The organism is Azospirillum picis (assembly GCF_017876115.1).
Classification (GTDB): Bacteria; Pseudomonadota; Alphaproteobacteria; order Azospirillales; family Azospirillaceae; genus Azospirillum; species Azospirillum picis.
Genome location: NZ_JAGINO010000004.1, coordinates 57,672 through 115,342 on the forward strand (window position 1 = coordinate 57,672; position 57,671 = coordinate 115,342).

Annotated in this window: 47 protein-coding genes and 2 tRNA genes (2 of these 49 cut by a window edge); 31 read left to right on the forward strand and 18 right to left on the reverse strand. The window is 67.8% G+C overall.

Going from position 1 to position 57,671, the window contains the following annotated elements:
* Positions 1–1,204, forward strand: the 3' portion of a protein-coding gene (locus tag J2850_RS07595; RefSeq protein ID WP_209980289.1) for an NAD(P)(+) transhydrogenase (Re/Si-specific) subunit beta. Its footprint begins 191 nt before the window's first position; the window shows 1,204 of its 1,395 coding nt (coding positions 192–1,395); the start codon falls outside the window, past its left edge; it ends in the stop codon at positions 1,202–1,204.
* 207 nt (positions 1,205–1,411) lie between these two features.
* Here J2850_RS07595 and uraD read toward each other — a convergent pair whose 3' ends face one another.
* Both uraD and puuE read right to left on the reverse strand, forming a co-directional pair.
* Positions 1,412–1,936: a 2-oxo-4-hydroxy-4-carboxy-5-ureidoimidazoline decarboxylase gene (gene uraD / locus J2850_RS07600; protein WP_246512891.1), complete on the reverse strand. Its 525-nt coding sequence runs from the start codon at positions 1,934–1,936 to the stop codon at positions 1,412–1,414.
* 8 nt (positions 1,937–1,944) lie between these two features.
* Positions 1,945–2,862: an allantoinase PuuE gene (gene puuE, locus J2850_RS07605; protein WP_209980290.1), complete on the reverse strand. Its 918-nt coding sequence runs from the start codon at positions 2,860–2,862 to the stop codon at positions 1,945–1,947.
* A gap of 200 nt (positions 2,863–3,062) precedes the next feature.
* Between puuE and uraH the strand changes: the two genes are divergently transcribed.
* Positions 3,063–3,413, forward strand: a complete 351-nt coding sequence (gene uraH / locus J2850_RS07610; protein ID WP_209980291.1) for a hydroxyisourate hydrolase — start codon at positions 3,063–3,065, stop codon at positions 3,411–3,413.
* 121 nt (positions 3,414–3,534) lie between these two features.
* Positions 3,535–5,304: a glyoxylate carboligase gene (gene gcl, locus J2850_RS07615; RefSeq protein WP_209980292.1), complete on the forward strand. Its 1,770-nt coding sequence runs from the start codon at positions 3,535–3,537 to the stop codon at positions 5,302–5,304.
* A 56-nt stretch (positions 5,305–5,360) separates the two neighbouring features.
* Here gcl and J2850_RS07620 read toward each other — a convergent pair whose 3' ends face one another.
* Complete coding sequence (locus J2850_RS07620) at positions 5,361–6,338, reverse strand: hypothetical protein (RefSeq protein ID WP_209980293.1); 978 nt, start codon at positions 6,336–6,338, stop codon at positions 5,361–5,363.
* Positions 6,339–6,586: 248 nt separating this feature from the next.
* Between J2850_RS07620 and J2850_RS07625 the strand changes: the two genes are divergently transcribed.
* Together J2850_RS07625 and J2850_RS32045 are read left to right on the forward strand one after the other, a co-directional pair.
* The gene (locus tag J2850_RS07625) at positions 6,587–7,507 is read left to right on the forward strand and encodes a LysR family transcriptional regulator (protein WP_209980294.1); all 921 of its coding nucleotides are present in this window, start codon (positions 6,587–6,589) and stop codon (positions 7,505–7,507) included.
* A 214-nt stretch (positions 7,508–7,721) separates the two neighbouring features.
* Positions 7,722–9,437: a methyl-accepting chemotaxis protein gene (locus tag J2850_RS32045; protein WP_209980295.1), complete on the forward strand. Its 1,716-nt coding sequence runs from the start codon at positions 7,722–7,724 to the stop codon at positions 9,435–9,437.
* Between the two features lie 49 nt (positions 9,438–9,486).
* Here J2850_RS32045 and J2850_RS07635 read toward each other — a convergent pair whose 3' ends face one another.
* Complete coding sequence (locus J2850_RS07635) at positions 9,487–10,308, reverse strand: IclR family transcriptional regulator (RefSeq protein WP_209980296.1); 822 nt, start codon at positions 10,306–10,308, stop codon at positions 9,487–9,489.
* Positions 10,309–10,612: 304 nt separating this feature from the next.
* On the opposite strand from J2850_RS07635, the gene J2850_RS07640 reads away from it, so the two are divergent.
* The 7 genes from J2850_RS07640 to J2850_RS07670 all read left to right on the forward strand — a co-directional run bounded on the left by J2850_RS07640 (position 10,613) and on the right by J2850_RS07670 (position 19,327).
* Entirely contained in the window at positions 10,613–11,302 is a 690-nt protein-coding gene (locus tag J2850_RS07640; protein WP_149232764.1) for a GntR family transcriptional regulator, read from the forward strand.
* Positions 11,303–11,345: 43 nt separating this feature from the next.
* Positions 11,346–13,109 (forward strand): oxalyl-CoA decarboxylase, encoded by a 1,764-nt coding sequence (gene oxc / locus J2850_RS07645; protein WP_209980297.1) that lies wholly within the window; start codon positions 11,346–11,348, stop codon positions 13,107–13,109.
* 64 nt (positions 13,110–13,173) lie between these two features.
* Complete coding sequence (frc, locus tag J2850_RS07650) at positions 13,174–14,448, forward strand: formyl-CoA transferase (RefSeq protein WP_209980299.1); 1,275 nt, start codon at positions 13,174–13,176, stop codon at positions 14,446–14,448.
* Between the two features lie 294 nt (positions 14,449–14,742).
* Positions 14,743–15,942: an ADP-forming succinate--CoA ligase subunit beta gene (sucC, locus tag J2850_RS07655; protein ID WP_209980301.1), complete on the forward strand. Its 1,200-nt coding sequence runs from the start codon at positions 14,743–14,745 to the stop codon at positions 15,940–15,942.
* A 1-nt stretch (position 15,943) separates the two neighbouring features.
* The gene (gene sucD, locus J2850_RS07660; RefSeq protein WP_209980303.1) at positions 15,944–16,819 is read left to right on the forward strand and encodes a succinate--CoA ligase subunit alpha; all 876 of its coding nucleotides are present in this window, start codon (positions 15,944–15,946) and stop codon (positions 16,817–16,819) included.
* Between the two features lie 164 nt (positions 16,820–16,983).
* On the forward strand, positions 16,984–17,892 hold the full coding sequence (locus J2850_RS07665) for an IclR family transcriptional regulator (protein ID WP_209980305.1): 909 nt from the start codon (positions 16,984–16,986) through the stop codon (positions 17,890–17,892).
* 436 nt (positions 17,893–18,328) lie between these two features.
* Positions 18,329–19,327, forward strand: a complete 999-nt coding sequence (locus J2850_RS07670) for an NAD(P)H-quinone oxidoreductase (protein WP_209980307.1) — start codon at positions 18,329–18,331, stop codon at positions 19,325–19,327.
* Positions 19,328–19,366: 39 nt separating this feature from the next.
* On the opposite strand, the gene J2850_RS07675 is transcribed toward J2850_RS07670, so the two are convergent.
* The 3 genes from J2850_RS07675 to J2850_RS07685 form a co-directional block, all read right to left on the reverse strand.
* Positions 19,367–20,812, reverse strand: coding sequence for a tetratricopeptide repeat protein (locus J2850_RS07675; protein WP_209980308.1), 1,446 nt, complete (start codon positions 20,810–20,812; stop codon positions 19,367–19,369).
* Between the two features lie 12 nt (positions 20,813–20,824).
* Complete coding sequence (locus tag J2850_RS07680) at positions 20,825–21,424, reverse strand: BON domain-containing protein (RefSeq protein ID WP_209980310.1); 600 nt, start codon at positions 21,422–21,424, stop codon at positions 20,825–20,827.
* A gap of 220 nt (positions 21,425–21,644) precedes the next feature.
* A complete protein-coding gene (locus J2850_RS07685) occupies positions 21,645–22,607 on the reverse strand; it encodes an N-acetylmuramoyl-L-alanine amidase family protein (RefSeq protein ID WP_209980312.1) in 963 nt (320 codons plus the stop codon).
* Between the two features lie 292 nt (positions 22,608–22,899).
* On the opposite strand from J2850_RS07685, the gene J2850_RS07690 reads away from it, so the two are divergent.
* Positions 22,900–23,067, forward strand: a complete 168-nt coding sequence (locus tag J2850_RS07690) for a hypothetical protein (RefSeq protein WP_209980314.1) — start codon at positions 22,900–22,902, stop codon at positions 23,065–23,067.
* A gap of 171 nt (positions 23,068–23,238) precedes the next feature.
* Here the strand turns inward: J2850_RS07690 and J2850_RS07695 are convergent, their stop codons facing one another.
* The gene (locus J2850_RS07695; RefSeq protein ID WP_209980315.1) at positions 23,239–23,625 is read right to left on the reverse strand and encodes a hypothetical protein; all 387 of its coding nucleotides are present in this window, start codon (positions 23,623–23,625) and stop codon (positions 23,239–23,241) included.
* A gap of 210 nt (positions 23,626–23,835) precedes the next feature.
* On the opposite strand from J2850_RS07695, the gene purU reads away from it, so the two are divergent.
* Complete coding sequence (purU, locus tag J2850_RS07700; protein WP_209980317.1) at positions 23,836–24,702, forward strand: formyltetrahydrofolate deformylase; 867 nt, start codon at positions 23,836–23,838, stop codon at positions 24,700–24,702.
* A 111-nt stretch (positions 24,703–24,813) separates the two neighbouring features.
* On the opposite strand, the gene J2850_RS07705 is transcribed toward purU, so the two are convergent.
* Positions 24,814–25,614 (reverse strand): response regulator, encoded by an 801-nt coding sequence (locus tag J2850_RS07705; protein ID WP_209980319.1) that lies wholly within the window; start codon positions 25,612–25,614, stop codon positions 24,814–24,816.
* 1,013 nt (positions 25,615–26,627) lie between these two features.
* Between J2850_RS07705 and J2850_RS07710 the strand changes: the two genes are divergently transcribed.
* Together J2850_RS07710 and J2850_RS07715 are read left to right on the forward strand one after the other, a co-directional pair.
* Entirely contained in the window at positions 26,628–27,131 is a 504-nt protein-coding gene (locus J2850_RS07710; RefSeq protein WP_209980321.1) for a hypothetical protein, read from the forward strand.
* A 399-nt stretch (positions 27,132–27,530) separates the two neighbouring features.
* Positions 27,531–29,165, forward strand: coding sequence for an AMP-binding protein (locus tag J2850_RS07715; protein WP_209980323.1), 1,635 nt, complete (start codon positions 27,531–27,533; stop codon positions 29,163–29,165).
* A gap of 43 nt (positions 29,166–29,208) precedes the next feature.
* On the opposite strand, the gene J2850_RS07720 is transcribed toward J2850_RS07715, so the two are convergent.
* Positions 29,209–30,072 (reverse strand): ChbG/HpnK family deacetylase, encoded by an 864-nt coding sequence (locus J2850_RS07720; RefSeq protein WP_209980325.1) that lies wholly within the window; start codon positions 30,070–30,072, stop codon positions 29,209–29,211.
* A 94-nt stretch (positions 30,073–30,166) separates the two neighbouring features.
* Entirely contained in the window at positions 30,167–31,102 is a 936-nt protein-coding gene (locus J2850_RS07725; RefSeq protein WP_209980326.1) for a DMT family transporter, read from the reverse strand.
* 399 nt (positions 31,103–31,501) lie between these two features.
* Between J2850_RS07725 and J2850_RS07730 the strand changes: the two genes are divergently transcribed.
* From J2850_RS07730 to oxlT, 8 genes are all read left to right on the forward strand, one after another.
* On the forward strand, positions 31,502–33,100 hold the full coding sequence (locus J2850_RS07730) for an ABC transporter substrate-binding protein (RefSeq protein WP_209980328.1): 1,599 nt from the start codon (positions 31,502–31,504) through the stop codon (positions 33,098–33,100).
* Between the two features lie 251 nt (positions 33,101–33,351).
* On the forward strand, positions 33,352–34,362 hold the full coding sequence (locus J2850_RS07735; protein ID WP_209980330.1) for an ABC transporter permease subunit: 1,011 nt from the start codon (positions 33,352–33,354) through the stop codon (positions 34,360–34,362).
* 9 nt (positions 34,363–34,371) lie between these two features.
* Positions 34,372–35,295: an ABC transporter permease subunit gene (locus J2850_RS07740; RefSeq protein ID WP_209980332.1), complete on the forward strand. Its 924-nt coding sequence runs from the start codon at positions 34,372–34,374 to the stop codon at positions 35,293–35,295.
* A 4-nt stretch (positions 35,296–35,299) separates the two neighbouring features.
* A complete protein-coding gene (locus J2850_RS07745) occupies positions 35,300–36,301 on the forward strand; it encodes an ABC transporter ATP-binding protein (protein ID WP_209980334.1) in 1,002 nt (333 codons plus the stop codon).
* A complete protein-coding gene (locus tag J2850_RS07750) occupies positions 36,301–37,314 on the forward strand; it encodes a peptide ABC transporter ATP-binding protein (RefSeq protein WP_209980336.1) in 1,014 nt (337 codons plus the stop codon). The genes J2850_RS07745 and J2850_RS07750 overlap by 1 nt, the downstream gene beginning before the upstream one ends.
* Positions 37,315–37,431: 117 nt before the next feature.
* A complete protein-coding gene (locus J2850_RS07755) occupies positions 37,432–37,920 on the forward strand; it encodes a YajQ family cyclic di-GMP-binding protein (RefSeq protein ID WP_209980338.1) in 489 nt (162 codons plus the stop codon).
* Between the two features lie 191 nt (positions 37,921–38,111).
* Positions 38,112–38,519: a hypothetical protein gene (locus J2850_RS07760; RefSeq protein WP_209980340.1), complete on the forward strand. Its 408-nt coding sequence runs from the start codon at positions 38,112–38,114 to the stop codon at positions 38,517–38,519.
* Between the two features lie 525 nt (positions 38,520–39,044).
* Positions 39,045–40,340: an oxalate/formate MFS antiporter gene (oxlT, locus tag J2850_RS07765; RefSeq protein WP_209980342.1), complete on the forward strand. Its 1,296-nt coding sequence runs from the start codon at positions 39,045–39,047 to the stop codon at positions 40,338–40,340.
* Between the two features lie 29 nt (positions 40,341–40,369).
* Here oxlT and J2850_RS07770 read toward each other — a convergent pair whose 3' ends face one another.
* The 3 genes from J2850_RS07770 to J2850_RS07780 are packed head-to-tail and all read right to left on the reverse strand — an operon-like array spanning position 40,370 to position 42,304.
* Positions 40,370–41,260 (reverse strand): S49 family peptidase, encoded by an 891-nt coding sequence (locus J2850_RS07770; protein WP_209980344.1) that lies wholly within the window; start codon positions 41,258–41,260, stop codon positions 40,370–40,372.
* Positions 41,261–41,309: 49 nt separating this feature from the next.
* Positions 41,310–42,101, reverse strand: a complete 792-nt coding sequence (locus tag J2850_RS07775; RefSeq protein ID WP_209980346.1) for a tRNA1(Val) (adenine(37)-N6)-methyltransferase — start codon at positions 42,099–42,101, stop codon at positions 41,310–41,312.
* Positions 42,098–42,304: a putative signal transducing protein gene (locus J2850_RS07780; protein WP_209980348.1), complete on the reverse strand. Its 207-nt coding sequence runs from the start codon at positions 42,302–42,304 to the stop codon at positions 42,098–42,100. Before J2850_RS07780 ends, J2850_RS07775 begins: the two co-directional genes overlap by 4 nt.
* Positions 42,305–42,404: 100 nt before the next feature.
* Between J2850_RS07780 and J2850_RS07785 the strand changes: the two genes are divergently transcribed.
* The 4 genes from J2850_RS07785 (at position 42,405) to J2850_RS32050 (ending at position 50,657) form a co-directional block, all read left to right on the forward strand.
* A complete protein-coding gene (locus tag J2850_RS07785) occupies positions 42,405–43,421 on the forward strand; it encodes a polyprenyl synthetase family protein (protein ID WP_209980351.1) in 1,017 nt (338 codons plus the stop codon).
* A gap of 132 nt (positions 43,422–43,553) precedes the next feature.
* Positions 43,554–43,630: transfer RNA gene (locus J2850_RS07790), tRNA-Pro, on the forward strand.
* A 251-nt stretch (positions 43,631–43,881) separates the two neighbouring features.
* A tRNA-Pro gene (locus J2850_RS07795) sits at positions 43,882–43,958 on the forward strand.
* 1,365 nt (positions 43,959–45,323) lie between these two features.
* Positions 45,324–50,657: a cellulase family glycosylhydrolase gene (locus J2850_RS32050; protein WP_209980353.1), complete on the forward strand. Its 5,334-nt coding sequence runs from the start codon at positions 45,324–45,326 to the stop codon at positions 50,655–50,657.
* A 263-nt stretch (positions 50,658–50,920) separates the two neighbouring features.
* On the opposite strand, the gene J2850_RS07805 is transcribed toward J2850_RS32050, so the two are convergent.
* Positions 50,921–51,697: a metallophosphoesterase family protein gene (locus tag J2850_RS07805; RefSeq protein ID WP_209980356.1), complete on the reverse strand. Its 777-nt coding sequence runs from the start codon at positions 51,695–51,697 to the stop codon at positions 50,921–50,923.
* A gap of 212 nt (positions 51,698–51,909) precedes the next feature.
* Here J2850_RS07805 and J2850_RS07810 point away from each other — a divergent pair, with 212 nt between their 5' ends.
* Entirely contained in the window at positions 51,910–53,178 is a 1,269-nt protein-coding gene (locus J2850_RS07810) for an ABC transporter substrate-binding protein (RefSeq protein WP_209980358.1), read from the forward strand.
* A gap of 43 nt (positions 53,179–53,221) precedes the next feature.
* Here J2850_RS07810 and J2850_RS07815 read toward each other — a convergent pair whose 3' ends face one another.
* Both J2850_RS07815 and J2850_RS07820 read right to left on the reverse strand, forming a co-directional pair.
* The gene (locus J2850_RS07815; RefSeq protein ID WP_209980360.1) at positions 53,222–53,866 is read right to left on the reverse strand and encodes a trimeric intracellular cation channel family protein; all 645 of its coding nucleotides are present in this window, start codon (positions 53,864–53,866) and stop codon (positions 53,222–53,224) included.
* A gap of 112 nt (positions 53,867–53,978) precedes the next feature.
* Positions 53,979–54,539, reverse strand: coding sequence for a hypothetical protein (locus J2850_RS07820; protein WP_209980362.1), 561 nt, complete (start codon positions 54,537–54,539; stop codon positions 53,979–53,981).
* Between the two features lie 177 nt (positions 54,540–54,716).
* On the opposite strand from J2850_RS07820, the gene J2850_RS07825 reads away from it, so the two are divergent.
* The gene (locus J2850_RS07825; protein WP_209980364.1) at positions 54,717–57,161 is read left to right on the forward strand and encodes a heavy metal translocating P-type ATPase; all 2,445 of its coding nucleotides are present in this window, start codon (positions 54,717–54,719) and stop codon (positions 57,159–57,161) included.
* Positions 57,158–57,556 (forward strand): Cu(I)-responsive transcriptional regulator, encoded by a 399-nt coding sequence (gene cueR, locus J2850_RS07830; RefSeq protein ID WP_425514131.1) that lies wholly within the window; start codon positions 57,158–57,160, stop codon positions 57,554–57,556. The genes J2850_RS07825 and cueR overlap by 4 nt, the downstream gene beginning before the upstream one ends.
* 60 nt (positions 57,557–57,616) lie before the next feature.
* Here cueR and J2850_RS07835 read toward each other — a convergent pair whose 3' ends face one another.
* Positions 57,617–57,671, reverse strand: partial view of a hypothetical protein gene (locus J2850_RS07835; protein ID WP_209980366.1) — the 3' end only. Its footprint extends 143 nt past the window's final position; only the last 55 of its 198 coding nucleotides appear in the window; its start codon lies off the right edge, out of view; it ends in the stop codon at positions 57,617–57,619.

Consider the following 57,671-nt stretch of genomic DNA (forward strand, 5'->3'; position numbering starts at 1 on the left):
CATCGGCGGCGCCATCGGCTATGTCGTGGCCAAGAAGATCGAGATGACGGCGCTGCCGCAGCTCGTCGCCGCCTTCCACTCGCTGGTCGGCCTCGCTGCGGTGTTCGTGGCGCTTGCCGCCTTCTACTCGCCGGAGGCCTACGGCATCGGCCTGCGCGGCGCCATCGCCAAGGGCTCGCTGGTCGAGATGGCGCTCGGCACCGCCATCGGCGCCATCACCTTCACCGGTTCCATCGTCGCCTTCGCCAAGCTCCAGGGGCTGGTCACCGGCAAGCCGCTGGTCTTCCCGATGCAGCACCCGCTGAACGCGGCGCTCGGCGTGCTGACGCTCATCCTGATCGGCTGGCTGGTGCAGTCGAACGCCGACGTGGCGATCTGGCTGATCGTCGCCGTTTCCCTGGCGCTCGGCTTCCTGTTGATCCTGCCGATCGGCGGCGCCGACATGCCGGTGGTGATCTCGATGCTGAACAGCTATTCCGGCTGGGCGGCCTGCGGCATCGGCTTCACGCTGCAGAACAACCTGCTGATCATCACCGGCGCGCTGGTGGGCTCCTCGGGTGCGATCCTGTCCTACATCATGTGCAAGGGCATGAACCGCTCGATCTTCAACGTCATCCTCGGCGGCTTCGGCGGCGAGAGTGCGGCCGCCGGCGGTGCGGCCAAGGGGCCGCAGGGCTCGGTGAAGGCCGGCTCGGCCGAGGACGCCGCCTACATCATGAAGAACGCCCAGTCGGTGATCGTGGTGCCCGGCTACGGCATGGCGGTCGCCCAGGCTCAGCATGCGCTGCGCGAGATGGCCGACAGCCTGAAGCATGAGGGTGTCGACGTGAAGTACGCCATCCACCCGGTGGCGGGGCGCATGCCGGGCCACATGAACGTGCTGCTGGCCGAGGCCAACGTGCCCTACGACGAGGTGTTCGAGCTGGAGGACGTCAACCGCGACTTCGGCACGGCCGACGTGGCCTTCGTCATCGGCGCCAACGACGTGACCAACCCGGCGGCCAAGACCGACCCGGCCAGCCCGATCTACGGCATGCCGATCCTCGACGTGGAGAAGGCCAAGACGGTGTTCTTCATCAAGCGCGGCATGGCGGCCGGCTATGCCGGCGTCGAGAACGAGCTGTTCTTCCGCCCCAACACCATGATGCTGTTCGGCGACGCCAAGAAGGTCACCGAAGAGGTCGTCAAGGCGATGGAAGCGTAACGGGCAGACAGTTTGACGGCAAAAGCGCGCCGCTCCGATTGGGGCGGCGCGCTTTTTTTGGTTTTCCGGAGAGTTGCTGACCGGGATGCCCCCACCCTGACCCTCCCCCGCTGGGCGGGGGAGGGGATAAGTGCTTGATTGGAATGGCAGCGGCGGTTCCTCCCCCGCCCAGCGGGGGAGGTTAGGTGGGGGCATCGCCAGCCGACGCTATCTCATCACCAGATCGTCCAATCTGAACCCGGCGATCTTGTAGATCTCCTCCAGCGCCCGGCCGAACTCCACCTCCGGCTCATTCGCCACACGTTGGCGCATCGCCGCCAGGATCTCCTGCTTGCTGCTGAAGCGCACCGCCATGATGAAGGGGAAGCCGAAGCGCGCACGGTAGGCGCGGTTCAGATCGCGCTGTTCTGCGGCTTCCGCCTCCGTCAGCTCGTTCAGGCCGGCCTTGGCCTGTTCGGTCTGCGAGAAGGCAGTCAGGGTGGCCGGGCGGCTGGCGCGGTCGGCGAGGTCGGGATGAGACAGGATCAGCGCGCGCTGGCGGTCGGTCCCGGCCTCGCGCACGATGCCGGTCATCGCGGCGCGCAGGGCCGCCGCGTCGGCGAAGGGGCGCTGGTCCCAGGCAGCCTCGGCCACCCAGGGGCTTTCCTCGAACACCGCGCCCAGCGCCGCGACGAAGGCGGCGCGGTCCATGCGGTTCAGGTCGTCAATGCTGTAGGGCAGGCTGTAGGGCATCGTCGGCCTCATTTGGCGGCGTAGGGGTGTTCGGCGATCCAGTGGCGGGCGATGTCGAGCCTGGTCGCCACCCATGCCCTGTCATGGCCGCGCACATAATCGAGGAAGCGCGCCAGCGACGCGGCGCGGCCCGGGCGCCCGACCAGCCGGCAGTGCAGCCCGACCGACATCATCTTCGGCGCCGTCTCGCCCTCGGCATAGAGCGTGTCGAAGCTGTCCTTCAGGTAGGCGAAGAACTGGTCGCCGCTGTTGAAGCCCTGGTTGGTGGCGAAGCGCATGTCGTTGGCGTCGAGCGTATAGGGCACGATCAACTGCGGCCGGCCATGGCTGTCGTCCCAATAGGGCAGGTCGTCGGCGTAGGAGTCGGCGTTGTAGAGGAAGCCGCCTTCCTCGGCGACCAGCCGCCAGGTGTTCGGGCTGCAGCGGCCGAGATACCAGCCGAGCGGGCGGGTGCCGGTGACGCGGGTGTGGACCTCGATGGCGCGCAGCATGTGCTCGCGCTCGACCTCGGCCGGCAGGTGCTGGTAGTCGATCCAGCGCCAGCCATGGGTGGCGATCTCCCAGCCCGCGGCCTTCATGGCGGCCACGGCGTCGGGGTTGCGCTCAAGCGCCATGGCGACGCCATAGACGGTGACCGGCATCCCGCGCTCGGTGAACAGGCGGTGCAGTCGCCAGAAGCCGGCGCGCGAGCCGTATTCGTAGATCGACTCCATGTTCATGTGGCGGGCGCCGGGGACCGGCTGGGCGCCGACGATTTCCGACAGGAAGGCTTCCGACGCGGCGTCGCCATGGAGGACGCAGTTCTCGCCGCCCTCCTCGTAATTGATGACGAACTGCACCGCAACCCGGGCACCTCCCGGCCAGTTGGCCTGCGGCGGGGTGGCGCCATAGCCGATCATGTCGCGGGGATAAGCCGGGTCGGTCATCGTCGTCTCGCTCTTAACGCTGCGGTCGAAGCGGAGCCTACGCTAAGCCATTGGTGGCGGGGGGTTCAATCGGCCGATTGGACGCCGCGCCGCGGAGACAGTTTCCGGATTTCGGCGGGTGGGCAGGGCAGGGCGGTTGGGCTTAAGCTGCCGGTCGTGAACTGTCGTCGGCCGACGCCTGAATACGGAGACACGCACCCATGGGCCGCCTGACCACCCATGTCCTCGACATCGCCTCCGGACGCCCGGCACCCGGCATGCGCATCCGCCTGACCGCACTCGACAGCGGCACCGTCCTGGGTGAGTTCACCACCAACGCCGACGGCCGGCTCGACGCTCCGGCGCTCCAGGGCGAAGCCTTCCGGCCCGGCCGCTACGAGCTGCTGTTCATGGCCGGCGAGTATTTCCGGCGCATCGGCGCCATCGACGGCGACGGCCCCGACTTCATCGACGAGGTTCCCCTGCGCTTCGGCATCAGGGATGCCGGCCAGCATTACCATGTGCCGCTGCTGGTCTCGCCCTGGGCCTATTCGACCTACCGCGGGAGCTGAGCCACCCGAAAGCGCCGCTTTCCAGCCTGTGGAAAAGGCACCCCGTTGAATTGCCGCAGCGGTGCCCGGCACGCTTAGCTGTCCTCACGAACAATTCGCGTCTTTTGTGAGGAGCCGAGCGATGGCGAGAATGACGGCGGCGGAAGCGGCGGTCCGGGTGCTGGAACGGGAGGGCATCGACGTCTGCTTCGGCGTCCCCGGCGCCGCGATCAATCCCTTCTACGCGGCGATGCAGCGGCGCGGCACCATGCGCCATGTGCTGGCCCGCCACGTCGAGGGCGCCTCCCATATGGCGGAAGGGTACACCCGCGCCGCGGCCGGCAACATCGGCGTGTGCATCGGCACCTCCGGCCCGGCCGGCACCGACATGATCACCGGCCTCTATTCGGCGATCGCCGATTCCATCCCCATCCTGTGCATCACCGGCCAGGCGCCGCGCGCCCGCCTGCACAAGGAGGATTTCCAGGCCATCAACGTGCCGGACATCGCCAAGCCGGTGACCAAGTGGGCGCTGACCGTGCTGGAGCCGGCCCAGGTGCCCTACGTGTTCCAGCAGGCCTTCCACCTGATGCGCTCGGGCCGGCCCGGCCCGGTGCTGATCGACCTGCCGATCGACGTCCAGATGGCGGAGATCGAGTTCGACGACGAGACCTACGAGCCGCTGCCGGTCTACAAGCCGGCGGCCAGCCGTGCCCAGGTCGAGAAGGCGCTGGCGATGTTCGCCGCGGCGGAGCGCCCGCTGGTGGTCGCCGGCGGCGGCATCATCAACGCCGACGCCTCCGACAGGCTGGTCGAGTTCGCCGAACTGCTCGGCGTGCCGGTGATCCCGACGCTGATGGGCTGGGGCACCATCCCCGACGACCACCCGCTCATGGCCGGGATGGTCGGCCTTCAGACCGCCCACCGCTACGGCAACGCCACCATGCTGAAGTCCGACTTCGTGCTGGGCATCGGCAACCGCTGGGCCAACCGCCACACCGGCTCGGTCGAGGTCTACACCAAGGGCCGCAAGTTCGTGCATGTCGACATCGAGCCGACCCAGATCGGACGCGTCTTCATGCCCGACCTCGGGATCGTGTCGGACGCTGGTGCGGCGCTCGATATGTTCATCGAGGTGGCGAGGGAGTGGAAGGCGGAGGGACGCTTCAAGGATCTCGGCGGCTGGGTCAGGGACTGCCAGGGCCGCAAGCGGTCGCTGCACCGCCGCAGCGACTTCGACCAGGTGCCGATGAAGCCGCAGCGCGTCTACCAGGAGATGAACAGTGCCTTCGGCCAGGATACCACCTACGTCACCACCATCGGCCTGTCGCAGATCGCCGGCGCGCAGTTTCTGCACGTCTACAAGCCGCGCCACTGGATCAACTGCGGCCAGGCCGGCCCGCTGGGCTGGACCCTGCCGGCCGCCCTCGGCGTCCGGGTGGCCGATCCGAAGCGGCGCATCGTGGCACTCTCCGGCGACTACGACTTCCAGTTCATGATCGAGGAACTGGCGGTCGGCGCCCAGCACAGGCTGCCCTACATCCACGTCCTGGTGAACAACGCCTATCTCGGCCTGATCCGGCAGGCGCAGCGCGCCTTCCAGATGGATTTCCAGGTGCAGCTCTCCTTCGAGAACATCAACGCGCCCGAGATCGGCGTCTACGGCGTCGACCACATCAAGGTGGCCGAGGGGCTGGGTTGCAAGGCGATCCGCGTCACCGAGCCCGACCGCATCCAGGATGCCTTCGCCCAGGCCCAGGCGTGGATGGACGAGTTCCAGGTGCCGGTGGTCGTCGAACTGGTGCTGGAGCGTGTCACCAACATCGCGATGGGCACCGACATCGACAACGTCACCGAGTTCGAGGAAACGCTCGACCTGCCGGTCGAGGAGAGCGAGACCGTCCTCGTCTAAGGCCGGCGGGACTGCCCGGAATGGAAGGCGCGCCCTGGTGGCGCGCCTTTCCGGTTTCAGCTCATGGCAAGGCAGCCCTCTCCGCCGCCGGTCTGCAGGGGATAGCCGATCGCCGCGAGGCTCTCGGCCGAGAACACGTCGGCCGGATCGATGACGTTGAGCGAGGCCGAGGTGACGATGCCGTACAGGTTGGCGTCGAAATTCACCGGTCCTTCGCGGAAGCGCGAGAAGTTTGCCACCATTTCACCGCCGGGCGGCGGAATGAAGGTGGTTTCCTCTTCCAGATCGAAGCCGTCGACCATCGTGCCGCCGGGATCGGTCAGGGAAATCTGCGTGCGCAGCCACACCTGTTGGCCATTGGCCGGGTCGGTCGAGGTGCCCGGCGCGATGACGCTCAAAAGGTCGGCCGGGGTGCGGGGCGGCTCCGGGATCTCCAGGAACTCGCGATACAGCGTGTCGTCCCCGACCACCAGGATCGTGCCGTCGTCCGGCTGGACCGAGGCCTGGACGACATGCTCGATCTCGCTGTCGCCGACCTGGACGGACAGCAGGAAGCTGTTGGGCTGGTCGTTGAAGTAGCGCTGGTAGGTGGCATCGTCTGTCCCGACCACCGGATCGTCGAAGGTCATGGCCACCGTCATGCGGAAGGGATCACCGGACTGCACGTCCTCGTCGAGGAAGGGAACCGGCAGGTCTATCACCCCCTGCACGTCGACGACGTAGAGGCCGTCGTAGGCATCGCCCCCGCCGGGGCCGCCGGTACCGGGATCCTGGCCGTTTCCCGGGTGAGGGCCGTGTCCGTTCCCATGCCCCCAGCCGCCATTTCCCCAGCCGCCATTTCCCCAGCCGCCATTTCCCCAGCCGCCATTTCCCCAGCCGCCATTTCCCCAGCCGCCATTTCCCCAGCCGCCATGTCCCTGGCCGCCATGTCCCTGGCCGCCATGCCCCCAGCCACCATTTCCCAAATCGCCATGTCCATGCTGGTCGTGTCCACGGCCGCTCCACTGGTGGCCTTGGCGGTTGCCGTCGAACATCGTTCCCTCCACGTTGATCGCATCCGTTGTGCGGGGCCGCGACCACCGCGACCAGCCGTTGAGGATAGGCATCGGCTGGGCGCCGAGGCGGGAGGGCATCGGTACATATCTCCCCCTGCCTCGCCGGCAGGATGATGTTTTGCAGTGCAGCGCCACGAACGGGCGGGTCGATTCCCATCGGCCGGTGCAGCGTGCTAGCTTCGTCGTCGACCGGTAACCCACCGGTCCGGCAGGGAGTCCTTCCAGGCATGGCGTTGCTTGAGAACATGCGCATCTTCGTTCGGGTCGTCGAACTCGGCAGCCTGTCGGCCGCCGGCCGCAACCTGCGCATGTCCCCGGCCATGGTCAGCCACCGCATCCAGCAGTTGGAAGCCCATCTCGGCGTGCGGCTGCTGAACCGCACCACCCGGCAGCTCCAGGCCACCGAGACCGGCATGGATTTCTACCAGAGCTGCCTGGAGGTGCTGGAAGCGGTGGAGCGTGCCCACAGCAGCATCGCCGCCGGAGCCGGCGTGCCGTCGGGCAGCGTGCGGGTGACGGCGCCGCTGGGATTCGGCCGGCGCATCCTGGCGCCGCTGGTGCCGGATTTCTGCACCGCCCATCCACTGGTCGAGGTGCGGCTCCGGCTGTCCGACCATCTGCTCGACCTGCTGCGCGAGGCGGTGGACGTGGCGGTGCGGATGGCGGCGCTCAAGGACTCCAGCTTCGTGGTGCGCAAGATCGCCGACCTGCGCCGGGTCCTGGTCGCCGCGCCGGCCTACCTGTCGGAACGTGGCCGGCCGTCGATGCCGGCCGACCTGTCCGGGCACAATTGCCTGCTGCTGCGCTTTCCCGGCACCCAGCAATATCAATGGAGCGTGATGGAGGGCGGTGAGCCGGTGAAGCTGCCGGTGTCCGGCCGATTCGACGCCGACGACGGCGACGTGCTGACCGGCTGGGCGCTGGACGGGGGCGGCATCGTCATGAAGCCGCTGTGGGAGGTGGCGGAGCATCTCGCCAGCGGCGCCCTGGTGCCGGTGCTGCCCGACTTCCCGCCGGAACCGGTGACCCTGGCCGTGCTCTATCCTCACCGTGCCCTGGTGCCGGCCAAGGTCCGTGCCTTCGCCGACCATATGGTGCCGAAGATCAAGGCGGCACTGACTTCGATATCGCCGGAAGCAATCCTGTGACGCGCGGAACCGGTCATCAGGGATACTCCCGACTGGTTCCCCGTGATGTTTGGCATATGAATTCCCTCATCGCCGCGCTCTGGTGCTGACCGATCCAAGGTCTCTGCTTCATACCTCGGTATGTTTTTGCGGTTTCCGCGAAATAAATGCAGTGATCGACGATCCTCGACTGTCGCGCACCTGTTCGGCCCGATCACGGGATGGGGAAGACATCATGTTCCTGTTCACCAGAGGCGCGAGCAACGACCGCACCAAGCTGGATGCCCTCGACCGGTCGCAGGCCGTGATCGAATTCTCGCTGGACGGCACGGTTGTCGACGCGAACCGGAACTTCCTGGAGGCGATGGGCTACAGCCTCGCCGAGGTCAAGGGCCGGCCGCACAGCATGTTCGTCGACCCCGCCCATGCGCGGAGCGACGAGTACCGGCAGTTCTGGAACGACCTGCGCGCCGGCCGCTTCCAGTGCGCGGAGTTCCGGCGCATCACCCGCTCCGGCCAGGAGGTCTGGCTGCGCGCCACCTACAACCCGATCCTCGGCTTCGACGGCCGGCCGACCGGCATCATCAAGTTCGCCACCATCATCACCGACGAGAAGCTGAAAGCGACCGACGCCGAGGGCAAGCTGGCCGCCATCGACCGTTCGCAGGCGGTGATCGAGTTCGCGCTGGACGGCACCATCCAGTTCGCCAACGCCTGCTTCCTCGACCTTATGGGATATCGGCTGGAGGAGGTGCAGGGGCGGCACCACAAGATGTTCCTCAACCAGCTCGACGCCGCCGATCCGAGATACACCGCCTTCTGGGACAGGATCCGCCAGGGCGAGCATCAGAGCGGCGAGTTCCGGCGGCTGACCAAGGGCGGGGGCGAGGTTTGGATCCAGGCAACCTATACCCCGATCCTCGACCCGGCCGGCCGGCCGTGGAAGGTGGTGAAGTTCGCCACCGACGTCACCGAGCAGCGCCGCCGCAACACCGACTTCCGCTCCCAGATCGAGGCGATCAACCGGTCGCAGGCGGTGATCCAGTTCCGGACCGACGGCACCATCCTCGACGCCAACGAGAATTTCCTGGACGCCGTGGGCTATGGGCTTGACGAGGTTGTCGGGCGGAACCACAGCATGTTCCTCTTCCCCGAACAGCGCGACACCGCCGAATACCGCGAGTTCTGGGAGATCCTGCGCAGCGGGAAGTTCCACACCTCGCTCTACCGCCGCCGGGCCAAGGACGGGTCGGAGGTCTGGATAAACGCCAGCTACAACCCGGTCATGTCCGACCGGGGCGAGGTGGTGAAGGTGGTGAAGTTCGCCTCCGACGTGACGAAGATGATCCGGACGCGGCTGAAGTCCATCGACTTCGCCAAGGAGACGACCCAGAAGGTCGCCGAGGTGAGCCAGTCGGTCGAACAGATGTGCAGTTCCGCCACGCGGATTTCCGCCGACATCCTGAAGTCGCGCGAGGTGGTGGACGAGATCGACCACCGCACCGCCACCGCCGACGCCGCCACCGGCCGCCTGAACGAGGCCGCCGCGGCGATGGACGGCGTCGCCAAGTTCATCGACACCATCGCGTCCCAGATCAAGCTGCTGTCGCTGAACGCCACCATCGAGGCGGCGCGGGCGGGCGACGCCGGGCGCGGCTTCGCCGTCGTGGCGACCGAGGTGAAGTCACTGGCCGAACAGACCTCCGGCGCCACCGAGCGGATCGGCGTCGAGATCGTCGCCATGCAGGAGGTCGTCCGGCAGGTGGTCGACGCGCTGAGCGGGATCGCCAAATCGGTCGACAGCGTGAAATCGACCGTCCATGAGGTCACCGCCGGGGCCGAGGAGCAGAGGGCGCTGACCGACGGGGTGGTGTCGAGCATGCGCCAAGCCCAGAGCGGCGTCGAATCGATCAGCCGCAATCTGGAGGAGATGCTGATCCGCTCCCGTTGAGCGGGCCGGCTCCTCCTCCTCTTCACATCCCCCTTTACATTCCCGCCTTTCAAATTCCCCTTGCGCGCACCAGCAGCACCCGCGCCTCTTCCGCGGCGCGCTGCAGGTGCGGCAGGAGTTGCACCTCCATCTCCGGGCAGGTGACGCGGGCCGCCTGGGCGCTGACGTTCATCGCCGCCACCACGGTTCCGGCCGCCGTGCGGATCGGCACCGCGACGGAGCGCAGCCCCAGCTCCAGCTCCTGGTCGACAAGAGAGAATCCGCGGTCCCGTACCCGTTCCAGCTCGCGCTTCAGTGCATCGGGGGCGGTGATCGTGCGTTCGGTGAAAGGCTTCGGCGGCACGCGCGACAGGTAGGCGTCCAGTTCGGCCTCCGGCAGCGCCGCCAGAAGCACCCGCCCCATCGACGTGCAGTAGGCGGGCAGCCGGCTGCCGACATTCAGCCCGACCGACATGATCCGTTTGGTCGCCGCGCGGGCGATATAGACGACGTCGTCCTCGTCCAGCACGGCGGCGGAGCAGGATTCCTGCACCGCGGCGCTGACCTGTTCGATCAGCGGGTCGAGGATCGTCGCCAGCGGCGCCGACGACAGGAAGGAATAGCCCAGCGCCAGGATCTTCGGCTTCAGATGGAAGGTCCGGCCGTCCGACCCGGCATAGCCGAGCTGCATCAGCGTCAGCAGGCAACGCCGCGCCGCCGCCCGCGGCAGGCCGGTGATCTTGGCGATGTCGGCGATGGTCAGGTTCGGTTCACGCTCGGTGAAGGCGCGGATCACCGACAGGCCGCGGGCCAGCGAGGTCATGAAGTTGGGGTCGGGAGCATCCTCCGCCGGCGCCGTCCCGATCCGTGCCTGCTGCCGGCCTTCGACCATCTGCGCTGTCCCTTCCCGAATATGCCCACGGTCCTTCCGCCGGCTGGCGAGAATAGGGCGATTATCGCGCGCTGGCTAGAAAAATCGCACGCAATTGCCGCAGTCCGTCTGCGGCGGAAATAGTTCGAGGTGCCCGCAATTGCGCTTGCGCCTCATCTGGCATCTGGTATACCGTATCGATAATTCAAAAACGACGCGCCACTCCTCATGAAGGGCACGGGCGGTCATCCGAACGCTCGCACGAGTAACGCTCACGACAACAAGCGGCGCCGCCGGCGTCGGCGCGCAAAGGGTCGGAACCGTGATGAACCGAGAAAGATTCAGTGTCGAACCCCTCGAACAGGGGATGAGCTTCAAGGCGAAGGCCTACCAGGCGCTGCGACAGGCGATCACGCAGATGAACATCTACGGCCAGAGCAGCGAGATACGGTTGGACGAACGCCGCCTGTGCGAAGCGTTGGGTGTGAGCCGCACGCCGGTGCGCGAGGCGATGGCGCTGCTGGAACAGGAGGGGTTCATCCGCTCCCAGCCGCGGCGCGGGATCTTCGTGGTGCGCAAGACGAAGGCCGAACTGGTGGAGATGATCACGGTATGCGCCGCTTTGGAAGGCATGGCGGCCCGCCTGTTCGTCGAGAACGCCACCACCGACAAGCTGGAGCTCCTGCACGCCGCGTTCGACAAATACACCAAGGCCGAACTGGCCGAACATGTCGCCGAATATTCGGACGCCAACATCGTCTTCCACCAGAGCATCGTCCAGGCTTCGGGCTCCACCCTGATCTCCGACCTGACCGACCGCTTCTTCATCCATATGCGTGCGATCCGCCGCGCGACCATGGGCATCGGCGACCGTGCCGACCAGTCCATCCACGAGCATCGGGACATCATCGAGGCGCTGGCCGCCCGCGATGCCGATCTCGCGGAACGTCGCGTCCGGGAACACACGCTCGGTCTCGCACAGTACGTGGAACGGCATTGCGCCTTCCTCGACTAACCGATCTTGAACCTTTTTGGAGCCTCCGGGAGGAGTTACCCTTATGTCTACTGCGGCTGCAACGATCACTAAGAACCAGGCCACGGAAGCATCTGTTGTCGAAGACGCGCCGGCGCTGACCGACGGCTTCCAGCTCGTCATCGACGCGCTCAAGCTCAACGACATCGAGAACCTGTATGTCGTCCCCGGTATTCCGATCTCCGACCTGCTGCGCATGGCGCAGGCCGAGGGCATGCGCGTCGTCTCGTTCCGCCACGAACAGAATGCCGGCAACGCCGCCGCCATCGCCGGCTTCATGACCAAGAAGCCGGGCGTCTGCATGACGGTGTCGGCGCCTGGCTTCCTGAACGGCCTGACCGCGCTGGCGAACGCCACCACCAACTGCTTCCCGATGATCCTCATCAGCGGCTCGTCCGAGCGTGAGATCGTCGATCTCCAGCAGGGCGACTATGAGGAGATGGACCAGCTCGCCATCGCCAAGCCGCTGTGCAAGGCCGCCTTCCGCATCCTGCACGCCCAGGACATCGGCATCGGCGTGGCGCGTGCCATCCGCGCCGCCGTGTCGGGCCGTCCGGGCGGCGTCTATCTGGACCTGCCGGCCAAGCTGTTCTCGCAGGTGATGGACGCGGCCGAGGGTGCGAAGTCGCTGGTCAAGGTGGTCGATCCGACCCCGGCGCAGTACCCGTCGGCCGACGCTGTCAACCGCGCGCTCGACCTGCTGAAGGGCGCCAAGCGTCCGCTGGTCATCTTCGGCAAGGGGGCTGCCTATGCCCAGGCCGACGACACCATCCGCGCCTTCGTCGAGAAGAGCGGCATCCCCTTCCTGCAGATGAGCATGGCCAAGGGCCTGCTGCCCGACACCCACCCGCAGTCGGCCGGTGCGGCCCGCTCGCTGGTGCTGCAGGACGCCGACGTGGTCATGCTGGTCGGCGCGCGGCTGAACTGGCTGCTGTCGCACGGCAAGGGCAAGACCTGGGGCAAGCCGGGTTCGAAGAAGTTCATCCAGGTCGACATCGAGCCCAGGGAGATGGACAGCAACGTCGAAATCCACGCTCCGCTGGTCGGCGACATCGCCTCGGTCATGGAGGTGCTGCTGAAGGGCATCGACGGCGGCCTGACCCCGCCGACCGACTGGATGAACACCGTCGCGGCCAAGCGTGAGCAGAACGTCGCCAAGATGGCGCCGAAGCTGATGAGCAATGCGTCGCCGATGAACTTCCACGGTGCGCTGGGCGCGCTGCGCCGCGTCATCAAGGAGCGGCCGGACGCCATGCTGGTCAACGAGGGCGCCAACACCCTCGACCTCGCCCGCGGCATCATCGACATGTACCAGCCGCGCAAGCGCCTGGACGTCGGCACCTGGGGCGTGATGGGCGTCGGCATGGGCTACGCCGTCGCCGCGGCGGTGGAGAGCGGCAAGCCGGTGCTGGCGGTCGAGGGCGACAGCGCCTTCGGCTTCTCCGGCATGGAGGTGGAGACGATCTGCCGCTACAACCTGCCGGTCTGCATCGTCATCTTCAACAACAACGGCATCTACCGCGGGACCGACGTCAACCCGACCGGCAAGGCCGACCCGTCGCCGATGGTCTTCGTCCCCGGCTCGCGCTACGACAAGATGATGGAGGCCTTCGGCGGCGTCGGCGTCCATGTCACCAACCCGGACGAGCTGTACCGCGCCGTCACCGAAGCGATGGACAGCGGCCGTCCGACCCTTGTCAACGCCGTCATCGACCCGGCCGCCGGCACCGAAAGCGGCAACATCGGCAGCCTGAACCCGACCAGCTCGGTCCGCAAAATGCCGTCCTGAAGGGCGGCCACCAAGCAAGCGGCCGAGCCGACCACACGACTTTGAAAAGCAGGGGGAGAAATACATGGGCAAGGCACTTGAGGGCGTCCGGATTCTCGACTTCACGCATGTCCAGTCGGGACCGACCTGCACCCAGTTGCTCGCCTGGTTCGGCGCCGACGTCATCAAGGTGGAGCGGCCGGGCGAGGGTGACATCACCCGCAGCCAGTTGCGCGACCTGCCGGACGCCGACAGCCTGTATTTCACCATGCTGAACCACAACAAGCGGTCCATCACCCTCGACACCAAGACCCCCAAGGGCAAGGAGGTGCTGGAGGCGCTGATCAGGACCTGCGACGTGATGGTCGAAAACTTCGCCCCCGGCGTGCTCGATCGCATGGGGTTCACCTGGGAACGCATCCAGGACCTGAACCCCGCGATGATCGTCGCGTCGGTCAAGGGCTTCGGGCCCGGGCCGTTCGAGAACTGCAAGGTGTACGAGAACGTCGCCCAGTGTGCGGGCGGTGCGGCCTCGACCACCGGCTTCGACGACGGCCCGCCCATGGTCACCGGCGCCCAGATCGGCGACAGCGGCACCGGCCTGCATCTGGCGCTCGGCATCGTCACCGCCCTCTACCAGCGCAAGACCACCGGCCGCGGCCAGAAGGTGCTGGCCGCCATGCAGGACGCCGTGCTGAACCTGTGCCGCGTCAAGCTGCGCGACCAGCAGCGCCTGGCCCACGGGCCGATGAAGGAATACCCGCAATACCCGAACGGCGAGTTCGGCGACACCGTGCCGCGCGCCGGCAACGCGTCGGGCGGCGGCCAGCCGGGCTGGATCCTGAAGTGCAAGGGGTGGGAGCGTGACCCCAACGCCTACATCTACTTCATCGCCCAGGCCCCGGTCTGGAAGTCGATCTGCAAGGTCATCGGCAAGGAGGAGTGGATCACCGATCCCGACTACGCCACCCCGGTGGCCCGCCTGCCGCGCCTGATGCAGATCTTCGCGACCGTTGAGGAGTGGACCAAGACCCTGACCAAGTTCGAGGTCATGGACATCCTCAACAAGTACGACATCCCCTGCGGTCCCATCCTGTCGATGAAGGAGATCGCCGAGGACAAGTCGCTCTACGAGACCGGCACGCTGGTCGAGGTCGAGCATCCGACCCGCGGCAGCTACCTGACGGTCGGCAACCCGATCAAGCTGTCCGACAGCCCGACGGAGGTCACCCGCTCCCCCCTGCTGGGCGAGCACACAGACGAAATCCTGCGCGACGTTCTGGGGTTCGGCGAACGCGAGATCATGGACATCCGCGACAGCGGCGCCGTCGGCGTCGTTGAGCGGCTGGCGGCGGAGTAGAGTTCTCTGCCCCCTCCCTAACCCTCCCCCGCTTCGCGGGAGAGGGGACTGCCGCCCACTCCGACACTTACTCCCTCTCCCGCGAAGCGGGGGAGGGTCGGGGAGGGGGCAAGACGTTGCACCGATAGTGCCTTGGAATATTCAACCGCGCCCCCCTCTCCCCGACCGACCCCTTCCCGGTCGCCGGAGAGCCGAAGCCCGGACTTTTAAAAAATCCGCCGCCGGCCGGCCGATGAATTCCCGGCTCCCCGCGGCATCCAGAAGACCATTCCGACAGGGTCAGAGACGCAAGCCATGAACATTCACGAGTATCAGGCCAAGGATCTGCTGCGGGGGTACGGCGTCGCCGTGCCGCGCGGCGGCGTGGCCTTCACCCCGGAAGAGGCTGAATCGGTCGCCCGCGAGCTGGGTGGTCCGGTCTGGGTGGTGAAGTCCCAGATCCATGCCGGCGGCCGCGGCGCCGGCCGCTTCCAGGGCAACGCGCAAGGCAAGGGCGGCGTCCGCGTCGTCAAGTCGATCGAGGAGGTGGCCGCGAACGCCGCCGAGATGCTGAACCACGTGCTGGTCACCAAGCAGACCGGCGCCGAGGGCCGCGAGGTCAAGCGCCTCTATGTCGAGGAAGGCGCCGACATCAAGCGCGAGCTGTATCTCGGCCTGCTGACCGACCGTGCCTCGGGCCGCGTCACCATCATCGCCTCCACCGAAGGCGGCATGGAGATCGAGGAGGTCGCCCACAACACGCCGGAGCGGATCGTCAAGGTCGCCGTCGACCCGGTCACCGGCATCCAGGGCTACCACACCCGCAAGGTCGCCTTCGCGCTCGGTCTGGAAGGCAAGCAGGTCTCGGCCGCCGCCAAGTTCATCACCGCCGCCTACAAGGCGTTCGTGGAGCTGGACTGCCAGATCGTCGAGATCAACCCGCTGATCGTCACCGGTTCGGGCGACATCCTGGCGCTCGACGCCAAGATGAGCTTCGACGACAACGCCCTGTTCCGCCACAAGGAGGTCGCCGCCCTGCGCGACGAGGCTGAGGAGGACCCGGCGGAGATCGAAGCCGCCAGGCACGAGCTGAACTACGTCAAGCTCGACGGCAACATCGGCTGCATGGTCAACGGCGCCGGCCTGGCGATGGCCACCATGGACATCATCAAGCTGTACGGCGGCGAGCCGGCCAACTTCCTCGACGTCGGCGGCGGCGCCACCAAGGAGCGCGTCACCGCGGCCTTCAAGCTGATCCTGTCGGACAGCAACGTCGAAGGCATCCTGGTCAACATCTTCGGCGGCATCATGCGCTGTGACGTGATCGCCGAGGGCGTGGTCGCCGCGGCTCGCGACGTGAAGCTGCATGTGCCGCTGGTGGTCCGCCTGGAAGGCACCAACGTGGCGCTCGGCAAGCAGATCCTGGCCGACTCCGGCCTGCCGATCCTCTCGGCCGACAACCTGGACGATGCAGCCAAGAAGATCGTGGCGGCCGTGAAGAAGGAGGCCGCGTGAGATGGCTGTTCTCGTCGACAAGAACACGAAGGTGATCTGCCAGGGCTTCACCGGAGCCCAGGGCACCTTCCATTCCGAGCAGGCCATCGCCTACGGCACCAGGATGGTCGGCGGCGTCACCCCGGGTAAGGGCGGCAGCAAGCACCTCGACCTGCCGGTGTTCGACACCGTGGCCGACGCCGTGGAGAAGACCGGCGCCAACGCCTCCGTGATCTACGTGCCGCCGCCGTTTGCCGCCGACGCGATCCTGGAAGCGGTCGACGCCGAGATCCCGCTGGTGGTCTGCATCACCGAGGGCATCCCGGTGCTCGACATGGTCCGGGTCAAGCGCGCGCTCAATGGATCGGCCACCCGCCTGATCGGGCCGAACTGCCCCGGCATCATCACGCCGGACGAGTGCAAGATCGGCATCATGCCGGGCCACATCCACAAGCGCGGCAAGATCGGCATCGTCTCGCGCTCCGGCACGCTGACCTACGAGGCGGTGGCGCAGACCACGGCGGCCGGGCTTGGGCAGACCACCTGCATCGGCATCGGCGGCGACCCGGTCAACGGCACCAACTTCGTCGACGCGCTCGAGCTGTTCGTGAATGACCCGGAGACCGAGGGCATCATCATGATCGGCGAGATCGGCGGCGACGCCGAGGTCAAGGGTGCGGAGTTCATCAAGGCGTCGGGCACGAAGAAGCCGGTCGTCGGCTTCATCGCCGGCCGCACCGCCCCTCCGGGCCGCCGCATGGGCCATGCCGGCGCGGTGATCTCCGGTGGCAACGACACCGCCGACTTCAAGATCGAGTTCATGAAGTCGGTCGGCATCGCGGTCGCCGACAGCCCGGCCAGCCTGGGCTCCACCATGCAGACGATTTTCAAGACCTGACTCCATGTCGCGCGGCGCGCCTCCGGGCGCTTCGCGCGGCCGATACGGCTTCGCCTGCAGGTTCGTTTGCTCGCACTTCGTCTATCCGTGCCTGGTCATCCGCATCTTTCAGCCGCAACAGACAGGCGCCGCAAAGGCACCGGACATCCCGAGGGAGATGGGACATGAAAGCGCAAGCCCAAACCACCACGATGGCGCGTCGGATCATCCATGACGATCCGAGCGAGGGCGCCGCGGCGATCATCAAGACGGCGATCATCGAGACGCCGCGGGTGAAGAACGACAACGCGAAGGCCGACCGCGGCCAAGTGGTGCAGTCGCTCTGCCGCGCCCTGAACATCCTCACGATCCTCGGTGCCCAGGACGGCCCGATGACCCTCACCGAACTGGCCGAGGCCGCGAACCTGTCGCCTTCGACCACCCATCGCCTGCTGACGACCCTGCAATACGAGCGCTACGTCCGCTTCGACCAGAGCGCGCGCGGCTGGGTGATCGGCGTCCAGGCCTATATGACCGGCACCAATTTCCTCAAGACCCGCAACCTCGTCGATGTCGCCCGCCCGCGCATGCGCCGCCTGATGGAGGAGAGCAGCGAGATCGTGAATCTGGCGGTCGAGGAGAATGGCGAGGCGATCTATCTGGCCCGTGTCGGCGGGCCGCGCGCCGCCCAGGTCGCCATACCCCAGACCGACCGTACGCTCCTGCATTGTTCCGCCGTCGGCAAGGCGCTGCTCGCCGGCATGACCGAGACCAAGGTGCAGACGATCGTGACCCAGCGCGGCATGCGCCAGTTCACCCGCAGCACCCTGTCGTCCCTGCCGGCCCTCTATCGCGACCTCTCCCTGGTCCGTACCCGCGGTTACGCGCTCGACCAGGAGGAGCGGGTGTCCGGGCTGCGCTGCATCGCCGCCCCTATCTTCGATGAGAATTCCCGTGTGATGGGAGCCCTGTCGCTGTCCGGTTCGAGCCGGCGCATCGAGGATGCGCGGGTCCGGGCGTTGGGCGAGATGGTCAAGCGCGCCGCCGAGGCGGTGACCCTCGAACTGGGGGGCCGGATGCCGGTCGCGAACTGACGCCCCGAGGCCCCGCAGGCCGCTGCCGGCCGGGGCAGCCGGGACAACCGACGCCAAGAGCTGACGGCAAGTGGTGCCCGTCGGCGTTTCCTCCCTGGCGCACTCGGGCCGCACTCCTCATGGGGTGCGGCCTTTTTCCTTGGAAAATCGCGGTTTCCACGGAATGGAAAAAGGAGATGAATCCTCGGGCATTCTTGCCGTCGTTATGAGAATTTCTGTCTCGGGAAAGGCGTTCCTTTCTCATCGGGCGGATGTGTTGTTTTGCATGTTCGCGCTTCTCTCGGAGACTGGCCGTGCTGATCACAGCACGGCCATTTTTTTTCGTCTTTTCCATGTGATGAAATCGCCTTTGGCGCCATGTTGCCGCGTCCCGGCCGCCGGCGACACAGTGCCCCCTTGCGCCTTCATCGACCACGAACAGCAGGGGACAATCGGAATGGGCGAAGCGAGAACCATGGTGGCGGTCGAGGTGACCGCGCCCGGCAAGCCGGAGGTGCTGCTGCCGGGGCGCCGCCCGCTCCCCAAACCGTCGGCCGGAGAGATCCGCATCGCCGTGCAGGCGGCCGGCGTCAACCGGCCGGACGTGCTCCAGCGCCTCGGCAAGTACAACCCGCCGCCGGGGGTTACCGACATCCCCGGCCTGGAGGTTGCCGGGACGGTCGATGCGTTGGGCGACGGGGTGGAGGGCTGGGCTATCGGCGATCCGATCTGTGCCCTGCTGGCCGGCGGCGGCTACGCCGAGTACTGCGTGGCTCCGGCCGGCCAGTGCCTCCCGGTCCCTGCTGGCCTGTCGATGGCCGAGGCGGCGGCCCTGCCCGAGACGGCCTTCACCGTCTGGTCCAACCTGTTCGAGCGCGGCGGCCTCGGACCGGGAGAGGCGCTGCTGGTCCATGGCGGCACGTCCGGCATCGGCACCACCGCGATCCAGCTCGGCACCGCCTTCGGGGCGCGGGTCTTCGCCACCGCCCGCGGTGCCGACAAGTGCCGGGCCTGCGTCGACCTGGGGGCGGAGCGCGCCATCGATTACGAAACGGAGGATTTCGTCGAGGTGGTGAAGGAGGCGACCGGCGGTGCCGGGGTGAATGTCGTGCTCGACATCGTCGGCGGCGATTACGTCGCCCGCAGCATCGACGCCCTGGCGGTCGAAGGCCGGTACGTCTGCATCGGCTTTGTCCGCGGAGCGACAGCGACGGTGAATTTCTTCCCGGTGATGACGAAGCGCCTGACGCTGACCGGCTCGACGCTGCGGGCACGGCCGTTGTCCTACAAGACGGCGCTCGCCGGGCAGCTCCGCACCCGCGTCTGGCCGCTGGTCGCCGAAGGCCGCGTGAGGCCGGTCGTGCACGAGGTCTTCCCGCTGTCCGCCGCCGCCGAAGCCCATCGGCTGATGGAAAGCAACCAGCATGTCGGCAAGATCGTGCTGTCGGTCGGATAGGCCGCAGGCCCGCCTGCCGGTGTGGGCGGGGAGAGGCCGTCAGTCCAGCATCGGCAGGCCGGTTTCGATCCGCACCAGGGCGGCCAGCAGCGGGGCGCCGATGTCGCGGCGGACGAAGTTGCTGGCCTTCTCCGATGCGTTGATCGCCTGCTGGAAGCTCCGCCGCCAGCGGTCGTCGTTGTAGAAGACCTTCTCCGCCCGCGCCTTCTGGGCCAGCAGGCCGGGCCGGCGGCCGGCGGAATCGTTCGCCAGCTTGGTCAGGCGGTTCATCAGTTCGTTGGCGGTGGCCGGCTCGCCGCGCTTCATCGCGGCGTCGATCAGTTCGGCATAGGCCTCGCCGCGCGTGTCGAGGTCCGGCACCTGCTCGGCATAGTCGGTCGCCATGGCCATCTCCCCGCGCCGGCCGAGGCGGCCGAGCACGGCGGGGATCGTCCAGGGGTTCTCGTCCTGCACCGTGTTGAGCAGCCCCAGCGCGAGCTTGGGATCGCCGAGGTCGGCGGCGGCGACCGCCAGTTCCGGGGGGCAGCAGTCGCCCTTGGTGTCCTTGAACTTCGAGAACTGGGTTTCCACGGTGTTGAGGAAGAGGGTGCGCGCCTGCGCCTCCTTGCCGGCGCGCATCAGCGTCTGCGCGACGAGCCCGAGCTCCCAGCTACAGTTGTGGCTGGCGGCGTAGCTCTTCGCCTCGTCGGCCAGTGCGCTGGTCAATGCGGAATCGCCGCGCCAGGCGGCCGCCTTGGCGATGTCGGCGAGGTTGTAGATGCGGGTCGAGCAGTCGTTGATCTGACGGGTGATTTCGAGGGCGAGCGGAGTCTGCCCCATCAGGGACAGCGCGCGGGCGACGAACAGGTCCTCGCCCGAGCTGTCGGCCACCCCGCCGCGCCGAACCGCGCTGACGAAGGGCGCCACGATCTCCTTGGCGCGGCCGGGATCGCCAAGCTGCTGGTAGGCGACAGCCAGCGACAGCCAGTCCCAGCGGGCGGCGGTGATCGGCGTCTCGACGGGGGGCAGCATCTCGCCGACGCGGTGGAGGAAGCACAGGCTGGTCATCGGATCGTTGCAGACCAGCGCGCGGATGCGCGAGCGGAACTCGAAGAAGTCGAAGTCGCCGACGAACTGGTTGGTGACGAGCTGCACCGCCAGCGCGCTGTCGGGATACTTCGTCACGATCTCGTTGAACAGCTTGTCCGCCTCCTTCAGAAGGCGGGCCTCCTCGGCGCTGTCATAGGTGTTGTCGGCTTGGCGGATGAGCTGCAGCGCCTGCACGAACAGCCGGTTGGCCGGGCCGGGCGTGCCGGCGAGCGGCTGGTCTGCGCCGCCGCCATCCTGCCCGTCTCCGTCCTGCCCGCTCCCGTTCTGCCCGGTGCCGCCCGGCGCGGCATCCTGCGCCGGCACGGGGCTGGTCGCGAGGGCCGTCGACAGCAGCAGGACGGCGGCGACGCAGACGGTACGGACGAGCGCGAGGGCGCGGGCAGGGGCGGGGGCCATGGCGGTTGGACTTCAACCCTGGAGGTTGGAAAGCAGTTGGACGTAGCTGACGACGCGTTGCACCTTGGGGACCGACCGCGCGTGCTGGACCACCCGGTCCAGCTCCGCCTGCGAAGCGGCCACTCCCATCAGATAGACAACGCCATCGACAGTATCGATGCTGTAGTTCTGGCTATGAATGTTCGCGTCGAAAGTGATGCGGCTTCGCAGTTGAGTCGAAATCCAGGTGTCGGTTGCGCTGTCGAGCAGGCTCGATCCATTGTCGATCTGGATTTCATTGATGACTTCCTTGACGCCGGGCGCCTGCCAGGTGAGCCGAACCGCATCCAGGCGCATCTGCGGATCCGCGGCCCGGCCGGTCAGAAGGACGCGCCCCTGGTCGACGGTGAGGCCGATCCGGTTGGTCATGTCGAGGGAGTGCTGGACCCACAGGTGGTTGATACGGGCACGGATTTCGGTATCGCTGACGAAGCCGCCGAACCCGCGTTCCTGCGTCGCCACGACGGCGGCGCCGCCGGCGGTTCCCAGAACCAGCGGCGCGCAGCCCGCCAGCGGCAGACCGGCCGCGCAGGCAAGGCCGAGCAATGTCCAAAGGCGGCTCAAACCCGTCACAGCGTGCCTCCCCCTGCCAGCGTGCGGAACGCGCGGCGGACGCGGCGCGCGGCCGGAAAAAGTCACGGCGGAACGGGGTTTGCAACGGGGAATTTCGAGGCTCTCGCCAGTCATCATCGATTTGTCCCGAGGTGATGCACGGATGTTGCAGTTGCTGCGGCTGCGAAGGGCTTTCCACCGCTGTTGCGGCGGCCGGCCCCCGCACAGTTTCGGGACGAAATCAGGCGAAAGCTGGGCTGGAAAGGACCTTGGCGATTTCCCGCCCGAGGATGCGGGCGACCACGCGCCGGGCCGCCGGATCGCAGAGGATCTCCTCGTCCCGCGGATTGGACAGGAAGCCGGTTTCGACCAGGACCGACGGCACATCAGGCGCCTTCAGGACGGCGAAATTGGCGGCACGCATCGGGTTTTCCAACAGATGCAGCTCCCGGCCGGCGCCCTCGACCAGCAACTGGCGGGCAGCCAGCGAGGCGGTGCGGGTATGCCGTGCCGTCAGGTCCAGCAGGATGTCCTTCAGGACCCTGCTGCCGGCCGCGCCCGGCTTGCCGAAGCGGTCGGCCTGGTTCTCTTGCTGGGCGAGCCTCGACGCGAACGCGTCGGAGGCCTTTTCGGACAGGATGTAAGCCGACAGCCCGCGGGCGTCGGCCGTGGGGGCGCTGTCCGCATGAATGGACACGAACAGGTCCGCCCCGGCTTCGCGCGCCAGCGCCACCCGCTCGTCGAGCGCCAGGAACCGGTCGTCCTGTCTGGTCATTCTGGCGGCGACGCCGTGACGGTCCGCCAGCGCGCGGGCCGTCTCCCGGGCGATGTCGAGCGTGACGTCCTTCTCGAAGGTCCCCCGCGTGCCGATGGCCCCCGGGTCGTTGCCGCCATGGCCGGGGTCGAGCATCACCAGGCGGCGGGCGTTTGCTGGAGACTCCGGCTTGCGGTCGGGGCGCCGCTGCGCCGCGAGGGCTGCCCCCGACCGCAGCGGCTGGGCCAGCGCCAGCCCGGCCACTCCGAAGCCGGTCAGCCAGAGCTTGCCGAGACCGAGCACCGCCCGCCGGTCAACGGCGGTGGCGCTGGCACTGGCGACCGTGGCAAGGGGGGCGGGAACACTGGCCGGAACGCCGGACGGATCTAGGGACGGATCTGGGGCCGGATCGGTCGCCGTTGCGGCGGCAGGGTCCGTGTCGGGGTCCATGACGAAAAGCACCGCGCGGGAGGAGAGGTCAAACAGGGGGCGCCAGTGGGCAGGGCCGCAAGGCACCCTCGCTCAGTCGGTTCACGTTAACCAATGCGTCAGCGAAAAAGTATTGTCAAGGCCGCGCAGATTACCATCCCTGAATATTTGTGATCCTCCGCTAACCGAGTCAGACTTGAACTGACGAGGATTCAACAGATTTTAATGGTTGCTTGGTGACCGAAGCCATTTGGTTGCTTGATGACGGATTGGGAAAGCGCTAAAATTTAGCGATCCAGCTCGGGAGGTGTCGATGTTGAGAAAAGCCTTGTTCAACATCATCCGGCAAGAGCAGCGCGAAGTTGAGGACAAGCTCGAGCGCGAAGAACAGCAGCCGAGCCCCGACGCCCGCCGGATCGTCGGCCTGCGCCAGGAAGCGAGCAGCCTGCGCCGCGAACTGGAACATTTCAACGACGTCTGAGATGCCGGTTCCGCACCGGCAGCCTTGAGCCGAACTTGATCGCATGAATGGTCGAGCCCTCTCCCCACGGCAAGCCGGGGAGGGGGTTTTTATTTTATCGCCGGAAGCGCAGGCGGGGGATGGCGGCGGAGACGCGGGGCGCCCCCGCGGAGGTCCTGCCCGGGCATAGGCCTACTCCAGCTTGACGTAGCCGCGCTCGATCACCCGCTCGGCGGCCTCGTAGACCGCCAGCATTTCCTCGTAGGCCGACCGCAGCCGGGCAAGCTCGGCGACGGCCTTGGGATCGGGATGCCGGGCTTCGGAGGCCGACAGGCCGGCGCGGATATAGTCGGCGCGCAACTCGGCCACCCGCACCGCCATGCGCAGGATCGACTGCCGGTTCAGGTTCGGCAGTTCCCGCCCGATGACCTCGCAATTGGCTTCGAGGATCGCGGCGTCCATGTTCTCCAGGAAATGGCGGATGCGCTGGCTGCGGCTGCTGTCGGCGGCGTCGGCCGTCAGCAGCTTGTCGACCTTGCCCTTGCTGTATTCGCCGATGATCTTGCCGCCGCCTGTCATGGGTGAGCCTGCCTTGCAGTGGGATCGGGGTGGCGGACCGGGACCGCCGGCGGGGATTGTCGCACCGCCGGGCTGCCGGCGCCAAGGGCGCCGTGTTGCCGGTTGAGCCGCGGATGAAGGCAGACCTACACATGAAGCATATGCAACGCCGCAACGATCGTGCTAGGGAAGCCTCCCCCTTTTCATGCTGTACGTCATGGTGGACGCGCAATGTCTGAGACCGGCTCCGACTATATTCTGACCATTTCCTGCCCCGATACCGTCGGCATCGTCTACGCGGTGTCCGGCTTCCTTGCGGAGCGGAGCTGCAACATCATCGACAGCGCCCAGTTCGGCGACCGGATCTCGGGGCTGTTCTTCCTGCGCATCAGCTTCAATGCCGGTGCCGCCGGCCCGTCCCAGGCGCAGCTCGAAGCCGATTTCGCCGCCCAGGTGGCGGAGCGCTTCGCGATGACCTGGAAGCTGCACGATGCCCGGCGCCGCCCGCGCGTGCTGATCATGGTGTCGAAGTTCGGCCATTGCCTGAACGACCTGCTGTACCGGTACCGCACCGGCTACCTGCCGATCGAGATCCCGGCGATCGTCTCCAACCACCGGGATTTCTACCAGTTGGCCGCCTGGCACAACATCCCGTTCCACCATCTGCCCGTCGGCCCTGAAAACAAGGCGCAGCAGGAAGCGCGCCTGCTGGAGATCGTCGAGGAGGAGAAGGTCGATCTGGTGGTGCTCGCCCGCTACATGCAGGTGCTCTCGAAGGCGCTGTGCGAGCGGATGGCCGGCCGGGTCATCAACATCCACCACAGCTTCCTGCCGAGCTTCAAGGGCGCCAAGCCCTATCACCAGGCCCACGCCCGCGGCGTGAAGCTGATCGGCGCCACCGCCCACTACGTGACCTCGAACCTCGACGAGGGGCCGATCATCGAGCAGGAGGCCGAGCGCGTCGACCATACGATGACGCCCGACGACCTGGTGGCCATCGGGCGTGATATCGAGAACATCGTGCTGGCCCGTGCCGTCCGTTTCCATGTGGAGCAGCGGGTGCTCCTGAACGGCAACAAGACGGTGGTTTTCCGCTGACCGGCGCAAGCCGGTCGTACTCCTCTGGCCCCGGCGCAAGCCGGTCGTACTCCTCTGGCCCCGGCGCCAGCCTGTCGCTTTACGCCGCCCCTGCGGGCCGGTCGCGGCCCCTCAGTGGGGCTGCGCCGTCTCGCGTGCGTCTTCCGGCTGGGGCATGAAGACGGCGCGGGTGATCGCCTGCTCGATCTGGTCGCGGGTGAACGGCTTCGGGATCACCGGACCCAGATGCTCCAGGCCATGCTTGGCCAGGTCGTCGGGGAATGCGGTGACGAAGATCACCGGCAGGAAGCGCCGGGCCCGCAGTTCGCGCGCCACCTCCAGGCCGTTGTCGCCGTCGGCGAGGCGGATGTCCATCAGGGCGAGCGTCGGCCGGTGTTCGGCGGCCAGCGCCAGCGCCTCGTCCATCGTCGCGGCGTTGCCACAGACGATATGACCCATGCCGCGCACGGTTTCCGCCAGATCATACGCGATGATCGCGTCGTCCTCGACGATCAGGATGGTGGCGGTCAGCCGGGCCCGGACACGCTCGCGGGCGTGGTTCAGCCGTTCCATCGCCTCTTCCGGCGGCAGATCCAGCACGGCGGCGGCATCGCCGACGGGCAGGTCTTCCAGGTTGACCAGCAGATACAGGCGACGGTCCAGCTCGTCCAGCGTGGCCAGGGCGGACTCGACGGGATGGTAGGGCGCGATGGAGGGCGGAAGGCCTTCCTCGTCCTGCAGCTTGTTCAGATGGCGATAAAGCAGGCCGCGGGAAAGGTCGGATTTCCCGTCCTCGACCTCGTCGGCCTCGAGATACCACTCTAGGGTTCGGGTAACCAAGGCGTCCCCGCGTCCGTTCGTCCCGGTCAGCGCGCGGGCGTAGCGGCGCAGGTAGGGCAAATGCTGCATGAAGTGACCGGTGTACTGCTCCATCTCTCTCCCCGTGCCTTTTCTGCGGCGCGTGTTCCTGGCTTCCGGCTCCGGACCGCTGTCCCGACTGGCGTCGGGCGCGGTCGGCGCCTCTGGTGGCATCCACCGGGCCGCTGCGCCCCGGCTGGCATTTCCGGCTGGCATCACGGCGGTGCTTGCGCTGCCGAACGTGACGCCGTCCCGAAGAACAGACTGACGCATCCCGACCCGCAACGGTCGAATTCATATGGCGCAGTCCACGGCCAATCGGGAGTGAACCCGAAAGATTTATTGGAGATACCTGCTTTGGATTACTCCGCAGAGATAGTTGCGGAGTCTGGAGGCTCATGCCTGAAGGGCAGGGATGCGGCGGCCGCTTCCGTCCCTCATAGGGGGAACCGGATGTAGAGTCTTAACCGTTCGGAAAGGCTTAGCTGCGCACTCTGGTATCGCCCTCCGGCCCCGGCATCGGGTGCGCGAGGGCAAGGCGAGTGTTCCCGATCCTCGAACGCGCCGGCCTCCCCCAGGCCGGCGCGTATTTCTTTCGGCGACATTCTTCCGGGGCGCGGTTCTTGTCGGCAAACGCCGGTCGGCGGCGCGCCCCGTTCATGGTCTCTGCTCCCAGGAACCAATCCCGGCCCGTCCTGTTTGGAATGGCACTGGTGTGATTCCTCCCTGAACCGCCATAACCTGACGCCGCCGGATGCCGCCGCACAACAGCAGGACGGCGCCGGCGGCGGAATTTTTCGGGCGCTTCCTTCCTGCCCGATCCCGGCTTGGCGGGGCGGATGCGGTACGGTGAGCGCGGGGCTGCATTTCCCCGGCCGTGTTCCCGCCGTCAATCGGTATTCGTCACAAGCCGGGGCTTGCAACGGGTTTAATCGGGCGTTAAGGACATCGGCTCACGGTTTGCGGTGCAAAGGGTGTACGGCGCGGACGGGCCTGCACCGGCCCCCAAGCAGTCGGTTCCGCCTCGCAGGCTGCCGCATCGGGTCCGGGTTTCTCGCATGGAAGAGCAAGATTTGGATCGGTCCCTGATGGAGGGCATCCCGCCGGACGAACTGGCGGATTATTCCCGGTGGCGCGAGCGCGTGCAGGGAACGAACATTTCCGAAAAGACTTTGCTGGCCACCGACTATCTCAATCACTTCAACGAAATCGTGATGCTGATCGAGATGATCCCCGACATGCCCGACATGTTCGAGGAGTGCCTGATCTGGCAGCCTAAGACTTATTCCGAGCATTTCCACGACAGCGGGTTTTCCGACCGGAAGCTGGCCATCGAAGCCTACGAGCATGTGCCGTCGAAGTTCCGGCGGCCGTTCGAGGATACCATCGCCCAAGCCCACCAGGTCATCGGCCGCACCCTTGAGCGCATGCGCACCGACATCGACGGCGGTGATCCGGAAAAGCTGCGTCTCGACTGCCAGTCCTCGGCCGCGATGATCCACCGCATCATCCAGGTCGCGAACGGGATCATTCACGGCACCGCCCATGTCATGGAACAGGACGAGATCGACCAGTATCTGCGGAATGGCTGATTGCCGCCATAAAAACCTGTCCATTTGGAATGCAACGCGGGTCTGACCAACAGAAATTCGCCGTTTTCCGACAGTTGTCCCGGCAGGAATGGCGATTGATGGTGCATCCACCATTCGTTCGTTGCATGGCTCATCCTCCTCACCCGGCACTATAGTTGGGGCATAAAGAAAAGACGGGGGCGTAAGCACACGTCCTCCGCGGGGGGAGATGGAGCATTGCCCATGAAGGGATGCGCTTTCGCGCCGGCCGATGGCATGGTCGTGTCTGAACCGCGTGTGTGGCGGCCAGGTCCGCTCGCCGATCATGCACCCCTTGCCGTTCCCATCATCCAACGCACAGAGGGGCAACGCACAGAGGGCCAGCGCCCAGATGGCCAGCGCGGCGAGGGTGTGCCGGCGATGGCCAGGACCGGACATCGGGACGGGTTCGCCCGCGACCGCCTCCCGCCTCCCTCCCAACGCCCCGACCTGATTCTCGACCGTCCGGAACTGCGGTATCCGGAGCGGCTGAACGCCGCCTCCGCCCTGATCGACGGTTGGCGCGACCGTGGCTGGGACGAGCGGCCCTGCCTGATCGGCGGCGACGGCGACGTGTGGAGCTACGGGCGCATGCGCGACACCGTCGACCGCATCGCCCGCGTGCTGACCGAGGATTACGGGCTGGTCACCGGCAACCGCGTCCTGCTGCGCGGGCCGAACACGCCGATGCTCGCGGCCTGCTGGCTTGCGGTCATCAAGGCCGGCGGCGTCCTGGTGCCGACGATGCCGCTGCTGCGGGCGCCGGAACTTGCGGACATGCTGAAGCGCGCGTCGATCGACATGGCGCTGTGCGACACCCATTTCCTGGACGATCTGGAGGAGGCTGCGGCGCCGTCGCTGCGCATCGTCGGCTTCCGCAACGGCGAGCTGGAGCACCGCATCGCCACCAAGCCCGCCGGCTTCACGGCGGCTGACACCGCCAACGACGACGTGGCGTTGATCGCCTTCACCTCCGGCACCACCGGCACGCCGAAGGCGGCGGCGCACCTTCACCGCCATCTGCTGGCCATTTCCGACCTGTCGCCGCGCTCGCTGCTCGGGACGAGGCCGGACGACGTGTTCTGCGGCTCTCCGACGCTGGCCTTCGCCTACGGCATCGGCGGCCTGCTGCTGTTTCCCCTGCGCATCGGCGCCTCGGTCATCCTGCTGGAGCGCGGAACCGCCGACCGGCTGCTTGAGGCGGCCACCCGCCACAGGGCGACGATGATGTTCACGGTGCCGACGGTCTATCGCGGCATGATCAGCCGGATGGCCGAGGACCCGGCCCTCGTCGAGGGGTTGCGGTCGCTGCGCCTGTGCGTTTCCGCCGGCGAGCCGTTGCCGCAGCAGACCTTCGAGGGCTGGCGGGAGGCCACCGGGCTGGAGATCCTCGACAGCCTGGGCACCACGGAGCTTCTGAACGCTGTGCTCCACGCGGTGCCGGGCGATGTCCGTCCGGGCTCCACCGGGAAACCGGTTCCCGGCTACGAGGCGATGGTCGTCGACGACCAGTTCCGCCGGGTTCCGCCCGGCCAGGTCGGGCGGCTGGCGGTGCGCGGGGCGACAGGCTGCCTCTACCTCGACGATGCGCGCCAGGAAAGCTATGTCCAGCAGGGCTGGAACCTCACGGGCGATGCCTTCCACGTCGATGAGGACGGCTTCTTCTGGTACCACGCCCGCACCGACGACCTGATCGTTTCGGCCGGCTACAAGATCTCGGGCCTTGAGGTCGAGAACATCCTGCTGAGCCACGAGGCCGTTCAGGAATGCGCGGTGATCGCCGCCCCCGATCCCGTCCGCGGCACCATCCCCAAGGCCTTCATCGTCCTGCGTGACGGCCTCCATGCCGACGATCATCTGGCCGAGGAACTGCAGGGCTTCGTCAAGGAGCACATCGCGCCCTACAAGTACCCGCGCGCCGTGGAATTCCTTGATGCCCTGCCACGGACGGAAACCGGCAAGGTCCAGCGCTTCAAGCTCCGCCGCCGTGCCTGGGAGCCTGAGGACGGGCGGTGACAGGCGGCGAGCCGGCTTTCGGGCCGGCGTTCCGGCGGGCGGCTCAGGGCGGCAGCCCGCCGAACCGGCTCAGCCTGATGTTGCGGTGGTCCAGCAGGGCGGCGAAACCGGGACTCCTGAGATAGTCGTATTCGGCGCGGCGCGGCTCGACGAGGCTGTCGACCCGGCGCAGCTCCTCGTCGGGCAGGCCGGGATGGACCATCACCAGGGGGCGGCCGGACAGGCCCTCGGTGAAACGCGGCATCAGCTCGGCAAAGGGCCGTGCGTTCGCGAAATCATAGATCCCGCCGAAGCGGTTGTTGGCCGGGATGCCACGGTCCCGCACCATGCGGGCAAGCCCCCTGCCGAGCCCCCCGATCAGCAGGGCCTTCGGGACTGCGACCCCCCGGCGCAGGATCGCCGTCGCCGGTTCGGCGCACAGGCGGACATAGGCGCCGGGCAGGGCGGCCAGCGCCTCCACCACCGCGTCGCGGATGCCCGGCAACTGATGGATATGCTGGTGGCCGTCGATGTAGTCGGGCGGCGCTCCCCAGGCATCGGCGAATGCGGCGATCTGCCGTGACAGCTCGTCACGGATTTCGGCGCGCGCGGCCGGACCGGACAGGCGGCCGGCGTAGGCCCATCCCATCAGCCGTCCCAAGGCCGGCAGCGTGCCTTTGGGAGCCAGCAGCGGCATCGCGCCCAGCGGCGGCTGGTCGGTCAGGGTGAAGTGCAGGCCGACATCGGCCTTTTCCTTCAGGTCGCGCAGGGCGGCGGCACCCGGCCGCCAGTGCGGGCACAGGCTCATCACCGAGGTCGCGGTGAGGCGGCCGGCGGCGATCAGCTCGCGGATGGCGGCATTCACCCCGGGTGCCAGGCCGTAGTCGTCGGCACAGAGCAGCAGTGCGGTCGGTGGAGTGGGTGGCATGGGTGACGGGGCTCGATTGCGGAGGGCTGACGCAGGATAGGTGGGGAGACGGCCGCGCCAGACAATCCGCAGGCCGGCCGATCAGGCAGCCTCGTCAGCCGGCCTCAGCCGCCGCAGGCGCCACCGGGCCGCGGGCGGGCAGGGTGGCGAGGGTCACGCCGGGCAGCACCAGCAGCACGCCCACCAGGTGGAAGCCCTGCAGCGGCTCGGACAGAAGCTGCCAGGAGGCGAGCGCCGCCCACAATGGCGAGACGTACAGCGCGGTGGAGGCGCGTGCGGCCCCCATCATCTCGATGGTTTTCTGGTAGGCCAGCAGCGCCAGGACCGACGCGAACAGCGCGACCCCGACGATCGACAGCACGGTCGCCGTCGTGAAGGGCACCGACCGCACGGCCACGGTTTCCCAGGCATAGAAGGGCGCCAGAACCAGCACTCCGGCCAGCGCGTTGGCCGCGAAGGCGGTGACCACCGGCAGCGGGGCGCCGGACTGCCGCAGGAGGATGGTGTAGACCGACCACGACACCGCACCGGCCAGCACCAGCAGGTCGCCGCCGTTGAAGGAAAGGCGCAGCAGCGCTTCCAGGTCGCCGCGGGCCAGGATCGCCAGCACGCCGGTCATCGCCAGCAGGATTCCCAGCACCTGCCGGGACCGGATCGCGTCGCCCAGCCACACCGCGGCCAGCGCCAGGATCATCGCTGGACTCGTCGCGTAGATCAGGCTGGCGTTGGTGGCGCTGGTGCGCTGCAGTCCGTAATAGACCACCGCCCCGGAAATGCCCTGCCCCAGCACGCCGAGGAGCAGGTAGCGCTTCCAGTCCGCCCGCAGGCGGTGCCGGTGCGCCAGCAGACCCGGCAGGGCGAAGGGCAGCACGATCAGGAAGGCGATCAGCCAGCGCCAGAAGGCGAGCCCGACCGGCGGCACCAGGGATGCTGCCGCCCTGCCGACCACGGGGTTGGCGGCCAGCAAGGCCGACCCGGTCAGGTAGAGGCTGTAGGCGGCCAGCGGACCGGAGCGGAACGGGGTGGGCATCGATCGGTCATGCTCGCGGTGGACGGCGACGCCGTGGGGGCGACCCTAGCATGGCCACCGATACCACCTTGCACGACGGCGCTGCATGGCTGCCCCCTACCGTGTCCTTCCCGTCGCGGCTTCGCGGGCTGCGAGCGGGATTGCTGATTCGGTGGGGAAGGAGGCTTCCCTTTCGGTCAACCGGATCATCGGCTTTGCGGCTCTTTCGTTTCCGGGCCCGGTTTCGTGCCCCCAGCGTCGTAATGTCGCCATAAAATCAGCCGCATGGTACGCTATAGCCACATATGCATGTTGGCGTTGACAGGCGCCTTGGGCACGCGCCAAATGGCGGCACTATTTCCAAAGGCGACTTGGCAAATTCCACTTCAACGCTTCAACCGGAATCGGGAGGCAAGACGAATGAAGCGCATCCTGCTGGGTGCCGGGCTTGGTATGGCCGCGGCGCTGGCGCTGACGGCGCCGGCCCAGGCCGCGAAGACCCTTGTTTATTGCTCCGAGGGTAGCCCCGAGAACTTCAGCCCGATGTTGAACACGACAGGCACCAGCTTCGATGTTGCGCTGCCCGTTTACAACAACCTGGTCCAGTTCGAGTATGGCGGGACCAAGGTGGTGCCGGGCCTTGCCGAATCCTGGACGATCTCCGACGACGGCCTGACCTACACGTTCAAGCTGCGCGCCGGGGTGAAGTGGCACAGCAGCAATGACTTCAAGCCGACCCGCGACCTGACCGCCGACGACGTGCTGTTCACGTTCGAGCGCCAGTGGAAGCCCGAGAACGCCTATCACAAGGTGTCCGGCGGAGCCTACGACTACTTCAACGACATGGCGATGCCCAAGCTGTTGAAGTCCGTCGAGAAGGTCGACGACCTGACGGTCAAGGTCACCCTGAACACGGTCGAGGCGCCGTTCCTGGCGGATCTCGCCATGCCGTTCATGGCGGTCATGTCGTCGGAATACGCCCAGGCGCTGCAGAAGAAGGGCACGCTGGAGAAGATCGACCAGGTTCCGATCGGCACCGGCCCCTTCCAGTTCGTCGCCTACCAGAAGGACGCGGTGATCCGCTACAAGGCGTTCGAGCAGTATTGGGGCGGCCGCCAGAAGCTGGACAACCTCGTCTTCGCCATCACGCCGGATGCCGCCGTCCGGCTGGCCAAGCTCAAGGCCGGCGAATGCCAGATCATGCCCTACCCGAACCCTGCCGACATCGACGCCATGAAGAAGGATGAGTCGATCGTCGTGCAGCAGCAGGAAGGGCTGAACGTCGGCTATCTCTCCTTCAACGTCACCAAGAAGCCGTTCGACGACGTGCGGGTCCGCCGCGCCGTCAGCATGGCGATGGACAAGAAGGCGATGGTCGAGGCGGTGTACCAGGCGGCCGGCGTGCCGGCCAAGAACCCGATCCCGCCGACCATGTGGTCCTACAACGACTCCATCGAGGATTATCCCTACGACGTCGAGCGGGCCAAGAAGCTGCTGGCCGAGGCCGGCTACCCCAACGGCTTCGAGACCGACCTGTGGGCGATGCCGGTGCAGCGCCCCTACATGCCGAACGCCAAGCGCATCGCCGAGATGATGCAGGCGGACCTCGCCAAGGTCGGCATCAAGGCGAAGATCGTCCAGTACGAGTGGGGCGAGTACCGCAAGCGCCTGCAGGCCGGCGAGCATCAGCTCGGCATGATGGGCTGGACCGGCGACAACGGCGATCCGGACAACTTCCTCTACACCCTGCTGGGGTGCGAGGCGGCCCGTCCGGGCGGCAACAACCTGTCGAAGTGGTGCAACAAGGAGTTCGACGACCTCGTCGTCCAGGCCAAGCGCACCAACGACGTGGCCGCCCGCACCAAGCTGTACGAGCAGTCGCAGGTGATCTTCAAGGAGGAGGCCCCCTGGTACACCGTCGCCCATTCGGTGGTGTATGTGGGCCTCGCCAAGAACGTCGTCGGCTACAAGATGGACCCGTTCGGCGTCCACCGCTTTGAGAGCGTCGACCTGAAGTGAGGCCGGGTCGCCCCGGAACCCGGGGGGACGTGGACTCTGTTGCCGCGGGGATGGGCAGGCGTTGACGGCCGATCCCCGCACTCTTCCGCTTGACGGGAGAGGATGCCGGGCCGTCTTTCGAGAGCCATCGTCCCGTTCCGGCGAGAGCCGGGACGGGACAGGGGGGCACGGGCCTCCGACGGAACGGGGCGTTGTCGAGGCAGCGCTCCGTTCCAGTATTCACCGCAGTTTTAAAAAATGAGTTCCCGTCGATGCTTCGCTTCATCCTGACGCGGGTGAGCCTGGTGATTCCGACCTTTCTCGGCATCACCTTCCTGACCTTCATCCTGATCCGGCTGGTGCCCGGCGACCCGATCGAGGTCCGCACGGGCGAGAGAGGCATCGCGCCCGAACGGCTGGCTGCCCTGCGCCACGAGATGGGGCTCGACCGGCCGATGTGGCAGCAGTTCCTCGACTATGTCGGAAATGTGCTGCACGGCGATTTCGGCCTGTCGCTGATCACGCACAATTCGGTGCTCGGCGAATTCCTCACGCTGTTCCCGGCAACGCTGGAACTGGCGATGTGTGCCATGATCTTCGCCACCCTCGTCGGGCTGCCGGCCGGCATCCTGGCGGCGGTGAAGCGCGGGTCGGCCTTCGACCACGGCGTGATGGGCGCCAGCCTGACCGGCTATTCGATGCCGATCTTCTGGTGGGGCCTGCTGCTGATCCTGTTCTTCTCGGTGCAGCTCGGCTGGACCCCGGTGTCCGGGCGGCTGGACCTGGTCTACTACGTGGAGCCGACGACCGGCTTCATGCTGATCGACACGCTGATGGCCGGGGATTACGAGGCGTTCCGCTCGGCGCTCGGCCATCTGGTGCTGCCGACCATCGTGCTGGGAACGGTTCCGCTGGCCGTGGTGGCGCGCATGACCCGATCCGCCATGCTGGAGGTTCTGGGCGAGGATTACATCCGCACCGCCCGCGCCAAGGGGCTGGCCGACAACCGGGTGATCGGGCTGCATGCCCTGCGCAACGCGCTGATCCCCGTGGTGACCGTCATCGGCCTGCAGGTCGGCACGCTGCTGGGCGGCGCCATCCTGACCGAAACCATCTTCTCCTGGCCGGGCGTGGGCAAATGGCTGATCGAATCGATCAACCGCCGCGACTATCCGGCGCTCCAGGGCGGGGTGCTGCTGATCGCAACCTCGGTCATCCTGGTCAACCTGCTGGTGGACGTGCTCTACGGCGTCCTCAACCCCCGCATCCGTCACGCGCGGTGAGGCGAATCCATGTCCACTGAACTCTCGACCACTCCCGAACCCGCCGCCGATCCGGCCATTCCGGTATCGCGCCCGCCGCATCCGCTGGCCGAGTTCTGGTATCACTTCAGGCAGAACAAGGGCGCGCTGGGCGGCCTGGTGGTGATCCTGGCGATCGCCGTCATTGCCCTGTTCGCCGGGCTGATCGCGCCGCACGACCCCGACATCCAGTACCGCAGCGCCATCCTGACGCCGCCGGTCTGGCAGGAGGGGGGAAGCTGGACCTTCATCCTCGGCACCGACGACATCGGGCGCGACATGATGTCGCGGCTGATGTACGGCGCCCGCCTGTCGATGCTGATCGGCCTGATCGTCGTCACCCTGTCGCTGGCGGTCGGGCTCGGGCTCGGGCTGCTTGCCGGCTTCTTCGGTGGCATGACCGACGTCCTGATCATGCGCGCCATGGACATCCTGCTGGCGCTGCCCAGCCTGCTGCTCGCCGTCGTGGTCGCCGCCATCCTCGGGCCGGGGCTGGTGAACGCCATGCTGGCGGTGTCGGTGGTGGTCATTCCCCATTACGCCCGCCTGACCCGCGCCGCCGTGCTGGCGGAGGTCAACAAGGATTACGTCGTCGCCTCGCGCGTCGCCGGCGCCGGTCCGGTGCGGCTGATGCTGATCGTGGTTCTGCCGAACTGCGTGGCGCCGCTGATCGTGCAGGCGACGCTGGGCTTCTCGACAGCCATCCTGGATGCGGCGGCGCTCGGCTTCCTCGGCCTGGGCGCCCAGCCGCCGACGCCGGAGTGGGGCACCATGCTGGCCTCCTCCCTCCAGTTCCTCCAGCGCGCGCCCTGGGTCGTCACCTGGCCGGGCGTGGCCATCCTGGTGACCGTGCTGGCCTTCAATCTGTTGGGCGACGGACTTCGCGACGCGCTCGACCCCAAGCTGAAACGTTGACGCCATGCCTCTTCTCGACATCAAGAACCTGTCGGTCGAGTTCACCACCCGCGCCGGCACCTTCCGCGCGGTGGACGGGATCGACCTGACCGTGGACGAGGGCGAGGTCGTCGGCATCGTCGGCGAGTCCGGCTCCGGCAAGTCGGTGACCTCGCTGGCCGTCATGGGGCTGCTCGGCTCCAACGGACGGGTGGTCGCCGACCGGATGATGTTCGCCGGCCGCGACCTGCTGACCATGTCGCCCGGCCAGCGCCGGAAGATCACCGGCAAGGACGTCGCCATGGTCTTCCAGGAGCCGATGACCAGCCTGAACCCCTGCTTCACCGTCGGTTTCCAGATCATGGAAACCCTGCGGGTGCACGAGGGGCTGTCCGGAAAGGCGCTGCGCAGCCGTGCCATCTCGCTGCTGGAGCAGGTCGGCATCCCGGCGCCGGAGACCCGGCTGTCGGCCTTCCCGCACCAGCTCTCCGGCGGCATGAACCAGCGCGTGATGATCGCCATCGCCATCGCCTGCAACCCGCGCCTGCTGGTGGCGGACGAGCCGACGACGGCGCTGGACGTCACCATCCAGAAGCAGATCCTCGACCTGCTGGTCCAGTTGCAGCGCGAGCGCGGCATGGCGCTGATCCTGATCACCCACGACATGGGGGTGGTCGCCGAGACGGCGCAGCGCGTCGTCGTGATGTATGCCGGCCAGGTGGCGGAAACCCGCCCGGTGGACGCCCTGTTCGAAAAGCCGCGCCATCCCTACACCGGCGCCCTGCTCGACGCCCTGCCGGAGCGCGCGCTCGGCAAGCGCCGGCTGCCGACCATTCCGGGCATGGTGCCGGGCATCGCCGACCGTCCGTCGGGGTGCCTGTTCAGCCCGCGCTGCCGCTTCGCCGACGTCCGCTGCCGCGCCGAGCGGCCGGCGCTGTTCGACGTCGACCAGGGCCGCGCCCGCTGCTTCTACCCGCTTGCGGACGGACAGCACGCCGCCGGGGACATCCCTGGGGAGGTATTCTGATGAGCATCGAGACCCACAGCCCGGTGATCGAGGCGGAAGCCGACCGGTCGGTCGTGCTGGAAGCCCGCGACCTGCGCAAGCATTACGCGGTCAAGCGCGGCGCCTTCAAGCCGATGGCGACGGTCAAGGCGCTGGACGGCGTGTCCTTCCGGCTCCAGGCGGGCAAGACGCTGGCGGTGGTCGGCGAGTCCGGCTGCGGCAAGTCGACGCTCGCCCGCTCTGTCACCATGATCGAGCCGCCGACCTCGGGGGAACTGCTGTACGACGGCCGCGACGTCGTCGGCCGGAGTGCCGCGGAGATGAAGGAACTGCGCCGCACGGTGCAGATGGTCTTCCAGAATCCCTACGGCTCGCTGAACCCGCGCAAGACCGTTGGCTCCATCCTGACCGAGCCGCTGGTCATCAACACCGCCATGGAAAAGCACGAGCGGCGCGAGCGCGCGGTGGCGATGATGGGCAAGGTCGGGCTCCGTCCCGACCAGGTCGACCGCTATCCGCACATGTTCTCCGGCGGCCAGCGCCAGCGCATCGCCATCGCCCGCGCCCTGATGCTGAATCCGCGCGTCGTCGTGGCGGACGAGCCGGTGTCGGCACTCGACGTGTCGATCCAGGCGCAGGTGCTGAACCTGATGATGGACCTGCAGGAGGAGCTGAACCTCGCCTACCTGTTCATCTCCCATGACCTCAGCGTGGTGCGGCACATCGCCGACTCGCTGATGGTCATGTATCTCGGCAAGCCGGTCGAGCATGGCGCGAAGGACGTCGTCTTCACCCGGCCGCGCCATCCCTACACCCGCATCCTGCTGGCCGCCACCCCGCGGGTGAATGCGGGTCTCCGCAGCGAGCGGGTGGTGCCCAAGGGCGAGTTGCCGTCGCCGCTCAACCCGCCGCCGGGCTGCGCCTTCCACAAGCGCTGTCCCTTCGCGACCGAGCGCTGCGCCGCCGAGGTGCCGCCGCTGCGCCCAGTCGACGAGCGGCTGGTCGCCTGCCACTATGCCGAAGAGATGAACTGAGGTCCGGGCCGGGCCGGGGAGGAAGGCCGCTGTTGAGTGCGGCGGCCGTCTTCTTTACGGTGCGGCCGATCCATCCGGCCGATCCGGTCAAAGCCGTTTTTCAGGGAGTAAGCCGCCATGCCGTCGTTCGACATCGTGTCCAAGACTGACGTCCACGAGATCGACAACGCCATCGCCGGCGTCCGCCGCGAGATCGAGACGCGGTTCGATTTCAAGGGCTCGAAATGCACCGTCGAGCGCATCGAGAACGACATCACGCTGCTGGCCGACGATCCGACCAAGCTGGAGCAGATGCAGGAACTGCTGCGCGTCTATGTGACCCGCCGCAAGCTCGATGCCGCCGCCCTCGATTTCTCGGCGAAGCCCGAACGGGCCGCCGGCGACGCGCTGCGCCATGTCGTGACCGTCAAGCAGGGCATCGCGCAGGATCTGGCCAAGACCATCGTCAAGGGGATCAAGGACAGCAAGATGAAGGTCCAGGTCTCGATCCAGGGCGATGAGCTGCGGGTGACCGGCAAGAAGCGTGACGACCTCCAGGACGCCATCGCCCTGGTCAAGCGGCTGGGCATCGAACAGCCGCTTCAGTACCAGAACTTCCGCGACTGACCGTCGCCCCGCAGTCCGGCGGCTGGGCAAGCCTTGCCCGGCCGGCGGGTAACTTCTGCCGGGTGGCTGGGAATTTTTTGCCGGGCACAGGGCCGCGGAGCCGCGAAGGCTCCTGCGGCCCTTTGCCTTTCACGGTGGCGTGACTCTTGCTTCGTGGTTGGCGTTCGCCACGAGCCGCAGGGGATGGTCCCATGTCGATGATGGCCAACAGCGAGGCCACGCAAGCCGTGCGCATCAGGGCGGAAGACGTCCTGGAGCGCAAAGGGACGTCCGCGTCCCGGCAGGCGGGGGCGCTGGCCGGCCAGTTCGCGGCGATGCTGGAGACGCTGAACGGCGTCGGCGAGGGGGGCGCCAGCGCGGTCGACGGCGCCACTGCCGTTGACGGCGGCGTGATGGCGAACGCGCAGCCTTCCGTTCGGCTCGGCGTCGGCGCCGTGACGCTGTTCGCCCAGGACGAGGGGCAGTCCGCCCAGGTCGCGGTGCCCGACCCGCAGGACCCCAACACTGCGCTCCAGGTCGTGGAGAGCGCCATCCAGTCCGGTGACGGCTCCAACTTCCGCTGGCTGACGACGCTGCTGACGCAGAATTCCGCGGCCTGACGGCCGGGCCATCCCAACAGGGCAGGGCGGCGGCGGGGATCCGGTTGCCGCGAACTCCACTGGCCATGTCCTCGGGTGCCCGGTCGATGCCGATTGCTCTATGCCGGTCACTCGGTCCGCTGTTGGCCGGCGAGAGCCGGGATGAGGCCACGCGCTGCATGGGCTCCCGCCGGCGTGTAGATGTTGATGCACGCCATTTCGGACGGTTCGGACAATGACCGGCGCGGTGTGCGGGCGGGGATGTGCAGTCCCTGGCCGGCCGTGATGCGGTGATCATCGGCGTTGCCGCCCATGGGCGCAAGGGAGGGATGGCGGAACCCCGGCAAGGACGGAGCGCCGGAAAGCCAGGAATCCTGCCGGAATTCCACCATGTGGGAAACGGCTGCGGATACCGTATCCGGTATTTGGGATACTGAATGTTCGGGTCCACACTCATCCCCATGCGGTGCCCGCCCCGTCGCGGATCGGACTGACGTCGCGCATCCCCCGGCCCGGGCACCCCCACGCTCAATGGGATTATGGGGCATGACCACAGAGACGACCGAGAACAACGGTCTTCTGACCAACAAGTGGATCCAACTCAGCGTCGGGCTGGTGTGCATGGCGATGATCGCCAACCTCCAGTATGGCTGGACGCTGTTCGTCGATCCCATCGACGCCAAGCATGGCTGGGGCCGTGCAGCGATCCAGATCGCCTTTTCCGTCTTCGTCTTCACCGAAACCTGGTTGGTCCCCGTCGAGGGCTGGTTCGTCGATCGCTATGGCCCGCAGGTCGTGGTGCTGGTCGGCAGCCTGCTGGTCGGTGCCTCCTGGGTGATCGACTCGATGGCATCCTCGCTGGCGGTGCTCTACACCGCGGCGGTGGTGGCCGGCATCGGCGCCGGCTGCGTCTACGGCACCTGCGTCGGCAATGCGCTGAAGTGGTTTCCGCACCAGCGCGGATTGGCGGCCGGCATCACTGCCGCCGGGTTCGGTGCCGGGGCGGCGGCGACGGTGATCCCGATCGCCAACATGATCGCCAGCGCCGGGTACGAGCATGCCTTCCTGGTCTTCGGCATCGGCCAGGGGGCGGTGATCTTCCTGATGTCCTTCTTCCTGCGCAAGGCGCCCAAGACCGCCGGCCCGGCCCGCAAGTCCGGCCTGATGCAGACCAAGGTCGACCATCCGCCGGGCCGCGTCATCCGAACGCCCGTCTTCTGGCTGCTCTACGTCATGTTCGTGATGGTGGCCTCGGGCGGGTTGATGGCGGCGGCCCAGATCGCGCCGATCGCCCACGACTTCCATGTCGCCGAGTCGCCGATCGCGCTGTTCGGCATGGTTCTGCCGGCGCTGACGCTGGCCATTTCGCTCGACCGCGTGCTCGACGGCGCCGGCCGGCCCTTCTTCGGCTGGGTGTCGGACCGGATCGGCCGAGAGAACACCATGTTCATCGCCTTCGGCACCGCCGCGGTCGCCATCATCCTGGTGACGCAGCTCGGCCGCAGCCCGGTGCTGTTCGTAGCCTTCACCGCGCTGTTCTTCTGCGTCTTCGGGGAGATCTATAGCCTGTTCCCGGCCACCGCCGGCGACACCTTCGGTTCGAAGTTCGCGGCGACCAACGCCGGCATGCTCTACACCGCCAAGGGAACGGCGGCGCTGCTGGTGCCGGTCAGCAGCCTGATCGCCGCCCATTTCGGGTGGGCCGCGGTGTTCTACATCGCCGCCAGCTTCAACTTGGTGGCGGCGATCCTGGCGCTGTTCGTGCTGAAGCCGCTGCGCGCCACCTTCCTGCAGGCCGACGACTACGGCATCCAGGCCGTCGGCGTGACCGCCGACCGGTAAAGGCCGGCGCTGACGGCGGCGCGGCCGGGCTACAGCCCCAGCCGCGCCCAGGCCAGCCGTTCCTCGACGGCGCTGAGCGCCGCGGCCGGCAACGCTTCCACCGCCGATCCGAGCGCCCCGGCGTCCAGCGCCGGGGCGCTTGCGAGTCGCGCCCGGAAGCGCAGGCGCGACATCAACCCGCGCTCCGCCTGAACCACCCGCAGCCGGACCTTCTCCCCGAAGCGGCCGCGCATCACGGCGCGCAGGTCGCCCAGCCCGTCGATCAGCCCCAGCTCCTTCGCCCGTCGCCCGGCCCAGAAGGCGCCGGAGAACAGTTCCTCGTCCGATCCGGCCAGCCGGGTGCCACGCCTCGCCCGCACCATCGCCTTGAAGGCCTCGTGGATGTCGGCCTGCAACGCCTTGAGATGGGCGACGCCATCCTCCCGCTCCGGCAGGAAGGGGTCGAGCAGAACCTTCTTGTCGCCGGCGGTATAGAGCCGGCGCTCGACGCCATGCCGCTCCAGCAGTGCATGCAGCCCAAAACCCGAAGACACCACGCCGATCGATCCGAGGATGGAGCTTTCGTCGGCCCAGATCTCGTCGGCGGCGCAGGCCAGCCAGTATCCGCCCGACGCCGCCGCATCCTCGCAGAAGGCGAAGACCGGGACCTTCTTCTCCTCCGCCAGATCGCGGATGCGCTTGGCGATCAGCGCCGACTGAACCGGCGAGCCGCCGGGGGAGTTGATGATCAGCGCCACCGCCTTCTGGCCCTTCGGCGCGAAGGCGCGCTCCAGCAGCGGGGCGACGGTCGCGAGGCTCAGGCCGGGGCGCAACGCGCCGCCCGTGCCGATGATGCCGGACAGGCGGACGACGGACACCATCGGCCCGGCCTTGCGCCAGGGGCCGAAGGGGAGTTTGGCGAGGAAGGATCGTAGGCTCATACCGCCAGAGATGGGACGGAAGTCCGTGGTTTAAAAGGCTCCGCCCCCGCTAAAACACCAGCGCCCCGGCGTCGCGCAGCACCCGCGCCGCCTCGGTGCTGTAGCCGCCGTCCGCGCCGTGCACCACCAGGCCGGCGGCGAGGCGCGCCGGCGCCCTCCCGCCCTTGCGGGCGATCACCAGCAGGCGCTTGGCGTCCTGTCCGGGCCTGGGCCACAGCGGCGCCAGGACCAGGCTCCCGAACCGGCCTTGCAGCGCCGCCAGGATGTCGTCGATCCGGTCGGCGCGGTGGACCATCGTCAGGCTGCCGCGCGGCTTCAGCATGCGGGAGGCGAAACGCACCCAGTCGGGAAGCCCGGCAGCCCCTTCGACATTCGCCGCCGCCTTCCAGGCGTCGGGAGGGTGGCTGGCGGCATCGGACCTCAGGTAGGGCGGATTCATCATCACCCGGTCGAATCCGCCCGGCGCCAGGCCGTCCGGCGGCGCCAGCAAATCCCCCTCCACCACGGCGACCTGCTCGGCGAGGCCGCTCAGCGCGGCGTTGCGGCGGGCGAAGCCGCAGGCGTCGGCCCGCTGCTCCAGCCCGACCACCGTCACGCCCGGCACCCTCGCGGCGAGACACAATGCCGCGGCGCCGGTTCCGGTGCCGACGTCCAGCACCCGCTCGCCGGCGGTAGCGGCGGTCGCGGCCGCCAGGAAGACCGGATCGATGGCGGCGCGGTAGCCGCTTGCGGGCTGCAGCAGCCGCACCCGGCCGCCCAGCAGGAAATCAGGTGAAAGGGAGTCGGGCGGAAGCCCGTCCGGCGGCAGGGCATCCGGCCGGGACTCGGACGCGCCGTTCATGCCTCGCCCGCCTCGCGCAGGATGCGCATCGCGCGGTTGGCATCGTCGGCATCGACCATCAGCCGCCTCGGGATGGCGCCGATCGATCCTTCGAGGATGCTGGTGTGGGTGTCGAGGATCACGGCCTCGATCCCGGCGTCCGCCAGCAGGGCGACCAGCCAGGACAGGCGGACGGGGTCGGTGGTTCGCAGCAGTTCGGTCATGGCGTCTCGAAAGAACGGTCCCCTGCGGACTTGACCGAAGAGGCTAGGCCGTTATGCTCCCTAGCGCAATTTCTGGCGTCAATCACCCGTGGAGTCGACCTTGGCGGTCGTGACCAACTTCGAGCCCAAACGGCGCAAGTCTAATCCGCTCGACGACCTGACCGCTCTGGTGGCCGAGGACCTCAGCGCAGTCAACCAGATCATCCTCGACCGGATGCAATCTTCGGTCGAGATGATCCCGCAGCTCGCCGGCTACCTGATCGCGGCCGGCGGCAAGCGGCTGCGCCCGGTGCTGACGCTCGCCGCGGCCAACATGTGCGGCTACAAGGGGGAGCATCACCGGCTGCTGGCCGCGGTGGTGGAGTTCATTCACAGCGCCACGCTGCTGCACGACGATGTCGTCGACGAAAGCGACCTGCGCCGCGGCATGGCCTCGGCCAACGCGGTGTTCGGCAACAAGGCGAGCGTTCTGGTCGGCGACTTCCTGTTCTCCCGCGCCTTCGAGATGATGGTGGAGGTGCAGTCGCTCGATGTGCTGCGCATCCTGTCCGGCGCCTCGGCCATCATTGCCGAGGGCGAGGTCCTGCAGCTCCGCACCACCAACGACACCGAGACCAGCGAGCAGGCCTATCTTGAGGTCATCAAGGGCAAGACGGCGGAACTGTTCGCCGCCGCCTGCCGCGTCGGCGCCGTCGTCGCCGCCCGCCCGCAGGCGGAGGAGATGGCGCTCTACGATTACGGCATGAACCTGGGCATCGCCTTCCAGCTTGTCGACGACGTGCTGGACTATTCGGCGCTTCAGGCCAAGCTGGGCAAGACCGTCGGCGACGATTTCCGCGAGGGCAAGATCACCCTGCCGGTGGTCCTGGCCTTCCGCCGCGGCAACGACGAGGAACGCGCCTTCTGGCGCCGCGTCATGGAGGATCTCGACCAGAAGGACGGCGACCTCGAACGGGCGCAGTCGCTGATGGCCCGCCACAACGCGCTGAAGGACACGGTGGAGCGCGCGCGCCATTACGGCTCGATCGCCCGCGACAGCCTGGGCCTGTTCAACGACGGCCCGATCAAGCAGGCGTTGCTGGAAGTCATTGATTTCGTGATCGATCGCGACTTCTGACCGTCGCCGGGACGGGGAGGGCGCAAGCCCGAAACTTTTTGGCGCCGCCGCCTCTTTTTGCGTTGCGCCCCCGTCCGGGACCGTTTATACACCCGCTCCACCGGCGGACGACACATCCGCCGGTGACTTGATCGGAGAGTAGCTCAGCCTGGTAGAGCACTGCTTTCGGGAGGCAGGGGCCGGAGGTTCGAATCCTCTCTCTCCGACCAACAGAACAAGGGCTTCCGGAGTGATCCGGGAGCCCTTTTCCTTTTCCCCGCTCGGGAGTTTTCCCACGGGAGTTTTCCTCGGAACTCTTTCGGAATTTTCCTCGACAAACCGGGGCCGCGCGCCGGCCGCTTCATGTGTTTCCGGCATGGCAAAAATGCGGTGTCCTGACTGTGACTTTGCATTGCGCACCCGGACGGAAACGGTTATACACCCGCTCCACCGGCGGACGACACATCTGCCGGCGACTGATCGGAGAGTAGCTCAGCCTGGTAGAGCACTGCTTTCGGGAGGCAGGGGCCGGAGGTTCGAATCCTCTCTCTCCGACCATAGTCCCTGACGGGACCAGACACTTCGGGCACCCCTCGTGGGTGCCCGAAGTGCTTTCCGGGGATGCTTTTCCCCCGGCCCCCCTCATCGCAGCCGTCATCCCGTCACCTCCACGCCGCCATGATGCGGTCCGGGCGCCGTCCCGCGTGCACGCCGGACGGTGAGTGCAGGCGCGTCGGCATCGAGCAGGCGCGCTCGTTGAAACCACTCTCACCATTCCGGCAGCGGACGCTCGTGTTCACTGTCTGACAACGCTGGCCGCGCATCCGGCACCTCTTCTCCGGGGGAGGACGACCGGGAAAGGGACGAGCTCCCGGCGGCCCACAAGCATGGCCCGAGCCCTGACATAACCAGATCACCTGTGGCCCATCTGTTTGGAGCCTCACCCAAAACCGCGGTCCGGGGCATTGAAGCCGTCGGTTTCGCTCAAAACCAGACTGGTTCTGATCCCCACTCCAAGCCCCGCCAGTCGTCGGGCACGGGAAAGCGCATGGATGCCGCCGCAGGAGCATTCGGTTGCTGCCGGATCGGAATTTGCCGGACCCCGATTTCTGTCGGGCTGGAGCCGTCTCCCGCGGCAGGACGCCGGGTGCGGCAGTCGAGGAGCCACCGAACCCACCGCTGCATCCACGGGCAAGATACGCAGCTCCGACGTGCGCCTGCCGCTTGTGTCCGGCGATCGGCGAAGATTGCTCCAGCCGTGCGAGAAACGGGGCACGCGTGGAACAGGCCCCGTGATTGATGGCATCGCCAAATAAATTGTCTTGCGTAAGAGTTTTTCTATTAATCAGAACATTTTTCTTCCCGGTATTTCTTTGGGCAGATACTAACCGCATTTCTACAGCTGAACATAAGATTTACCTCCAATTAGGTGGTGGACGTACAGAGCTTCAGCTCGGCAGTCTCACCCGTCGAACGGGCATTCCTTACTTTTCCAAAACTTGGAATAGGGGACTGATCAAGATGGGAATCTTGGAGGCTGATTTAGATCGCTGCATATCAATGTATGCAATTAATTGCTCACCCCATTGGGCGTCGGGCGCGAGTCATGGCGCGGCCGTCCGGTGCATTGCCGGCCCGTCGGTTCTTCCGACCGGACGCTAGCCACCGGCGGCCCGGAAACGGCAGTCCTGCCGGCCGGCGCCGCCCCCACCCAACACCGTCCGGACCGCACACCGCGAGGTGCCGCAGCCGATCCTGCCCGCAGCGCGGATGGGACCGGCGGCGGCAGCGATGCCCCACGCCCCAAGCCGTCCGTCGCAGGACCCGTCCTTCGCAGGGAAGGGGGCAAGGACGGGTGGCGAGGGTGGCGGCCGGCTTCACCCAGACGAAACCCAGGCCGAACGAGAATCAGGGAGTTCAAGCATGACGCTCGCCACCCCGACCAGCAGCCCGGTCGACAACACCATCGCCAACCGCAACGCCTATCTGTCCACCCAGGGCAACCAGATCGGCTACACCGACGAAACCGGGTGGCACAGCGTCGAGCTGAACAGCATCAACTGGGGCGGCTTCCAGATCTCGGCCTATCTGCCGACCCTGCTCGACCGCGCCGACTACACCGAACATATGGACCGGATGAAGGCGTTCGGTTTCAACACCATCCGCCTGCTGTGGTCGGACGACTGGTTCACCCACAAGGACGAGGTGCCGAACCAGTGGGGGCTGAACACCAACTTCCCCGGCAACGCCGAGCTTGCCGGGCTGACCAGCATCCAGGTGATGGACAAGATCGTCGAGTATGCCGGCTCCATCGGCCTGCGGGTCATCCTCGACCACCATCGCAACGATGCCGGCGGCACCGGCGGCACCAATGAACACGAATACTGGTATTCGACCGAGGATGCCGGCTACCAGGGCAGCTCGGTCTACACCAAGGAGGATGTGACGAGCCATTGGGTCTGGCTGGCGCAGCATTACAACAACAACCCGACCGTGATCGGCGCCGACCTGCACAACGAGCCGTGGGGCAAGCTGCTGTGGGACGAATGGGCGGCCGACGCCAGCGCGCTCGGCAGCGCCGTGCTGCAAGCCAATCCGAACCTGCTGATGTTCGTGGAGGGAACCCAGTTCAAGGACCAGTACGACAACTGGTCGCAGGCCGACTGGTGGGGCGGCAACCTCCAGGGGGCCGCGACCGATCCGGTGACCTTCGCGGTGAACGGCACGCCTGTGACCAACAAGCTGGTCTACGCCCCCCATACCTATGGCCCCGGCGTCAGCCCGCAGAGCTGGTTTGCCCCCGGCGATCCCGCCCAGTTGCCGGCCGACCTGGAGGCGCGGCTCGACGACTATTGGGGCTACCTGTCGAAGCAGGGAACCGCGCCGATGTTCGTCGGCGAATTCGGCGGCTCTCTGAAGACCGCGCAGGAGCGTCTGTGGTTCAGCACGCTGGTCGACTATTTCGAGCGCGACCTTGACCGCGACGGCGTCCGTGCGGCCGGGCAGACGCCGATGAGCTGGTCGTTCTGGGAATGGAGCCCCTATTCCCACGACACCGGCGGCTTCATCGACCCCGAGATCCTGACCCAGAATTCGACCACCCAGGCGGCCGGTTTCGAATACGGCAAATACAACCTGATGAAGCGCGCCATTACCGGCCAGCTCGCCGACGTGATGGGGGGCGACGGCGACGACCAGATCGCCGCCAATTCGCTGTCGCAGGTGATCGACGGACGCGGCGGCAACGACACCATCGACGGCGGCGGCGGCGACGATCTTCTGCGCGGCGGGGCCGGCAACGACCTGCTGCTCGGTGGCGACGGCGAGGACGACCTCCAGGGCGAGGCGGGCAACGACACGCTGGTCGGCGGTGCCGGCGCCGATTTCCTCCAGGGCGGCCTCGGCAACGACAGCCTCCAGGGCGGGGCGGGCAACGACACGCTGGCCGGCGGTGCCGGCGCCGATACGCTCGACGGCGGCGACGGCATCGACGTGGCCGACTACAGCCTCTCGGCGACCGCGATGACGCTCGACCTGTCGACCGGCACGATGTCCGGTCCCGACGGTGCCGGCGACGTGCTGACCAGCATCGAAGGCGTGACCGGCACCTACTACGACGACACGATCATCGGCGGCAGCGGCGACAACGTCATCAACGGCTGGGCCGGGCAGGACACCATCGTCGGCAGCCTTGGCAACGACACCATCGACGGCGGGCTGGCGACGGGCGGCGTGAACACCGACCTGCTCGACTATTCGGGCCTGTCGGGAACGGTGAACGTCGACTTCAACACCCGTTCCGCGGTCAAGAGCGCGGGTGGAACCGACACCTTCTCCGAGGTGGAGTTCATCCGCGGCACCGCCAACAACGACACCATCATCGGCGACGGGTCGTGGAACCGGTTCGAAGGCGGCGGCGGCAACGACCTGCTGAACGGTGGCGGCGGCAACGACACCCTGGTCGGCGGCGGCGGCAACGACACGTTGAGCGGCGGCGAAGGCCAGGACCGCTTCGAATTCGCCGCCTCCGGAAACGGGACCGACCTCATCACCGACGCCGCGGCCGGGGACGAGATCCGCATCCTGGGCACCGCCTTGACCTCGGTGTCGGCCGGCAACGGCGCTGCGCTGGGTCAGAACCAGGTCCAGGTCGAGACCCTCGGCGGCAACACGATCCTTCACATCGGCACCGACGGCACGGCAGGCAGCGACGTCGACATTACCCTGTCGGGCATTTACGCCGCCGCCGGATTCTCCGTGTCTGGCGACACGATCAGGCTGGTGCAGGGCCCCGGTTCGGCCCCCACCCTGGCCATCACGCCGGAAAGCGTTTCCCACGCCGAAGGGCCGGGAGGCACCACCTACACCTTCACGGTGACCCACAGCGGCGGGGCCGCCTCGGTCGACTGGGCGGTGGCCGGGTCCGGCGCCTACCAGGCCTCTGCCGCCGACTTCGCGGGCGGGGTGCTGCCGTCGGGCAGCCTGTCCTTCGCCGACGGCGAAACCAGCAAGACCATCAGCGTGACCGTCGCCGACGATTTCCTGGTCGAACAGAACGAAACCTTCTCGGTCCTGCTGTCCAACCCGACCAACGGCGCGTCGGTGACCACCGCCTCGGCCCAGGGCATCATCCTGAACGACGACACCAGCTTCGCCATCGGCCCGGGACCGCTGTCCCAGGCGGAGGGAAGCGTCGGCACCAGCACCTTCACCTACACGGTGACCCGTGCCGGCAAGGCAGACACCACGCAGACGGTCGATTGGGCGGTCACCCCCTTCGGCAACGCGCCCGTCAACGCCGCGGATTTCGCCGGCGGCACCATGCCCTCGGGGACGGTGACCTTCGCCGCCGGGGAAACCAGCAAGACCATCGCCGTCACCGTCGCCGGCGACACCATGGCCGAAGTCGACGAAGGCTTCGCGGTCACGCTGTCCAACCCCAGCCAGGGTACCATCTCCGCCGGCAGTGTCATCGGGACCATCCTGAACGACGATGCCACCACCACCCTGTCGGTGGCCGCCATCGACCAGGCGCAGGCGGAGGGGGATTCCGGCACCACCGCCTTCACCTTCCGCATCACCCGCAGCGGTGACCTTACCGCGTCGACCACGGTCGGCTGGTCCACGGCCGGCCTCGCCCCGAACGCCGCCGGGGCCGCCGACTTCGCCGGAGGCGTCCTGCCGTCCGGCACCGTGGTCTTCGCCGCCGGGGAAACGGTGAAGGACGTCGTCGTGCTGGTGGCGGGCGACACGGCCATCGAGGCGAACGAGGCCTTCTCGCTGACGATCGCCAGCGCCTCCCCCAACGTCGGCATCCAGACGGACCGGGCGACCGCGACCATCCTGAACGACGATGCACTGCCGGTGCTGAACATCGCGGCGGCCGACGCCGTGAAATCCGAAGCGAATTCCGGCACCACCGCCTTCACCTTCACCGTCACCCGGTCCGGCGACACCACCGGCGCGTCGACCGTCGCCTGGTCCGCCGCCGGGAGCGGCCAGAATCCCGCCGGCGCCGCGGACTTCGCCGGCGGCACCCTGCCGTCGGGCACCGTCGGCTTCGCCGCGGGCGAGACCAGCAAGACGATCACCGTCGCCGTCGCCGGGGACGCCGCGGTCGAACCGGACGAGGGTTTCACGATCACCCTGTCGTCCCCCACCGGCGCCACCATCGGCACGGCCGCGGCGGCCGCCACCATCCTGAACGACGACGCCCCGCCGTCCACCGGCAACGAGACCGTCTATGGCGGCGACGGCGGCGATCTCCACACCACCGGCAGCGGCAACGACTTCATCTATGCCGGCGGCGGCAACGACACGGTGATCGCCGGGGCCGGCGACGACCAAATCTTCGGGCAGGACGGCGACGACAGCCTGGAAGGCGGCAGCGGGGTCGACCAGCTCTTCGGCGGCAACGGCAACGACGTGCTGTGGAGCGGTGCCGGCTACGACTACATGGAGGGCGGCAGCGGCGTCGACCGCTTCATCTCCAAGCCCGGCGACGGCTTCGACTATATCGGCGACTTCAAGGCCGGCAGCGGCGGTGACGTGATCGACCTCACCGCCTGGTCGACGGTCCACAGCCTGTCGGACCTGACGCTGTCGCAAAACGGGACCGACACCAGCTTCGCGCTGGACGGCGCCAACGGGCTGACCCTGGCCGGTGTCACGGCCACGGCACTGGTCGAGGAGAATTTCCTGTTCTCCACCGTCGTGCACAACGGCACCGCCGGCAACGACCAGCTTGTCGGCAGTGCCGCCGGTGACGAGATGTACGGCTATCTCGGACACGACACACTGACCGGCGGCGCCGGCAACGACCAGCTCTACGGCGAGGACGGCAACGACCACCTGTTCGGCGGCAGCGGCAACGACCTGATGCTGGGCGGGAGCGGCGAAGACCAGCTCGACGGCGGCGATGGCAACGACGACATGAGGGGCGGCGACGGCAACGACCTGCTGATCGGCGGGAGCGGCGCCGACCAGCTCGACGGCGGAAACGGCAACGACACCCTGCGCAGCGGCGCCGGCGATGACTTCCTGATCGGCGGGGCCGGGACCGATCGCTTCGTTCTCCGCCCCGGCGACGGCTATGATTATGCCGCCGACTTCCAGGCCGGCTCGGGCGGCGACGTCCTCGACCTCTATGGCTATGCCGGGGCGACCGACTATGCGACCGTGATGGCCAAGGCGGTCCAGTCGGGCGGCGACACCATCATCGACTTCGGAGACGGGACGGGGATCACCCTGGCCGGCGTCCAGAAGGCGGCGCTGACCTCAGCCAATTTCCAGTTCGCCGCAACCACCACGATCGGCGGCGCCGGCGACGACATCATCATCGGCACCGCCGGCAACGACATCTTGTCCGGGCTGGGCGGCAACGACCAACTGTTCGGCCTCGGCGGCGACGACAGCCTGCTGGGCGGAGCCGGCGTCGACGCCTTCTATGGCGGGGACGGCAACGACACCATCTCCAGCGGCGCCGGGTACGATTACATCGAGATGGGCAATGGAGCGGACGTCTTCGAATTCCAGCCCGGCGACCAGTACGATTACATCCAGGACTTCGTTCCGGGATTTGGTGGCGACGTGATCGACCTGCGCGCGTGGAACGACATCCATTCGCTGGCCGATCTGCAGCCCTATATGACGGCCAGCGACCAGAACACCATCATCAGCCTTGGAAACGGTGACGGGATCACGCTGGCCAATCTCCCGCCATCGTCCCTGACTTCCTCGAACTTCATGTTCGCGTAATCCGGACCCGGCGGACGGCGGAGCCATGCCTTGGACATCTTCGAGGTTTGGTTCCCCCGTTTGCCGGCATCGACAGGTGCGGGCTCCGGTGCAACGTCGGCCCGCACCTGAATTCCGCGCATCTTTTCCGAACGCTTGCCCGGTAATGCGCTGACCCGGACGCAGATCCGCTCCAGGACGGTGTCATGCACCGGCATCGGGGGCATGGCGGCGGAGGGGCTGCCGGCTGCTCGATGCCCGACCGAGCGCGGATGCCCCGGGCCTCACACCGTGCAGAGGAAGCGTCGTTCCGTCCCCTCCAGCACCAGGGCGGTCAGCCGGTTGGTGGCGTAGGCGCCGGTGTCGATCCCGATGCGGTTGGGACGCAGCTCCGGCTCGGGCGCGATGGTGTGGCCATGGACGATGATCTTGCCATGGTCGGCACGCGAGGTCAGGAAGGCCTCCCGGATCCACATCCGGTCCTGGTCCCTCTGGCAGTCGAGCGGCACGCCCGGCCTGACGCCGGCATGGACGAAATGGTAGTCGCCGATCGTCAGGTGATGCCGCAGGCCGGTCAGGAAGGCCCGGTGGTGCGGCGGCAGCGCGGCGTTCAGCATCTGCTGGGCCATCTGGAGATGCTCCGGCGGGGCATCCGGCGCCGGGGCGGGGATGCCGTAGCTGTTCAGCGTGGCGTCGCCGCCGTAGGTCAGCCAGCCGGCCGCCTCCCGCAGGTCGCACAGGAAGCCCAGCATCGTGTCCTCGTGGTTGCCGCGCAGGCACACCGTGCCGAAGGCGGGCGGCAGGCCGCAGGACAGGCGCTCGATCACCAGCCGCGAATCCGGTCCGCGGTCGACGTAGTCGCCGAGGAAGACCAGGTATTTCAGCAGGCCCGGCGCCTGGTCGGCATCGCGCTGGATCTGCCCGAGCATCTGGTCGAGCAGGTCGAGCCGGCCATGGATGTCGCCGAGCGCATAGACGCGCATGCCCCGCGGTATCGAGGCCGTTCCAGGCCTGCCGCCCGAGGTGGCTTCCGTCCACAGCTTCCGCGCCAAGCTCAACACGGCATCATTCTCGAGTCCATCGCATCCAGGTCCCAGAGCTGTGTCGGCGTCCTCCCGCCGTCAAGGTCACCCCACCTGCTGCATCGCGAAATCACCTTTGCGGCGGGGAGGGCGAACGAAAACGGATGATTCCGCTTTGACAGGAAGGGCATACGGGTGGACTCTTCCGTCGTCCGAACTGTTTGCGTCCAGCCAAAGGTATCCGTTTCATCATGACCAACGATCATAAGAACCGCCGCGACGGAGGAATCACCCTTAGCCGCCGTGCGCTCGGCCAGGCGGCGATCGCCGGCGGCGTGCTCGCGGGCTTCGGCCGCGCCCCGGCCTTCGCCCAGGGCACCGTGCTGAAGGTCGGCGTCCTGCTGCCGCGCTCCGGCCTGCTGGCCCAGGCAGGCCAGGCCTGCCAGCGCGGCGCGGAGATCGCCCCGGCGGTCCTTTCCGAACTCGGCTACAAGGTGGAGGTCATGTCGGCCGACACCGAATCGAACGCCGACGTCGCGCGGTCGCGCACGGAAAAGCTGATCAACGACGGCGCCAACGTCATCGTCGGTGCCTTCGACAGCGGCCAGACCGCCGCCGCCGCCCAGGTCTGCGAACAGCGCGGCGTGCCGCTGGTGATGAACATCGCCGCCGCCGACAAGCTGACGGAGCAGGGATACAAGACGGTCTTCCGCAACTTCCCGACCTCCACCATGCTGGTGTCGAACGGCATGGCGCTGATGAAGGACCTGTTCGCCGCCACCGGCACGACCCCGAAGACGGCGGTGTTCCTGCACGCCAACGACACCTTCGGCATGGCCAACAAGGCCGCGGTCGACGCGCTGTTCCCCAAGCTGGACATGCCCTTCCAGATCGTGGAGTCGATCTCCTACGACCCGCGGGCGCAGGATCTGGCGGTCGAGGTGGCCAAGGCCAAGGCCAAGGCCACCGGCGCCGAGCTCGCCATCGTCACCACCCGCGCCAACGACGCCATCATGATGGTGCGCGAGATGGTCAAGCAGCGCTGGGAGCCGAAGGCCATCGTCTCCCCCGGTTCGCCCGGCCTCTATGACGAGCAGTTCTACAAGGTGCTCGGCAAATACTCGGACTTCGCCATCACCAACCTGCCCTGGTACGACCCCAAGGCGGCGATGACCAAGCGCGTCGAGGCGGCGTTCAAGAAGCAGTATCCGAACGACCGTTTCGAGGGCTACGCCTTCAACGTCGCCTTCACCTTCGAGGCGATCCTGATCGCCGCCGACGCCTTCAAGCGGGCCGGCACCGCGGAATCCTCGGCCATGCTGGCGGCGCTGCGCCAGACCAACCTGGCCGACAAGCTGATGGTCGGCCCGGCGATCACCTTCGACGAGAAGGGCCAGAACACCAACCTGGTCTCCGCCTGCATCCAGAACCACAAGCAGCGCCCGACCGTGGTGCTGCCGAAGGCCTCGGCCGAAGCCGACCCGGTCTTCCCGATGCCGGGCTGGGGCAAGCGGGCGTAAGCTGCCGCGAGGCTTCCCGTCCCGGGCGCCGGGACGGGAGGCGTCAGCTTCCCGGCGCGCGCGGGGCGCTCCAGCCGCGGAGAACGCTGACGACGCGCAGGGCGAACACCGCCGCCGCGCCGACGACGGCGACCGGGACCGGCGGCAGGCCCAGATGCTGGCCGGCGATCACCACCGCCGCCCCCAGCAGCGACGCCATGGCGTAGATCTCCTCCCGCAGCACCCGGGGCACCTCGGCCACCAGCAGGTCGCGCATCGCGCCGCCGCCGCAGGCGGTCATCACCCCCAGCAGCGCCGCCGGCAGGGGCGTGAGGCCGTAGGCCAGCGCCTTGCTGCAGCCGGCGACCGTGAACAGGCCGAGCCCGGCGGCATCGAGCACCATCACCGGCTTGCCCAGGCGGTTGATCGGCCGGTGGAACAGGAAGGCGGCGAAGCCGGCGGCGAGCGCCGCCAGCAGGTAGCGGTCGTCGCGCAGGCTGGCCGGCGGTGCTGCGCCGATCAGGAGGTCGCGGAACACCCCGCCGGCCAGGGCGGCGGCCAGCGACAGCACCATCACCCCGAACAGGTCGAGGTTCTTGCGCACGGCCAGCGTTCCGCCGCTCAGCCCGAACACGAACACGCCGATCAGGTCCATCGCCAGCAGGAGGTCGGACAGGCTGGTCGGGATCGGCAACGGGATCGGCGGCATGGCGGGGGCGGTGCTCGTGCTGTCAGGGGCTGTTGCTCAAGGGTTGAGCACACACGGGCGCCGGGAACCAAGCGAAACCTTTGCCACACCGTGCCGGGTGCCGCGCCCGGCGCTACACCGTGTCGGGCGCTGACAGCCGGATGCCCATCCGTCGGGCCTCCAGCATGAAGGCGCGCGTCATCTGCAAGAGGTCGGTGCGCCAGTAGAGCTGGGTCAGCGGCTCGTCCAGGAAATCCTCCGGCAGCATGGCGTAGCAGTAGGTCTCGACCACCCGCAGGTCGTGGTCCCAGGGATCGACGCCGTCGCGCCAGCCGATGGTCCAGCCGGCATGGCCGGCGCCGATGGCCCAGCGCTCGAAATGCGGGGCGATGGTCTTGCTGTCGATCGGGTCGGACACCGGGACCTGGTAGATCGCGACGAAGCGCCAGACATTCAGTTGAAGCCGCATCAGCAGCGAATCCCCGAAGGCGCCGATCCGGTAGAGGCAGTCCGGGGAGCCGGGGGCGTGGCTGAAGGTGATGTCCGCCCGCCGCAGGTCCGACAGCGGCCGGTCCGACGGGGCATTGGCAAGCGGCGGCGTCTCGTACTCCACAGCGCGCAGATCCTCGACGATGTCGCGGGTCAGCAGGTGGGAGACGCGGCTTTGCGCCTCGGCAATGGTCAGGCGGGTCACGGGCGGCCCCTCGGCTGTTCAACGGACTGGCCTCAGACGAACGCGCCGGCAGAGCCTTTGTTCAGCACCGCAGTCGCGGGCCGCCGCGGGTTGACGATGCGTCGATCCGCCCCTTGACCTTCCAATCGCTGGAAGCCCCATATCACTCCATGCCGCACTGAGCGAAGGAGAGCCGGCATGACCGCCATCCAGCAGACCCGCACCGCAACGCCCGCCGCGGCGGAGCCGGCCGAACTCGACATCGGTGTTTCGGGGATGACCTGCGCCTCCTGCGTCCGGCGTGTGGAAAAGGCGCTGTCCCGCGTGCCCGGCGTTGCCGCCGTGTCGGTCAATCTTGCGACCGAGCGCGCACGGCTGAGCTTCACCGGCCGTCCGGACGCCAGGGCGGCGGCCGAGGCGGTCGAGGCGGCCGGTTATGGGGTGGAGCGGCAGGAGGTCGACCTGTCGGTGACCGGCATGACCTGCGCCTCCTGTGCCGGCCGGGTCGAGAAGGCGTTGTCCCGCGTGCCCGGCGTCGACTCGGCGGCGGTCAACCTGGCGACGGAGCGGGTGCATGTCGTCGCCTTCGCCGGCAGCGCCGCGCCGGCCGACCTGATCGCCGCGGTGGAGAAGGCCGGCTATGGCGCCACCCTGGTGGACGAGGGCGGCGGCGATGCGGACGCCGCGCGGGCGGACCGCGACCGGCGCGAACTGCGTCACGTGCTGATCGCCGCGGCCCTGTCGGCGCCGCTGCTGGCCGGCATGGTCGGCGACCTGTTCGGGGCCGACTGGATGCTGCCGGGCTGGGTTCAGATGGTCCTTGCCGGCGTCGTCCAGTTCTGGTTGGGCGCGCGTTTCTACCGCGCCGGCTGGAACGCGCTGCGCGCCGGGGCCGGCAACATGGACCTGCTGGTGGCGCTCGGCACCTCCGCCGCCTGGGGGCTCAGCCTCTACCTGCTGCTGACCGCGGCGCACGGGCATGAGCCGCACCTGTATTTCGAGGCGTCGGCGGTCCTGATCACCTTCGTGCTGCTCGGCAAATGGCTGGAGGCGCGGGCCAAGGGCCGGACGGCCGCGGCGATCCGCGCCCTGATGGACCTGCGCCCGGCCACCGCCCGGCTGCGCCGCGACGGGGTCGAGACCGAGGTGCCGGTGGAGCGGGTCCGCGTCGGCGACCATGTGGTGGTCCGCCCGGGCGAGCGGGTGCCGGTCGACGGCCGGGTGGTCGAAGGCGGCGGCGGGGTCGACGAATCCATGCTGACCGGCGAGAGCCTGCCGGTCGACAAGGAGCCGGGCGCCCGCGTCACCGGCGGTTCGATCAACGGCGACGGCCTGCTGGTGGTGGAAACCACCGCGGTCGGCACCGAAACCATGCTGGCGCAGATCGTCCGCATGGTGGAGGGCGCCCAGGCGTCGAAGGCGCCGATCCAGCGGCTGGTCGACCGGGTCAGCGCCGTCTTCGTCCCGGCGGTGCTGGCGGTCGCGGCGCTGACGCTGGCCGGCTGGTGGATCGCCGGTGCCGGCCTGGAAACCGCGATCGTCACCGCCGTCTCGGTGCTCGTCATCGCCTGCCCCTGCGCGCTGGGCCTGGCGACGCCGACCGCGATCATGGTCGGCACCGGGGCCGCCGCCCGGCACGGCATCCTGATCAAGGACGCCGAGGCGCTGGAGCGCGCCCACGCGCTGACCGCCGTCGCCTTCGACAAGACCGGGACCCTGACGGAGGGCAAGCCGCGGGTGACCGACCTGATCCCGGCGGCGGGCGTCGACGGGGCGACGCTGCTGCGGCTGGCCGCGGCGCTCCAGTCCGGCAGCGAGCATCCGCTGGCCCATGCCCTGCGCCGCCGCGCCGGGGAGGAGGGCATCGCGGCCGGGCGCGCCGGCGATTTCCGTGCGCTGGCCGGACGCGGCGTCGGCGGCACGGTCGACGGGCAGCGGCTGCAACTCGGCAATGCCCGCGCGGTGGAGGAGGCTGGGCTCGACCCGGGCGCACTGGCGGAACCCGCCGCCGCGCTGGCCGGCTCGGGACGCACGCTGTCCTGGCTGGTCGAGACCGGCGAGGCGCCGCGCCTGCTCGGCCTCGTCGCGTTCGGCGACACGGTGAAGGACGGTGCGGCGGCGGCGGTCGCCTCGCTGAAGGCGCAGGGGGTGGAACCGGTGATGGTGACCGGCGACGGTTGGGGCGCCGCCCGCGGGGTGGCCGGCGCGCTGGGGATCGAGCGCGTCTTCGCCGAGGTGCTGCCCGGCGAGAAGGCCGCGGTGGTCGCGACGCTGAAGGGGGAGGGCAGGACGGTCGGCATGGTCGGCGACGGCATCAACGACGCCCCGGCGCTGGCCGCCGCCGATGTCGGCATCGCCATGGCCACCGGCACCGACGTCGCCATGCACAGCGCCGGCGTCACCCTGATGCGCGGCGATCCGCGCTTGGTGGCCGGGGCCATCGACGTGTCGCGGCGTACCTACGCCAAGATCCGCCAGGGTCTGTTCTGGGCCTTCGCCTACAATGTGGTCGGCATCCCGCTGGCCGCCTCGGGCAACCTCAGCCCGGTGCTGGCCGGGGCGGCGATGGCGCTCAGCTCCGTCAGCGTGGTGGTGAACGCGCTGTCCCTGCGCGGCTGGACGCCGCCGGAGGGACGGCGATGAAGGCGGGAATGACGATCGGCGAGGCCGCCAGGGCCTCCGGGGTGAATGCGAAGCTGATCCGCTATTACGAGTCGATCGGCCTGATCCCGGAGGCCGGGCGCACGGCATCGGGCTATCGCGTCTACAGCCCGACCGACGTGAACGTGCTGCGGTTCGTCAAGCGGGCGCGGACGCTGGGGTTCGGGATCGAGCGCATCCAGAAGCTGGTCGGCCTGTGGCAGGACCGCTCGCGCTGCAGTTCCGAGGTCAAGCGGATCGCCACGCAGCACATCGACGAACTGGATGCCAAGATCGCCGAGCTTCAGGCGATGCGCGATACCCTGCATGAACTGGCCGAGGCCTGCCATGGCGACGAGCGGCCGGAATGCCCGATCCTGAAGGACCTCGAATCCTGAGGGGCCGGGAGGCCTGACGGCGCCCTCCGCCGGGGCCGGCGGAAGGCGCCACGTCCGGCGTCACCGTTTGGTCTTCGGGTCGTGGGTGTGGTGGAGGTCCCGCTCGCCGCCGCCG

Excerpts from the sequence above, each read along its gene's own strand:
- uraD (WP_246512891.1), bottom strand. The coding sequence starts at position 1,936 with ATGCCCTACAGCCTGCCCTACAGCATTGACGACCTGAACCGCATGGAC.
- puuE (WP_209980290.1), bottom strand. The coding sequence starts at position 2,862 with ATGACCGACCCGGCTTATCCCCGCGACATGATCGGCTATGGCGCCACC.
- uraH (WP_209980291.1), top strand. The coding sequence starts at position 3,063 with ATGGGCCGCCTGACCACCCATGTCCTCGACATCGCCTCCGGACGCCCG.
- gcl (WP_209980292.1), top strand. The coding sequence starts at position 3,535 with ATGGCGAGAATGACGGCGGCGGAAGCGGCGGTCCGGGTGCTGGAACGG.
- J2850_RS07620 (WP_209980293.1), bottom strand. The coding sequence starts at position 6,338 with ATGTTCGACGGCAACCGCCAAGGCCACCAGTGGAGCGGCCGTGGACAC.
- J2850_RS07625 (WP_209980294.1), top strand. The coding sequence starts at position 6,587 with ATGGCGTTGCTTGAGAACATGCGCATCTTCGTTCGGGTCGTCGAACTC.
- J2850_RS32045 (WP_209980295.1), top strand. The coding sequence starts at position 7,722 with ATGTTCCTGTTCACCAGAGGCGCGAGCAACGACCGCACCAAGCTGGAT.
- J2850_RS07635 (WP_209980296.1), bottom strand. The coding sequence starts at position 10,308 with ATGGTCGAAGGCCGGCAGCAGGCACGGATCGGGACGGCGCCGGCGGAG.
- J2850_RS07640 (WP_149232764.1), top strand. The coding sequence starts at position 10,613 with ATGAACCGAGAAAGATTCAGTGTCGAACCCCTCGAACAGGGGATGAGC.
- oxc (WP_209980297.1), top strand. The coding sequence starts at position 11,346 with ATGTCTACTGCGGCTGCAACGATCACTAAGAACCAGGCCACGGAAGCA.
- frc (WP_209980299.1), top strand. The coding sequence starts at position 13,174 with ATGGGCAAGGCACTTGAGGGCGTCCGGATTCTCGACTTCACGCATGTC.
- sucC (WP_209980301.1), top strand. The coding sequence starts at position 14,743 with ATGAACATTCACGAGTATCAGGCCAAGGATCTGCTGCGGGGGTACGGC.
- sucD (WP_209980303.1), top strand. The coding sequence starts at position 15,944 with ATGGCTGTTCTCGTCGACAAGAACACGAAGGTGATCTGCCAGGGCTTC.
- J2850_RS07665 (WP_209980305.1), top strand. The coding sequence starts at position 16,984 with ATGAAAGCGCAAGCCCAAACCACCACGATGGCGCGTCGGATCATCCAT.
- J2850_RS07670 (WP_209980307.1), top strand. The coding sequence starts at position 18,329 with ATGGGCGAAGCGAGAACCATGGTGGCGGTCGAGGTGACCGCGCCCGGC.
- J2850_RS07675 (WP_209980308.1), bottom strand. The coding sequence starts at position 20,812 with ATGGCCCCCGCCCCTGCCCGCGCCCTCGCGCTCGTCCGTACCGTCTGC.
- J2850_RS07685 (WP_209980312.1), bottom strand. The coding sequence starts at position 22,607 with ATGGACCCCGACACGGACCCTGCCGCCGCAACGGCGACCGATCCGGCC.
- J2850_RS07690 (WP_209980314.1), top strand. The coding sequence starts at position 22,900 with ATGTTGAGAAAAGCCTTGTTCAACATCATCCGGCAAGAGCAGCGCGAA.
- J2850_RS07695 (WP_209980315.1), bottom strand. The coding sequence starts at position 23,625 with ATGACAGGCGGCGGCAAGATCATCGGCGAATACAGCAAGGGCAAGGTC.
- purU (WP_209980317.1), top strand. The coding sequence starts at position 23,836 with ATGTCTGAGACCGGCTCCGACTATATTCTGACCATTTCCTGCCCCGAT.
- J2850_RS07705 (WP_209980319.1), bottom strand. The coding sequence starts at position 25,614 with ATGGAGCAGTACACCGGTCACTTCATGCAGCATTTGCCCTACCTGCGC.
- J2850_RS07710 (WP_209980321.1), top strand. The coding sequence starts at position 26,628 with ATGGAGGGCATCCCGCCGGACGAACTGGCGGATTATTCCCGGTGGCGC.
- J2850_RS07715 (WP_209980323.1), top strand. The coding sequence starts at position 27,531 with ATGGCCAGGACCGGACATCGGGACGGGTTCGCCCGCGACCGCCTCCCG.
- J2850_RS07720 (WP_209980325.1), bottom strand. The coding sequence starts at position 30,072 with ATGCCACCCACTCCACCGACCGCACTGCTGCTCTGTGCCGACGACTAC.
- J2850_RS07725 (WP_209980326.1), bottom strand. The coding sequence starts at position 31,102 with ATGCCCACCCCGTTCCGCTCCGGTCCGCTGGCCGCCTACAGCCTCTAC.
- J2850_RS07730 (WP_209980328.1), top strand. The coding sequence starts at position 31,502 with ATGAAGCGCATCCTGCTGGGTGCCGGGCTTGGTATGGCCGCGGCGCTG.
- J2850_RS07735 (WP_209980330.1), top strand. The coding sequence starts at position 33,352 with ATGCTTCGCTTCATCCTGACGCGGGTGAGCCTGGTGATTCCGACCTTT.
- J2850_RS07740 (WP_209980332.1), top strand. The coding sequence starts at position 34,372 with ATGTCCACTGAACTCTCGACCACTCCCGAACCCGCCGCCGATCCGGCC.
- J2850_RS07745 (WP_209980334.1), top strand. The coding sequence starts at position 35,300 with ATGCCTCTTCTCGACATCAAGAACCTGTCGGTCGAGTTCACCACCCGC.
- J2850_RS07750 (WP_209980336.1), top strand. The coding sequence starts at position 36,301 with ATGAGCATCGAGACCCACAGCCCGGTGATCGAGGCGGAAGCCGACCGG.
- J2850_RS07755 (WP_209980338.1), top strand. The coding sequence starts at position 37,432 with ATGCCGTCGTTCGACATCGTGTCCAAGACTGACGTCCACGAGATCGAC.
- J2850_RS07760 (WP_209980340.1), top strand. The coding sequence starts at position 38,112 with ATGTCGATGATGGCCAACAGCGAGGCCACGCAAGCCGTGCGCATCAGG.
- oxlT (WP_209980342.1), top strand. The coding sequence starts at position 39,045 with ATGACCACAGAGACGACCGAGAACAACGGTCTTCTGACCAACAAGTGG.
- J2850_RS07770 (WP_209980344.1), bottom strand. The coding sequence starts at position 41,260 with ATGAGCCTACGATCCTTCCTCGCCAAACTCCCCTTCGGCCCCTGGCGC.
- J2850_RS07775 (WP_209980346.1), bottom strand. The coding sequence starts at position 42,101 with ATGAACGGCGCGTCCGAGTCCCGGCCGGATGCCCTGCCGCCGGACGGG.
- J2850_RS07780 (WP_209980348.1), bottom strand. The coding sequence starts at position 42,304 with ATGACCGAACTGCTGCGAACCACCGACCCCGTCCGCCTGTCCTGGCTG.
- J2850_RS32050 (WP_209980353.1), top strand. The coding sequence starts at position 45,324 with ATGACGCTCGCCACCCCGACCAGCAGCCCGGTCGACAACACCATCGCC.
- J2850_RS07810 (WP_209980358.1), top strand. The coding sequence starts at position 51,910 with ATGACCAACGATCATAAGAACCGCCGCGACGGAGGAATCACCCTTAGC.
- J2850_RS07815 (WP_209980360.1), bottom strand. The coding sequence starts at position 53,866 with ATGCCGCCGATCCCGTTGCCGATCCCGACCAGCCTGTCCGACCTCCTG.
- J2850_RS07825 (WP_209980364.1), top strand. The coding sequence starts at position 54,717 with ATGACCGCCATCCAGCAGACCCGCACCGCAACGCCCGCCGCGGCGGAG.
- cueR (WP_425514131.1), top strand. The coding sequence starts at position 57,158 with ATGAAGGCGGGAATGACGATCGGCGAGGCCGCCAGGGCCTCCGGGGTG.